Source organism: Pedobacter sp. 22163, from assembly GCF_052045595.1.
GTDB lineage: Bacteria > Bacteroidota > Bacteroidia > Sphingobacteriales > Sphingobacteriaceae > Pedobacter.
The window spans coordinates 1-57,671 of the sequence record NZ_JBQEPM010000011.1; the positions used below are offsets into that span (position 1 = coordinate 1).

The 57,671-nt window shown below is 39.2% G+C and carries 54 protein-coding genes; 31 read left to right on the plus strand and 23 right to left on the minus strand.

Annotated elements, in window-relative coordinates; all coding sequences use genetic code 11:
• The first annotated feature begins 1 nt into the window (after position 1).
• Positions 2-88 (plus strand): IS3 family transposase, encoded by an 87-nt coding sequence (locus ACTJKN_RS23380; RefSeq protein ID WP_440828259.1) that lies wholly within the window; start codon positions 2-4, stop codon positions 86-88.
• Positions 89-240: 152 nt separating this feature from the next.
• Here the strand turns inward: ACTJKN_RS23380 and ACTJKN_RS23385 are convergent, their stop codons facing one another.
• From ACTJKN_RS23385 to ACTJKN_RS23410, 6 genes are all read right to left on the minus strand, one after another.
• Positions 241-516 carry a hypothetical protein gene (locus tag ACTJKN_RS23385; protein ID WP_440828115.1) on the minus strand — a complete coding sequence of 92 codons (276 nt, stop codon included), beginning with the start codon at positions 514-516 and terminating at the stop codon, positions 241-243.
• A 221-nt stretch (positions 517-737) separates the two neighbouring features.
• Entirely contained in the window at positions 738-1,625 is an 888-nt protein-coding gene (dapA, locus tag ACTJKN_RS23390) for a 4-hydroxy-tetrahydrodipicolinate synthase (protein WP_440828116.1), read from the minus strand.
• A 64-nt stretch (positions 1,626-1,689) separates the two neighbouring features.
• Positions 1,690-2,070, minus strand: a complete 381-nt coding sequence (locus tag ACTJKN_RS23395) for a GxxExxY protein (protein ID WP_440828117.1) — start codon at positions 2,068-2,070, stop codon at positions 1,690-1,692.
• Between the two features lie 84 nt (positions 2,071-2,154).
• Complete coding sequence (ligA, locus tag ACTJKN_RS23400) at positions 2,155-4,170, minus strand: NAD-dependent DNA ligase LigA (RefSeq protein WP_440828118.1); 2,016 nt, start codon at positions 4,168-4,170, stop codon at positions 2,155-2,157.
• A gap of 30 nt (positions 4,171-4,200) precedes the next feature.
• Positions 4,201-5,703 carry a hypothetical protein gene (locus tag ACTJKN_RS23405; protein ID WP_440828119.1) on the minus strand — a complete coding sequence of 501 codons (1,503 nt, stop codon included), beginning with the start codon at positions 5,701-5,703 and terminating at the stop codon, positions 4,201-4,203.
• A 37-nt stretch (positions 5,704-5,740) separates the two neighbouring features.
• Entirely contained in the window at positions 5,741-6,415 is a 675-nt protein-coding gene (locus tag ACTJKN_RS23410) for an ACP phosphodiesterase (RefSeq protein ID WP_440828120.1), read from the minus strand.
• 118 nt (positions 6,416-6,533) lie between these two features.
• On the opposite strand from ACTJKN_RS23410, the gene ACTJKN_RS23415 reads away from it, so the two are divergent.
• Both ACTJKN_RS23415 and tyrS read left to right on the plus strand, forming a co-directional pair.
• Positions 6,534-7,835 carry a patatin-like phospholipase family protein gene (locus tag ACTJKN_RS23415; protein WP_440828121.1) on the plus strand — a complete coding sequence of 434 codons (1,302 nt, stop codon included), beginning with the start codon at positions 6,534-6,536 and terminating at the stop codon, positions 7,833-7,835.
• A 50-nt stretch (positions 7,836-7,885) separates the two neighbouring features.
• On the plus strand, positions 7,886-9,172 hold the full coding sequence (tyrS, locus tag ACTJKN_RS23420) for a tyrosine--tRNA ligase (protein WP_440828122.1): 1,287 nt from the start codon (positions 7,886-7,888) through the stop codon (positions 9,170-9,172).
• Between the two features lie 135 nt (positions 9,173-9,307).
• Here the strand turns inward: tyrS and ACTJKN_RS23425 are convergent, their stop codons facing one another.
• Complete coding sequence (locus ACTJKN_RS23425) at positions 9,308-9,814, minus strand: DUF6678 family protein (protein WP_440828123.1); 507 nt, start codon at positions 9,812-9,814, stop codon at positions 9,308-9,310.
• A gap of 496 nt (positions 9,815-10,310) precedes the next feature.
• On the minus strand, positions 10,311-11,513 hold the full coding sequence (locus tag ACTJKN_RS23430; RefSeq protein ID WP_440828124.1) for a GTP-binding protein: 1,203 nt from the start codon (positions 11,511-11,513) through the stop codon (positions 10,311-10,313).
• 86 nt (positions 11,514-11,599) lie between these two features.
• Here ACTJKN_RS23430 and ACTJKN_RS23435 point away from each other — a divergent pair, with 86 nt between their 5' ends.
• Genes ACTJKN_RS23435 through ACTJKN_RS23470 form a run of 8 tightly spaced genes read left to right on the plus strand, consistent with a single transcriptional unit; the run spans position 11,600 to position 15,810 of the window.
• Positions 11,600-11,995, plus strand: a complete 396-nt coding sequence (locus tag ACTJKN_RS23435) for a MerC domain-containing protein (protein WP_440828125.1) — start codon at positions 11,600-11,602, stop codon at positions 11,993-11,995.
• A 28-nt stretch (positions 11,996-12,023) separates the two neighbouring features.
• Entirely contained in the window at positions 12,024-12,182 is a 159-nt protein-coding gene (locus ACTJKN_RS23440) for a hypothetical protein (RefSeq protein WP_440828126.1), read from the plus strand.
• On the plus strand, positions 12,175-12,801 hold the full coding sequence (locus tag ACTJKN_RS23445; protein WP_440828127.1) for an ABC transporter ATP-binding protein: 627 nt from the start codon (positions 12,175-12,177) through the stop codon (positions 12,799-12,801). The genes ACTJKN_RS23440 and ACTJKN_RS23445 overlap by 8 nt, the downstream gene beginning before the upstream one ends.
• Positions 12,801-14,015, plus strand: coding sequence for an ABC transporter permease (locus ACTJKN_RS23450; RefSeq protein ID WP_440828128.1), 1,215 nt, complete (start codon positions 12,801-12,803; stop codon positions 14,013-14,015). The genes ACTJKN_RS23445 and ACTJKN_RS23450 overlap by 1 nt, the downstream gene beginning before the upstream one ends.
• A gap of 19 nt (positions 14,016-14,034) precedes the next feature.
• Positions 14,035-14,472 carry a hypothetical protein gene (locus tag ACTJKN_RS23455; RefSeq protein ID WP_440828129.1) on the plus strand — a complete coding sequence of 146 codons (438 nt, stop codon included), beginning with the start codon at positions 14,035-14,037 and terminating at the stop codon, positions 14,470-14,472.
• Positions 14,472-14,906 (plus strand): hypothetical protein, encoded by a 435-nt coding sequence (locus ACTJKN_RS23460; RefSeq protein WP_440828130.1) that lies wholly within the window; start codon positions 14,472-14,474, stop codon positions 14,904-14,906. Before ACTJKN_RS23455 ends, ACTJKN_RS23460 begins: the two co-directional genes overlap by 1 nt.
• Positions 14,903-15,352, plus strand: a complete 450-nt coding sequence (locus ACTJKN_RS23465; protein WP_440828131.1) for a hypothetical protein — start codon at positions 14,903-14,905, stop codon at positions 15,350-15,352. The genes ACTJKN_RS23460 and ACTJKN_RS23465 overlap by 4 nt, the downstream gene beginning before the upstream one ends.
• Positions 15,353-15,372: 20 nt before the next feature.
• The gene (locus tag ACTJKN_RS23470; protein ID WP_131030158.1) at positions 15,373-15,810 is read left to right on the plus strand and encodes a Fur family transcriptional regulator; all 438 of its coding nucleotides are present in this window, start codon (positions 15,373-15,375) and stop codon (positions 15,808-15,810) included.
• A 3-nt stretch (positions 15,811-15,813) separates the two neighbouring features.
• Here ACTJKN_RS23470 and ACTJKN_RS23475 read toward each other — a convergent pair whose 3' ends face one another.
• From ACTJKN_RS23475 to ACTJKN_RS23485, 3 genes are read right to left on the minus strand one after another with little or no spacing between them, the layout of a single operon-like run.
• Entirely contained in the window at positions 15,814-16,797 is a 984-nt protein-coding gene (locus ACTJKN_RS23475; RefSeq protein ID WP_440828132.1) for a LuxE/PaaK family acyltransferase, read from the minus strand.
• 19 nt (positions 16,798-16,816) lie between these two features.
• The gene (locus ACTJKN_RS23480) at positions 16,817-17,176 is read right to left on the minus strand and encodes a hypothetical protein (RefSeq protein WP_440828133.1); all 360 of its coding nucleotides are present in this window, start codon (positions 17,174-17,176) and stop codon (positions 16,817-16,819) included.
• A gap of 6 nt (positions 17,177-17,182) precedes the next feature.
• Positions 17,183-19,612 (minus strand): penicillin acylase family protein, encoded by a 2,430-nt coding sequence (locus tag ACTJKN_RS23485; protein WP_440828134.1) that lies wholly within the window; start codon positions 19,610-19,612, stop codon positions 17,183-17,185.
• A gap of 196 nt (positions 19,613-19,808) precedes the next feature.
• Between ACTJKN_RS23485 and ACTJKN_RS23490 the strand changes: the two genes are divergently transcribed.
• From ACTJKN_RS23490 to ACTJKN_RS23530, 9 genes are all read left to right on the plus strand, one after another.
• Positions 19,809-22,682: a TonB-dependent receptor domain-containing protein gene (locus ACTJKN_RS23490; protein ID WP_440828135.1), complete on the plus strand. Its 2,874-nt coding sequence runs from the start codon at positions 19,809-19,811 to the stop codon at positions 22,680-22,682.
• 288 nt (positions 22,683-22,970) lie between these two features.
• Entirely contained in the window at positions 22,971-25,433 is a 2,463-nt protein-coding gene (locus ACTJKN_RS23495) for a glycoside hydrolase family 31 protein (RefSeq protein ID WP_440828136.1), read from the plus strand.
• A gap of 59 nt (positions 25,434-25,492) precedes the next feature.
• Positions 25,493-27,457, plus strand: coding sequence for a 1,4-alpha-glucan branching protein GlgB (glgB, locus tag ACTJKN_RS23500; protein ID WP_440828137.1), 1,965 nt, complete (start codon positions 25,493-25,495; stop codon positions 27,455-27,457).
• A gap of 575 nt (positions 27,458-28,032) precedes the next feature.
• A complete protein-coding gene (locus tag ACTJKN_RS23505; RefSeq protein WP_440828138.1) occupies positions 28,033-30,210 on the plus strand; it encodes an Ig-like domain-containing protein in 2,178 nt (725 codons plus the stop codon).
• 39 nt (positions 30,211-30,249) lie between these two features.
• Positions 30,250-30,969 carry a hypothetical protein gene (locus ACTJKN_RS23510; protein ID WP_440828139.1) on the plus strand — a complete coding sequence of 240 codons (720 nt, stop codon included), beginning with the start codon at positions 30,250-30,252 and terminating at the stop codon, positions 30,967-30,969.
• Between the two features lie 28 nt (positions 30,970-30,997).
• On the plus strand, positions 30,998-31,936 hold the full coding sequence (locus ACTJKN_RS23515) for a gliding motility-associated C-terminal domain-containing protein (protein ID WP_440828140.1): 939 nt from the start codon (positions 30,998-31,000) through the stop codon (positions 31,934-31,936).
• A 21-nt stretch (positions 31,937-31,957) separates the two neighbouring features.
• The gene (locus ACTJKN_RS23520) at positions 31,958-32,929 is read left to right on the plus strand and encodes a PorP/SprF family type IX secretion system membrane protein (RefSeq protein ID WP_440828141.1); all 972 of its coding nucleotides are present in this window, start codon (positions 31,958-31,960) and stop codon (positions 32,927-32,929) included.
• A 375-nt stretch (positions 32,930-33,304) separates the two neighbouring features.
• A complete protein-coding gene (locus ACTJKN_RS23525; protein WP_440828142.1) occupies positions 33,305-33,913 on the plus strand; it encodes a Crp/Fnr family transcriptional regulator in 609 nt (202 codons plus the stop codon).
• Between the two features lie 409 nt (positions 33,914-34,322).
• Positions 34,323-35,675, plus strand: coding sequence for a glycine-rich domain-containing protein (locus tag ACTJKN_RS23530; RefSeq protein ID WP_440828143.1), 1,353 nt, complete (start codon positions 34,323-34,325; stop codon positions 35,673-35,675).
• 189 nt (positions 35,676-35,864) lie between these two features.
• Here the strand turns inward: ACTJKN_RS23530 and ACTJKN_RS23535 are convergent, their stop codons facing one another.
• Positions 35,865-36,416 (minus strand): 5' nucleotidase, NT5C type, encoded by a 552-nt coding sequence (locus ACTJKN_RS23535; protein ID WP_440828144.1) that lies wholly within the window; start codon positions 36,414-36,416, stop codon positions 35,865-35,867.
• Between the two features lie 96 nt (positions 36,417-36,512).
• On the opposite strand from ACTJKN_RS23535, the gene ACTJKN_RS23540 reads away from it, so the two are divergent.
• The 3 genes from ACTJKN_RS23540 to ACTJKN_RS23550 are packed head-to-tail and all read left to right on the plus strand — an operon-like array spanning position 36,513 to position 38,631.
• Positions 36,513-37,262 carry a DeoR/GlpR family DNA-binding transcription regulator gene (locus ACTJKN_RS23540; RefSeq protein ID WP_440828145.1) on the plus strand — a complete coding sequence of 250 codons (750 nt, stop codon included), beginning with the start codon at positions 36,513-36,515 and terminating at the stop codon, positions 37,260-37,262.
• Between the two features lie 52 nt (positions 37,263-37,314).
• Positions 37,315-37,884 carry a hypothetical protein gene (locus tag ACTJKN_RS23545; RefSeq protein ID WP_440828146.1) on the plus strand — a complete coding sequence of 190 codons (570 nt, stop codon included), beginning with the start codon at positions 37,315-37,317 and terminating at the stop codon, positions 37,882-37,884.
• Positions 37,885-38,631, plus strand: a complete 747-nt coding sequence (locus ACTJKN_RS23550) for a metallophosphoesterase (protein WP_440828147.1) — start codon at positions 37,885-37,887, stop codon at positions 38,629-38,631.
• Between the two features lie 641 nt (positions 38,632-39,272).
• On the opposite strand, the gene gap is transcribed toward ACTJKN_RS23550, so the two are convergent.
• Genes gap through pfkA form a run of 3 tightly spaced genes read right to left on the minus strand, consistent with a single transcriptional unit; the run spans position 39,273 to position 42,109 of the window.
• Entirely contained in the window at positions 39,273-40,271 is a 999-nt protein-coding gene (gene gap, locus ACTJKN_RS23555) for a type I glyceraldehyde-3-phosphate dehydrogenase (RefSeq protein WP_029280245.1), read from the minus strand.
• A 7-nt stretch (positions 40,272-40,278) separates the two neighbouring features.
• On the minus strand, positions 40,279-41,121 hold the full coding sequence (locus ACTJKN_RS23560) for a hypothetical protein (protein WP_440828148.1): 843 nt from the start codon (positions 41,119-41,121) through the stop codon (positions 40,279-40,281).
• Between the two features lies 1 nt (position 41,122).
• The gene (gene pfkA / locus ACTJKN_RS23565) at positions 41,123-42,109 is read right to left on the minus strand and encodes a 6-phosphofructokinase (RefSeq protein WP_440828149.1); all 987 of its coding nucleotides are present in this window, start codon (positions 42,107-42,109) and stop codon (positions 41,123-41,125) included.
• Between the two features lie 111 nt (positions 42,110-42,220).
• Between pfkA and ACTJKN_RS23570 the strand changes: the two genes are divergently transcribed.
• Complete coding sequence (locus ACTJKN_RS23570; protein WP_051692040.1) at positions 42,221-42,910, plus strand: NUDIX hydrolase; 690 nt, start codon at positions 42,221-42,223, stop codon at positions 42,908-42,910.
• Between the two features lie 299 nt (positions 42,911-43,209).
• On the opposite strand, the gene ACTJKN_RS23575 is transcribed toward ACTJKN_RS23570, so the two are convergent.
• The gene (locus tag ACTJKN_RS23575) at positions 43,210-44,070 is read right to left on the minus strand and encodes a hypothetical protein (protein ID WP_055915110.1); all 861 of its coding nucleotides are present in this window, start codon (positions 44,068-44,070) and stop codon (positions 43,210-43,212) included.
• 220 nt (positions 44,071-44,290) lie between these two features.
• Here ACTJKN_RS23575 and ACTJKN_RS23580 point away from each other — a divergent pair, with 220 nt between their 5' ends.
• The 5 genes from ACTJKN_RS23580 to ACTJKN_RS23600 all read left to right on the plus strand — a co-directional run bounded on the left by ACTJKN_RS23580 (position 44,291) and on the right by ACTJKN_RS23600 (position 51,348).
• Positions 44,291-45,313, plus strand: a complete 1,023-nt coding sequence (locus ACTJKN_RS23580; protein ID WP_440828150.1) for a threonine aldolase family protein — start codon at positions 44,291-44,293, stop codon at positions 45,311-45,313.
• Between the two features lie 101 nt (positions 45,314-45,414).
• Complete coding sequence (gene accC / locus ACTJKN_RS23585) at positions 45,415-46,926, plus strand: acetyl-CoA carboxylase biotin carboxylase subunit (RefSeq protein ID WP_440828151.1); 1,512 nt, start codon at positions 45,415-45,417, stop codon at positions 46,924-46,926.
• A gap of 382 nt (positions 46,927-47,308) precedes the next feature.
• On the plus strand, positions 47,309-47,893 hold the full coding sequence (locus ACTJKN_RS23590; RefSeq protein WP_440828152.1) for a riboflavin synthase: 585 nt from the start codon (positions 47,309-47,311) through the stop codon (positions 47,891-47,893).
• A 169-nt stretch (positions 47,894-48,062) separates the two neighbouring features.
• The gene (locus ACTJKN_RS23595; protein ID WP_440828153.1) at positions 48,063-50,711 is read left to right on the plus strand and encodes a family 78 glycoside hydrolase catalytic domain; all 2,649 of its coding nucleotides are present in this window, start codon (positions 48,063-48,065) and stop codon (positions 50,709-50,711) included.
• A 175-nt stretch (positions 50,712-50,886) separates the two neighbouring features.
• Positions 50,887-51,348, plus strand: coding sequence for a DUF4268 domain-containing protein (locus tag ACTJKN_RS23600; protein WP_440828154.1), 462 nt, complete (start codon positions 50,887-50,889; stop codon positions 51,346-51,348).
• Here the strand turns inward: ACTJKN_RS23600 and ACTJKN_RS23605 are convergent.
• Positions 51,345-52,499: a tetratricopeptide repeat protein gene (locus tag ACTJKN_RS23605; RefSeq protein ID WP_440828155.1), complete on the minus strand. Its 1,155-nt coding sequence runs from the start codon at positions 52,497-52,499 to the stop codon at positions 51,345-51,347. The genes ACTJKN_RS23600 and ACTJKN_RS23605 overlap by 4 nt on opposite strands.
• Positions 52,500-52,720: 221 nt before the next feature.
• Between ACTJKN_RS23605 and ACTJKN_RS23610 the strand changes: the two genes are divergently transcribed.
• Both ACTJKN_RS23610 and ACTJKN_RS23615 read left to right on the plus strand, forming a co-directional pair.
• Positions 52,721-53,017 (plus strand): hypothetical protein, encoded by a 297-nt coding sequence (locus ACTJKN_RS23610; protein ID WP_029277458.1) that lies wholly within the window; start codon positions 52,721-52,723, stop codon positions 53,015-53,017.
• Positions 53,018-53,029: 12 nt separating this feature from the next.
• Positions 53,030-53,620: a porin family protein gene (locus ACTJKN_RS23615; protein WP_440828156.1), complete on the plus strand. Its 591-nt coding sequence runs from the start codon at positions 53,030-53,032 to the stop codon at positions 53,618-53,620.
• Between the two features lie 465 nt (positions 53,621-54,085).
• On the opposite strand, the gene ACTJKN_RS23620 is transcribed toward ACTJKN_RS23615, so the two are convergent.
• The 6 genes from ACTJKN_RS23620 to ACTJKN_RS23645 form a co-directional block, all read right to left on the minus strand.
• Complete coding sequence (locus ACTJKN_RS23620) at positions 54,086-55,009, minus strand: YihY/virulence factor BrkB family protein (RefSeq protein ID WP_440828157.1); 924 nt, start codon at positions 55,007-55,009, stop codon at positions 54,086-54,088.
• 75 nt (positions 55,010-55,084) lie between these two features.
• Positions 55,085-55,483 carry an META domain-containing protein gene (locus ACTJKN_RS23625; protein WP_440828158.1) on the minus strand — a complete coding sequence of 133 codons (399 nt, stop codon included), beginning with the start codon at positions 55,481-55,483 and terminating at the stop codon, positions 55,085-55,087.
• Positions 55,484-55,558: 75 nt separating this feature from the next.
• Positions 55,559-56,083, minus strand: coding sequence for a GNAT family N-acetyltransferase (locus ACTJKN_RS23630; protein WP_440828159.1), 525 nt, complete (start codon positions 56,081-56,083; stop codon positions 55,559-55,561).
• A gap of 39 nt (positions 56,084-56,122) precedes the next feature.
• On the minus strand, positions 56,123-56,497 hold the full coding sequence (locus ACTJKN_RS23635; protein WP_440828160.1) for a DinB family protein: 375 nt from the start codon (positions 56,495-56,497) through the stop codon (positions 56,123-56,125).
• Between the two features lie 177 nt (positions 56,498-56,674).
• Positions 56,675-57,025, minus strand: a complete 351-nt coding sequence (locus tag ACTJKN_RS23640; RefSeq protein ID WP_440828161.1) for a DHCW motif cupin fold protein — start codon at positions 57,023-57,025, stop codon at positions 56,675-56,677.
• Between the two features lie 56 nt (positions 57,026-57,081).
• The gene (locus tag ACTJKN_RS23645; protein WP_440828162.1) at positions 57,082-57,624 is read right to left on the minus strand and encodes a DUF4199 domain-containing protein; all 543 of its coding nucleotides are present in this window, start codon (positions 57,622-57,624) and stop codon (positions 57,082-57,084) included.
• Positions 57,625-57,671: the final 47 nt, after the last annotated feature.

The following is a 57,671-nucleotide window of genomic DNA, read 5'->3' on the forward strand; positions in this document are numbered from 1 at the left end:
TATTAGTTATTATAACAATAAAAGGATAAGATTGAACTTAAATGGAATGAGCCCGGTTGAATACCGGACACAAGTATTAAATAATTAATAAGTTTGTCCAACTTTTTGGGGGCAGTCCAGGTTCAGGGTAGTGGGTTATCGCGAAAAAATAGGGAAAGCCAAAGGTGTTTGGCAAGACAACCTGCTGATGGAAAGAAGAAATAAATTGATTGCATAATAAACAAAAGGCCTTTTGTTATTTTAGTATCTGAATAACTTATAATCATCCGCATAAATTCCTTTCTCAAACCTCACAAGTTTTTCATTCCGGAAAAAGAAAAATTTGTAATTCGTGCTGGCGTAATATGTGCTGTAAATTCTGGTTCCATCTTCTTCATTCGCGGCAACCAGTTCCGGCTTGTTTTTCTTTTTGAAATCTGATTCCGACATGCCCATCGTAAAGGTAGGTTCGAAGCCAACTAAGGCCCTACAGCTCAGCAGAACCAATGCCAGGCCAATTAAAATTAATTTTTTCATGTGTGTGTTTATTTGTGTGTATGGAAGCCAATTCAATAATGATGCCTTTAATATTCCTAAAACTTTTGGAACGTTATAGTTTTTGAACTTTTTTTAAGGTGTTGATTGTCAGATAATTTATTTACGTACTTTTTTATTTACACACAAAAAAACAGATTGTCTTTATTTACTTTTCAGCAAAATCAAACAATCTGTTCTAAAAAATATTAATAGGATAGCGTTTAAGCCACCTCGCTTAGTTTTTCTATCTCTGTAGTAATCGATTTTTCTAGTGATTCAGAAGCTTTAACCAATGGTAATCTAACCGTATCGCCACAAACACCTAAATGTTTTAATGCAGCCTTTATTCCTGCCGGATTGCCCTCAGCAAAAGCCAAACGTGTAAATTCTATTAAGCTTAAATGGGCAGGCAAGGCCGCTTTATAATCGCCAGCTAAACAAAGTTTCACCATATCAGAAAATTGTTTAGGTAAAGCGTTTCCGATTACCGAAATAATCCCTGCAGCACCTAAAGCAATCATCGGCAGAGTAACCGGGTCATCACCAGAGATTAAAAGAAAATCTACAGGTTTATCTCGCATAATCTGGTTAAACTGATCAAAACTTCCTGAAGCCTCTTTGGTTGCAATAATGTTTTTAAAATCATACGCCAGTCTGCAGGTGGTTTCAGCGCTCATATTGCTTCCTGTACGGCCAGGTACGTTGTATAAAATCAAATCTAAAGGAGAAATTTCAGCTAAATACTTATAATGCTGATAAATTCCTTCCTGAGTAGGTTTATTGTAATATGGACTAACCGATAAAATGGCGCTGTATCCGTTAGTATCAAAAGATTTAATATCTTCAGCAACGGCCAAAGTGTTATTGCCACCTATGCCGGCAACTAGCGGTAATCTATTGTTATTAATTTCAGCAGTATAGGCCCACACCTTCTTCTTCTCGTCCTTGGTCATTGTAGCGGTTTCGCCGGTTGTACCTAAAGAAACGAGGTAATCTATCCCTCCGTCTACCAAATGATTAATCAGGTTTTTTAAGCCGTTATAATCAACTGATCCATCTGTGTTGAAAGGTGTAACCAATGCTACACCAGTACCCTGAAATTTGTTCATTATATAATTTACTTTTTGTTTTTACCACGAAGCCACAAAGGGCACCAAGGCTTTTATTTTTAAGTTAAAAATAGCCATTTATAACTCTTTTTATTCCATCTTTTATTTTTGCCTCATTAAAATTAATAAGCAATCCTAACTTACAATTGGAAAGCTTTAAATAGGTTATTGTTTGTGCAAGATGAACTTCTTTAAGGATGCTCACAGCTTTCACTTCAATAATAACTTTTCTTTCAACCAAAATATCTATTCTGTAATTACAATTCAACTTCACGTCCTTGTAATAAACAGGAAGATCTATTTGATTGGAAACCTGCAGTCCAGCATTAACCAATTCATAAACTAGGCAAGCCTCATACGCCGACTCTAATAATCCTGGCCCTAGTTCAACATGAACCTGATACGCAGCATTAACAATTAATTTAGCAATTTCATTTTCAGTCATCCCTTAATTTTTAAAATATTTTTTTAAAGCAATAGGGATGCTTTTAATCAATTAACTTTGTGTTCTTGGTGTCTTTGCGGTTAACTAAGCATTTATCATCTCTAAAAGTTCGGCATCGCTGATGATCGGAACGTTTAGTTTATTCGCTTTTTCCAGTTTCGATGGACCCATATTGTCGCCTGCTACCAGGTAATTCAATTTGCCCGAAATGCCGCTCAGTATCTTGCCTCCATTGGCCTCAATCATATCTTTTAGCTCATCGCGGCTAAAGTTTTCAAAAACGCCCGAAATTACGAATGTTTTTCCAATAAGCCTATCACTATCAAGCGTAATTACTTTTTCTTCAATTTCAAACTGTAATCCGGCTAATTTTAATAATTCTACCTGCTGTAAATGCTCAGATTTTCCAAAATACTCAACAATACTCTCTGCAATCCGCTGACCGATCTCATCAATGGCAATTAATTCCTCTACAGTAGCTTTAGAAAGGTTGTCGATATTCTTTACACCAGCGGCAGTTTTCTTTGCAACTGTTTCACCAACATATCGGATACCTAAGCCAAAAAGTACTTTCTCGAAAGGCATTTCTTTCGACTTTTCAATTCCTGCAAGCATGTTCTCGATCGATCGTTCTCCGAAACGGTCTAAGGTTTTTAGTTGATCTGATTTTTGATGCAGCGTATATAAATCGCTGATGTGCCTTACAAGACCATGCTTATAAAAGGTTTCAATAGTTTCATCACCGAGCCCATCAATATTCATGGCCTTGCGTGAAATGAAATGCTGAATTTTTCCAACAATCTGCGGCGGGCAACCCTCATCGTTAAGGCAATAATGAACTGCTTCTCCTTCTCTTCTGATTAATTCTGTTCCACATTCGGGGCAGTTGTGTAAATATTGAACCTTGGTAGCGCCAGGCAATCGCTTATCTAAATTTACCTTAATAATTTTTGGAATAATCTCACCGCCTTTTTCTACATAAACGGTATCGCCTTCATGTAAATCTAAACGATCTATTTCATTCGCATTGTGTAATGTAGCGCGTTTAACCGTGGTACCGGCCAATAAAACAGGTTTTAAATTGGCAACCGGCGTAACTGCACCTGTTCTCCCTACCTGATAGGTTACTCTTTCCAATACAGTTTCAACCTCTGCCGCTTTGTATTTGTATGAAATGGCCCAACGTGGGGATTTGGAGGTGAAACCCAATTCTTGCTGTTGTGCATAACTGTTCACCTTAATTACAATACCATCGATGTCATAACTTAGTTTAAAACGTTCGTTCTCCCAATGGTGGATAAATTCCAGTACTGCATCGATGTTAGAAACTAGTCGGTTATGTTCGCAAACATGAAAACCCCAATCTTTTACGGCATTTAAACTTTCCCAATGGGTTTTAAATTCATTTTTATCGGTGTATAAGAAATAAATAAAACCATCTAAGGGCCGTTTGGCCACTTCTTTGCTGTCTTGCATTTTGATAGTACCCGAAGCAAAATTTCTAGGGTTTGCATAAGGAATCTCACCAAGTTCTTCACGGGCAGCATTTAAGCGTAAAAAGGCCGCTTTGTGCATAAAAATCTCCCCACGGATTTCGAAATGTTCAGGTGCTACATCCGATTTGATTTGGTGCGGGATGGTATGAATGGTTTTTACGTTATTGGTTACATCATCACCTTTGGTACCGTCGCCACGGGTAACGGCCCGTAAAAGTTTGCCGTTTTCGTAAGTAAGGCTAATAGACAGGCCATCAAATTTTAATTCGCAAACGTATTCAAAATTATCGCCAATCGCTTTACGGATACGTTCATCAAAATCCCGGAGATCTTGTTCGTTATAGGTATTCCCCAACGATAACATGGGGTATTTGTGGTTTACAGTAATAAAATTTTTGGTGATATCGCCACCAACACGCTGTGTAGGCGAATTTGGATCGGCAAAATCAGGATTTGCTTTTTCAAGCTCGGCAAGGTGCTTTAATTTTTTATCAAACTCATAATCGCCAATGGTAGGCATGGCCAGCACATAATAATTATAATTGTGCTGGTTTAATTCGGCCACCAGGGCATCCATTTCTTCTTTTATTGCAGTTTGCGACATAAGACAAATATAGAAAAAGGAGCAGAGTGATTAATATTTTAGTTGTAAAAGCTGTAAATCTACTTTCTTGCTAAAAATGCCCATACGCTCAACGAATGGAATAATAAAACTACCATTTAGCCAGCTGATGGACTCGGTATTGGCATAATAAGAATTTTTGATGTCGTCCTTAGCTATCAGATTGATTTTGTTTATTGCGCCTGATTCAAGGTTCATTTCAGCATATACGGTAGCGACTGCAGTAAGACCATCTTTTTGGTTAGCTAAGATTCGAAGGGTTTTCTCTGCCTGGTTGAACGAAACCTCTAATCCTTCACCGGCGATACTACTTGTATAATCACGGGGCAAGAATTGATGATAAAGTGGTTTCATTTGAACATCATAGGCATTCATCAGAAGCGATCCCTCAGATGTAATAGAACCATGGCTGCTCGTAACAGAGAACCTTGGGGAAATAGTAACTAGGAGTGTATTGTTGTATTCTGCCATATTTCTGATATTCATGTATTTAATATCTGAGAAAGTCAAGTCATCGAATTTCTTATTGGCTGGTACAAAAGATTTTTGCAGTTCCTTAACATGGGCCTTGTCAAACACTTCTTTGGTTGAAGTAAACGTTCCGTTATTAAAATCAATTCTTGCTATCAAGGTAGAACGCTCTTTGTTTATATTTTTATAGAATATACCAATATAATTGATCAATGGTTTTTTACTGCTTGCAAAAGTAATTGACGATATCTCATCCTGATTTAAGGCATCAACAGGAATGCTTACGGTTTTGAGTGGGTTGGGGTTGCTGCTTAAATAAATGGCCACATTACATTTTCCCTTCGGAGCATCTACCGTACTGATAATAAAACTGCCATCATCTCCGCAAGATGCCTTCCAACTGTCGCCATCTGGCATTTCGGGCTCCATTTTTTGGATCTGCTCCAACTTATCATTAAAATCGATTACGGTGTAGCTTTGCGATTCATTAAAGTCCTTCTCCATTTTAAGGGCGGTTAAAATACCAACCACCGGTAAGCCAACATGTACTTTACGTTTCGCCCCCGTTAACCTGCTGGCCATTTTGAAATAGGAGCCGTCATTAGAGAAAAAGAATTCTGGGGCTTCCACAAAATCTTTACTGCCGTCATAAATAATCTTTTGAGAAAGTATTTTGCCTGTTTTTTCTTCCAACAGATAGGCGACAAATTGATTGGCAAAACTTTTAAAGTAGCTACGGTCTGTAGAGGCAACAACCATAATGTTGCTTTTAAATTTTCCAATGGCCATTGGAAAACCAGTAAGTGTTGTAAGCCATTTCTGACTGAGCTTATCATCAACGGTAACAACTGCGAAGTCAGCTTTAGGTACGTCAACAATCATAGCAATGGCATTACCGGATAAATCTACTTTTGTGCCGTACCTGCTATCATAAGAGGCCCTGATGTTCCAGGTTGGTTTTTTGATAACATTAATCTGCTGTTGAGCGAAGGTATTGAACTGCAAAAAAATGATCAATAGGGAGAGAATTAGTTTAATTTTCATTTAGTTATTTGGTTTTGCCCCAAATATATCAAAATAATCAAACCAGTTTTTCCTCAATTTCTTTAAAAATGTCCATGTAATCTTCTTCTAGAACGGTTTTAAAAATCCCAAGTTCAAAAGTCAGCTGCTGCAACTGCTTTTCATTTAACGTTTCTGGCCACAAACGCATACAGATCCGGTTAAGGGCATAACTAATGTTTTCGAGTTTTTGGTAACTCAACAGGTATTTACTGCTGATGAACTTTTCCAGAAAGTTGAAAAATACTGCTGGATCTTTCAGGTTACAATGCTCTAGAAAATCGCTTAATGATTCTTTTTTTACTGCGTCGAGTTTATCATAGAAATGATTCACCTGAACCAGATTATGCGTTACCAATAAATGATCCAATAAAAGTTCTAAGCCAATATGTGCGAGGAATGAAGGGCGGACCGCAGTATTTTCTACAATTGGCTTAATGAGCTGCTTAAGTTCGGTGGTTTTCTCGAGGAAAAAATTAGAGGAATGAAAAAGCAGGTCGACGGCTAAATGTCTTTTCCAGCCTAAAAGTAAGTTTTCCTCGTCAGGATTTCCTTTAAATAGGAATTCATTCTTCTGAGGGTATAAATTTGCCTCTTTAGCTGCATTTTTAATCAGATCTGGCAAAACCGTTCCCATTACCACATTGGCATCATTATTTGTCCGGTCGAAATAATAATGGGATAAAAAGTTCATCTTGCAAGGTAATGTTTTCTTACAGGTTGTAAAACCAGAATTGAAAATATTGATCATAAATCTATATTGTTTTGAAGGCGAATTATGCATAGCTTTAATTGTTCTTAATCGATGCATCATGCCTAATGCTAAAACCTATAGAATACTATCCCTTGATGGAGGTGGTTCCTGGGCGCTTATCCAGGTAAAGTGTTTACGTAAACTGTTCGCCGAAACTTTTAACAATCTGGATCCTACAGGGCACGAGGTTTTAGCCGAATTTGATCTGGTATCGGCCAATAGCGGGGGCAGTTTAGTTGCGGCAGCTATGGCCGAAAACCTGAAACTTTCTGAAATAGAAAAAATATTTGATGATGAAAAACTCCGCAGCAAAGTTTTTTCGAGGCTGAGTTTTTTTGAGAAAAGTTTACTTTCAAGCGTGGCCAGGATCTTTAAAATCGGAGCCAAATATGCAACCAAGCGAAAACACACCGCCTTAAAGGAAATTTTACCCGGAATTGCAAAGATCGATATGACGGATATTCCAGCACATGTTGCTGTAAACGGTGCAATTAAAACCCAGTTTTTGATTGTCGGTTACGATTATTACCGCAATAGGGCCGAACTGTTCAGGTCTGACTGTGGTAGTATGGCCTCAACATCTGTTATTGAACGGAAGCTTAAAAACTTGCCTCAACAAGCAGCAACACCGTCAGATTGTATGGTGAGCCTGGTTGATGCCATCCACGCTTCTAGTACCGCACCGGTTAACTATTTTAATGAACCAGCTACTTTTAAGGTGAATAATAAACCCAAATATTATTGGGACGGAGGGGTTACGGGTAATAATAATCCGGTTTTAGTTGCCGTTACCGAGGCCATTTGCAATAGGGCGCAATACGGGATCGAGAACGTTCAGGTACTTTCTATTGGTACTGGAACAGTTTCGCAACTGCAATACGATGAGGAAATTCCGGTAAGATATGATGAGCTGAAGACCAAACAAGAAGCGCCAGGCCTGATCAAGGATATCCAGAAAATGGGGACGAGTATTTTAAACGACCCGCCCGATACTGCTGCTTTTGTGGCTTACATGATCCTGAACCCCGATATGCCGGCTAAACCAATAGATTTTATCCGCATGAATCCGGCCTTACGACCGATATTACTTGATGATGCCACGGGTAAACACTGGGATCTGCCGGTTGGGATAAATAAAGATGAATATGTGAAGCTCAATACGATGGATATGGATGCGGTAGAAGATGAAGAAGTTTCATTGATCAAAAAACTATGTGATAACTGGTTAAACGGAGAAGGTGTGCCAAATCAGTCTATCCGAAGTAATTCTAGCCTCAACTGCCTTATCGGTCATGCAGATTTTGAGGCGGCAAAGACCGATTTTAAGAACTGGTTTACAAAACCAACTAATTTGCTTTAAACTAAGCTAAAATTTTATCTTTGCACGCACATTATTAAAGTGTTTGTACAATGACGAATTTTGTTGAAGAGTTAAGATGGCGTGGCATGCTGCATGATATTATGCCGAATACTGAGGAAAAGTTAAACGAGGGTATGACTTCTGGTTATATCGGTTTCGACCCTACTGCAGATTCGTTGCACGTTGGGCACTTAACGCAGATCATGACACTGATTCATTTTCAAAATGCCGGTCACAAACCCTTTGCTTTGGTTGGTGGAGCTACAGGTATGGTAGGCGATCCATCGGGAAAATCTGATGAACGTAATCTTCAGACACCTGAAATGATTGAGCATAACCTGAAAGGCATGAAAAAGCAATTATCTAAATTCTTAAAATTTGAAGAAGGTGGAAATGGTGCGGTAATGGTTAACAACGCCGATTGGTTTAAGGATATGAATCTTTTTACCTTTATCAGGGATGTAGGTAAACACATTACCGTGAACTACATGATGGCAAAGGATAGTGTTAAAAGACGTTTGGAAGGTGATTCTGGCTTATCTTTTACCGAGTTCTGCTACCAGTTGATCCAGGGGTACGATTTCTATCATTTATGGAAAAACGAAAATTGCTTGGTACAGATGGGCGGATCAGATCAATGGGGGAATATTGTTACCGGTACGGAGCTGATCAGAAGGAAAGATGCAGGTACAGCTTATGCCATTACCACCCAATTGATTAAAAAAGCAGATGGAACCAAATTCGGTAAAACCGAAAGTGGTGCAGTTTGGCTGGATCCAGAGAAAACTTCTCCTTATAAATTCTACCAGTTTTGGTTAAATGCATCAGATGATGATGTAAAAAAATGGATCCGTATTTTTACATTAAAGAATAAAGAAGAAATAGAAACCTTAGAAAAGGAACATGATGCCGCTCCGCATTTGCGGATTCTTCAAAAAGCTTTAGCTGAAGACATTACCATAAAAACCCACTCAGAGGAAGCTTTGGAAGCAGCCATTAAAACATCTGAGTTTTTATTTGGAAACGGATCTTTAGAATTTTTAAAAAGTTTATCTGAAAATCAGGTGTTAGAAATGTTTGAGGGTATTCCACAGTTTAACATTTCGAAATCTGAGCTAACAGAGGGTATTGATGCGGCTACTTTGCTTGCAGAAAAAGCTACAGTTTTTCCTTCAAAAGGCGAAACCAAGAAGCTGATACAAGGCGGAGGCGTTTCCATAAATAAAGAAAAGGTAGCTGATCCTATGCAGGTTTTCAATACTACGCATCTGATCAACAATAAATTTATTGTGGTTCAAAAAGGCAGAAGAAACTATTTCCTGTTGATCGCTGAATAAAATTTTCGGGCCCAATGAAATTAAAGATTTATTCATTGGGCTTGAATTTAAAAATGAACGGGAAGTTGATCTCCTGCATGAGCCTCCGTTAAGCCGTATCGCCCATAAGTCACGAAAATCGGATTATGAAGGTATTTATCTGTACCCGAATATTGTGAAAATCCCCTCATCTTCTTCATAAGGTATATGCAACGCTGTTAAAAGGAGTTTAAATTCTTCGGTTTCGTCAAGTACTTTAGGGGCAATTAAACTTCCCATATGTTCCGCATAACATGGTCGTACTTTTATGTACTCAATAGTAAAAAACAAAGGCATACCCTCATTATAAAACGGTTCCCAATTTCCTAACCAATGTGGAGTCTTACTTATTTTTACTTCTTCATAAGTCTTGTCATCAATAATGAGTTTTTCTAAATACGGAGGTGGGAAAGGCAATTGTTTTATTGCATTTTGAAGTTTCAACCATTTGGTGTCGTTCATTACTGACGACAGCCCTTTTTTTGTAACAATTTTTCTTATTTTCTCTTTTTCCGCTAAAATATCCGGATCGTTTGATGTATAGTATTTATACTTTTCTCTTTCAGAAATGTCAGGGTTTCCGAAGAAATCACTGTAAAAATCCTTTCGCTCACTAATGTCCATTTTAGCCCTGGTTTTAAAATTCTATCAATTATAATTAAGTATATATAATATCCACTAAAGAAACTTAATATCAAAAATAACATTTAGGAGGTTCCCTCTGAATTTCTCGTGGATATCATACAGAAAATCAGTTCCTTTGTATTGAATTTTAGGTAGTTGCTTTAAACGAAAAAAGCCACTTCAGTGGCTTAAATGAGATGTTAACTTGTAGATGCTAATTAAATACGTAAAACTTATTAAAGCACTTATAACATTTGTACCTCTTAACTGAAATCCATGGCATAAGCGTTTTAAAGAGAAAACCCCTTGGTACCCTATAGGTTTCGAAATTTTTACACTTCGGGCAAGATAAGCGGGTTTTAACTAAAGTTAATTCTTCTGTGGGTTCCATAATAAGCGTAAGTTTGGTTGGGCAAATCAAACTTACGCAAAATAAAACCCAAGAATATCATCGAAAAACTACCATTTTGTTCATTTCATCGACTATTCATCCATTTTAAGGTAAAATATGTTCAAAAGGGTTCTTAAAGGTGTTTTTTGTTTTATAATTTTTTACTTCTGTATCAGTTAACAGACAATATTCAAGCGATTTTTTTAGCTCCTCGTTGTTCATTTCCTGTCCAATAAAAACAAGTTCATTTTTACGATCCCCAAAATCATTATCCCAATCTGCGTCAATTTCAGCTCTGTTTTCCAGGTAGTCCACGTATTGTTCACGTTCATGCTGCTGCATACTTGCCCACCAAACCCCTGCCGGATCAATACGCAATGAACCACCTGCCTGCGAAAAATTGATTGCTTGCTCTGGCATGGCAGCTAAATAGAAGATACCTTTTGAACGGATAATATTCTGTGGAAATTCCTTATTGATGTAATGCCATAATCTTTCAGGGTGAAAAGGTCTTTTAGAACGGAATACGGTAGAACTTATTCCATATTCTTCGGTTTCGGGCTGATGGATTTCTTCTAATTCTTTTTTCCATCCTGCTCCTTCAGATGCAGATTCAAAATCGAACAGTTTTGTGTTTAAAATTAAAGCCGGATCTATTTCTCCAAAAAGTGTCTGATAAATCTTGGCGTTTGGGTTCAGTTTAGAAATCAGCGCCCTGAGGACCTTAATATCGGTATCACTTACCAGATCGGTCTTGTTCAATAAAATTACATTCGCAAATTCGATCTGGTCGGTAAGTAGGTTAACGATAGTGCGTTTATCAGCCGCATTATCAACCATGTTGCGGTCGGCAAGTTTATCTGCCGAACCAAAATCCCTGTAAAAATTATAAGCATCAACAACAGTAACCATTGTATCTAACTGGCTAAATCTACTCAGATCGATACCTGAAGCTTCGTCAATAAAAGAAAATGTCTGTGCAACAGGAATGGGTTCAGATATCCCCGTACTTTCGATCAAAAGGTAATCAAAACGGTTTTCTTTTGCCAATTTTTCTACTTCGATCATCAGGTCTTCGCGCAGGGTACAGCAGATGCACCCATTGCTCATCTCTACCAGTTTTTCATCGGTTTTAGATAAGGTGTGCTGATCTTTAACCATAGCCGCATCGATATTTACCTCGCTCATATCGTTCACAATAACGGCCACTTTTAAATCTTGCTTATTCCTCAATATAGCGTTGAGCAGTGTTGTTTTACCACTGCCCAAGAAACCGCTCAATACGGTTACCGGTAATTTCTTTATCATGTTAATGCAATTATGTTGCAAATATAGCTTTGATTATTTTAAATGCAACTATATTGCTTTTATATTTGGGGACTAAATTTATTTTAATGAAACTACGGAGCTATAAAATCAACCTCGACCGGATCGGCATTACCGCCTCGACACTTTGTGCCATACATTGCGCAGCCTTACCATTCCTGATCACTGTTTTGCCGATGTGGGGAATGGGGTTCCTGGCCAACGAGGCGGTTGAAATTACGATGATTGCAATTTCATTGATTATTGGTGTTTGGAGCTTAATTGCTGCCTACCGGAAACAACATCATCGCATTATACCAGTCCTGGTGCTTATTTCAGGCTTTGCCTGCATTGCATTTGGGCATTTTTCGGGAATTGAGCTGCTAGAGCCGATTTTAATTCCGCTTGGTGGATTTACCATTGCAATTGCCCACTATATCAATTTAAGAATGCTCAAGTCTTGCCCAATAGATCATCAGCACTAAAAATTTATCCTTATTAACTAATATGTCAATGAATTATAAAATCTTATTTATCGCTGCTTTGCTGTTTATTACGATGTTAAACCCTGCCTGTAAGCATGGTACAAATGATGGAATAGAAATGTACAGGCGTTATGCCATCAAAAATCTGGTTGTTAAAAAAGTGCAAAAGGTGTTACATTATGATTAAGATCAGTTCACTGGCACATGTTTATGAAAAGGGGAGAAGATTAAAATTTCCATACTGGGAAATCGCTGATATGGAACACTGGCTTTTACTAGGTGCATCCGGCAGTGGAAAGAGCACACTGCTTAATATTATTTCTGGTCTTTTGGAGCCAAGCCAGGGTGAAGTTTTAATTAACGGAACCGATTTATATACGCTGCCTGCAAGAGGACGAGATAGGTTTAGGGGAAGGCATATTGGTATCATTTTTCAAAGGCCACATCTTATTCGTTCACTCGATGTACTCGATAACTTAGCGCTTGCTGCGGTAATGGCTGGCCTACCTATAGATCATGAACGGAATCTTTCACTTTTGCAAGATCTGGGTATTGCTGAGCTGGCTAAAAATTATCCTGATCAATTAAGTGAGGGGCAGTTGCAAAGGGTTTCGGTGGCGCGTGCATTGGTAAATAAACCGGATCTATTGATTGCTGATGAGCCTACATCTAGCTTAGATGATGAAAATGCCAATCAGGTAATCCAGATGTTGACTTCCCAGGCTAAAGATAATGGAGCAGCGCTGATCATTGCCACACACGACCGAAGGGTTCGGGACCACATTACTAAAACCTATCTACTCTAATGAATATCTTTAAAATCAGTAGCAAAAACCTCGTCAGGAATAAGCTAACAACAATTTTGAATATTATTTTAGTTGCCTTTGGTGTGGGCATCCTGTCCATTCTTTTTTTAGCTTCTACACAGATTAGCAACAAACTGGAGAAAAATGCTAAGGATATCGATCTGGTTGTGGGGGCAAAAGGAAGCCCCTTACAGTTAATATTAAGCAGCGTTTACCATATCGATTACCCAACGGGAAATATTCCGGCTAAAGATGCCTTCAAATTAATGCAGAACCCTTTGGTTAAAAGAGCTGTCCCTTTGGCATTGGGCGATAATTATAACGGCTACCGGATTGTGGGTACTGATAGTACTTTCTCCAATCTTTACGGTTTATCTATCCAAAAGGGAAGCTTTTGGCATAAAGATTTAGAAGTAACCCTTGGTAGCACTGTTGCATTAACATCGGGGCTTAAAATTGGCGATTCTTTTTTCGGCGCACATGGTTTAACCGGGAATGGAGATGTTCATAAACAACATGCTTACCGGGTAAAGGGGATCTTAAAACCACAGGGAAATATAACCGATAACCTGATCCTCACTAATATTGGCAGTGTGTATAAAATGCATGAAGAGAAACATGCTGAGGGCCATAGCCACATTTCTGCAGAAGGAGCCAAAGAGATTAACGATAAAGAGATTACAGCCTTGCTGATCCAGTATAAATCGCCAATGTCGGTGATTCTTTTCCCCCGGATGGTTAACCAGAGTACAAACATGCAGGCGGCCTCTCCTGCGATGGAAAGTGCAAGGTTGTTTTCGTTGATCGGTGTTGGAATTGACACGTTACAATGGTTTGCCATATTTATTATGGGGATTGCAGCATTAAGTATTTTTATCAGCCTTTATAACGCAATGAAAGAGCGGAAATACGACCTGGCCATTATGCGTTGTCTGGGCGCATCAAAATCGAAACTCTTTTTTCTCATCATGTTTGAAGGGGTTTTGGTTACATTTATCGGTGCCTGTTTGGGTTTGTTAATCGGGCATGTTGCCCTTGAGGTAATCGGGGCCCATCAGGAATCTTCTCAGGCAAAATTAACCGGGCTTACTGCAATTCCACAGGAAGTATATTTAATCTGGATCGGGCTATTTATTGGCACTTTGGCCTCGCTTATCCCTGCTATGCAGATTTATAAGGTTGATATTGCCGAAACTTTAACCAAAAATAGATAGCCGGGTTGAGGTTAATCCGATGAAGAAATTAGTTTTATTGGTTGTTTCATGTTTAGTTATCCACGTAGTAGCGGCGCAGGTTAAGGTACATACCGACATGCGCACGCCTACCTGGAACCTGATCGGTTTAAGGTATGATGCAGAAATTACTCCAAAGAAATGGGGAAGCGTTTTTCCACCGGCATTAAAGGCATTGCACAATAAGGTTATTGAGTTGCCGGGTTACATCATTCCCACAAAGGTAGGCTCGAAATTTAGCGAATTTATGCTCTCTATTGTACCCATTGCTTCCTGTCCGTATTGTGGCTCGGGCGATATTCCATCAATGGTGCAGGTGAAAATGTTAACGGCTATTCCCATTACCGAAAAACCGATTAAATTGAAAGGGATATTCATTATTAACGATTCTGGTGATGATAGGAGCGAGTTTTTTCTTTTAAATGCAAAACAGTTATGATGAAAAAATATATAACGGTTTTATTGATATTGATCTCTTTTACGGCTGTTGCGCAGGTAAATGTACATACCGATATGCGCACGCCGACCTGGAACCTGATTGGATTAAAGTACGATAAGCAGGTAAAACCATTGGTTTGGGAGACTGTTTTTCCACCTGCATTAAAGGCAATCGATAACAAGATAATCGAAATCCCTGGGTATATTATCCCTACTAAAGTGGGCAATAGCTTCAGCGAGTTTATGTTTTCTATTGTGCCCATTGCCTCCTGCCCATATTGTGGCACGGGCGATATCCCTTCAATGATAGAAGTGAAGACTTTAAAACCGATTACCTGGACCGATGAGCCGATTACCCTGAAAGGCAAATTTATAATCAACGATTCTGGTGATAGCCGGTCTACTTTTTTTCTTTTAGATGCTATAAAACGATGAGACATTTGCATTTTATTTTCTTTCTGTTTTCCGTTTGCTCAGTTGCTGCACAAACGCAAAAGCACAACCCAAAAGATCAGTTGCGGTCTTTAAACTGGGATATAATCGGCTCTGTGAAATTTGAACTTACCGAAAAGAACGAACTTTTGCCCCTGTTTACAGAGTCGATCAGACGTTTTGAGAACAGGGAGTTTGATTTAACAGGTTACCTGATCCCTATAAAAAGTGGACAAAAACAACAGCAATTTCTTTTGGCTACCCTGCCCATTAACCAATGTTATTTTTGTGGGCAAAACGGTGTTCCGGTAATGATTATGGTTGAGATGGAAAGCGCGGTGCCTTATGGCGAAAAACCCATCCATGTACGGGGGATTTTAAAATTGGAACAAAAGGATGCGAGTTATGCACCGCCAATAAGCATCAAGAATGCCAAACTGATTAATTAATTGCTTATTTTTGTATTGCTATGGAAAACAAAACAGCGCGTTTCGAAAAACTTTTGGTTAAAAACGGACTTAAAAGAACTGCTCCACGTTTGCAGGTGCTGGAGATTTTGAGCGGAAGAGATTCTGCAACATCTCAACCTTATTTGGAGCAGGTGATGGGAAAGGATGCAGACCGTGTTACTTTATACCGTGTTTTGCAGGCTTTCGAAGAAAAAGGGATTATACATAAGGTTTTAGATCAGCAGGGCACAGCCAATTATGCCATCTGTTCTGATGGCTGCAGTGCACACGAGCACCATGATGAACATGTACATTTTAACTGCGATAACTGTCATAAAATTTATTGTTTGGATACCGTTAAAATTCCGGCATTAAAAGTTCCTGCCGGATTTAAAGTAGAGCATCTTAACCTGATTGCTACCGGTTTATGCGCCAGCTGTTCGGATAAGGTAAATTAGGGCTTACTGCACCAAAAGATTACAACCCCTGATATCGGCATCGTCAAACCGGCCCAATACTTCAAAACTTTGATCAGGATTTATTCTCCCCAGATCCTGTGTGGCAATAAATGAGCAAGAATTGAGATTGGCCAGATCGATTACATTGATGCCCCCAGTCCTGCCATTAGCTATCAAACTTAAAGGATCGTTGGTGTCGCGGATCAAAACCTGCATCCAGCTGGGACAGTTAAAGATACCTTCTCCCAAAGAATAAGCCTGAGAAAGTAGTTCGGTCATTCCATATTCGCTATGGATAGCCTTTACGCCAAGTCCTTTGGTTAATTGTTCGTGAAGTTCTTCCCTTACCATTTCTTTACGTTTCCCTTTCATTCCTCCGGTTTCCATTACAATCAGCTCGGGGAAATCGATCTCAAACTGTTCTATAAAATCGAGCAGGGCATAAGTAACACCAATTAAAACAGTTTTTTGCTTTTTTGATTTAAGATCCAGGAGGGTTTTCAGCAATTCGTCGTGATTGTATAAAAAGTAACCACTTTGTGGATGCCTGCTCTTTTCGATCAGATCGTTGACCATATAAATCAGCGATGAACCAGCTCGTTGCTGGTAGGATGGGAGCAGGGCCAAAAAGCAATATTCGGTGATGTTCCCGTAAAATTCTGCAAAAGCCTGTAGATAGCTCTGCTCATACAATTTAACGTTGGTTACATGATGGCTACTCTGTACCATGCCCGTAGTGCCAGAACTGCTGAAAGTAATTTCGACAGGATCGGTACTGCTGAGAATGGAATGGCTTTTAAAAAAACTGATGGGTAAAAAAGGGATCTGTGCAATTTCACTCACCTCATCAGCATCAATGCCTAAATGAAAGATATATTCGCGGTAAACATTGCAGTTTTGGGCCTGTAATTTAAAAATGCTTAAGGCAAGAGCGTTAAAAGCATCGGTACTTTTTACAGAAAATATATCGTTAGCTGTTAAATTCACAGGGCAAAAGTACGAAGCATTATGCTATTTTCTCGTCAGTTTTTTTCGCCAGCATTGCCATGCGGAACTGATAACCACAGTAACCGCTAATCCCGGCAACCAGGCCACTTAAAATCCCCGTAATCAATAGCAGTGCCCACCAGAGTTTTATACCCGTCATTACGGCCACTCGGCCAGCAAGGACGTTATCATTAGGTAAGCTTTTAAATAAAGCATATCCGATCCAAAGTAAGAAAATAGCAAGGAAAGATTGCCAAAAAGCTATTTTTCCTGTTTTGCCGATAATGCCACAGGTGGCAAATGAAATTACAATAATGATCCACCAGGGGGCAATCATTTGTAAAAGGAAACAGATTATTAATATAACAATGAAAACCATTTTAGCCTATTTAGAAATTTTTAAACGAGAAATAACCGTGCCCGATTTATCATCAGGACTTTGCATATAAAACAGATCGTACAATTTACCATTTGCCCAGGTATCGATCATATTATCATAAAATTTGCTTCCGGGATTACCAGATTGGCCGCCTGGATAAACCCCATGTCCTTTCGGCGTTTTACCCAGTTCAATCACCATCCGCCACGAGGGGCCGTTGGCTTCACTCAAAGCATTAATCGCAGTTTTCGCACCACCAATCTGTAAAACCTTCGAACCGAATCCTGGTATTTTGGCCAGATGTGGTACATTGGTCTGTTTTACATTTGCCCAATCCCAATCTCTGTTTATCGGCCCAAAGCGTCTTTCCAAGCTATCGCAGCTATATTTAAAAGCTTCGTTAACCAGGTCAGATAATGTTTCTTTTTTGCTGGTATTGATGTTGTCATACCAGGTTGCATTGGGTTCTTTCAGGATCATTTCCACCGTGCGGTCTCTAGAAGGGTAACGCATCGGGATTCCTTTGACCTCGAATTCGTCTGCCCAGATATCATGTGATAAGCGTTTGGTCCATATCTCAAATACGCTGGCTGCAATTTCATGGGCATCATAACGTTTGTTCCACTTGTTCAGGTAAGCCAATGCTTCTTTTTGTGTTGCGTTTAATTGCTCATTATTCAATAAGGGCAATAAAGCAGGAACCAGGTTCTGCGCCATAATGCTGTAATTGTCGGTCTGCATCAAACGGATGCTATCCAATGTAGCCTTGTTCATGGCCGATAAGCGGTCGTTGATCCTTTTGCCACGCTCGTAAGGTGCAAATTCCCAGTTAATGTAGTATGGATAAGTAGTATCGGTAGAAGACTGGTTGGCCGAGCTTACAAAACCGCGCGGCGGATTCTTAACTGTTGGATTCTGTGCATTCGGGATCCAGCCATGCCAATCGTAGGCCGAGTCGGTACCATCGAGGATAAACTTGCCCTGATCCTTCCATTTTAAAGGAAATTTCCCATTTGGTGTGATGGCAATATCATTATCTACACTAGCGAAAACAAAGTTCTGTGCAGGTGCGGTATAATAAGTTAAAGCCTTACGGTAGTCGTTATAATTTTTGCCGCGGTTCAGGTAATAGAAAGTCATGAGCTCATTCGACTCATCATGCGCAATCCACCTCAAAGCGTCGCCAACAGGTACATTATCGGCCCTGCCGTATTTTGGTTTCTGGAAATATACCACCGGCCCGTGATGGGTGTAGTAAACGGTATCTATTTCATCTTTTCCACCACGGATTTTAATCGTTTCCAATCTTTTTGTTGTGGCTTTCCATTTATTGTTGTACCAATATTCGTTGTGGCTGGAATCTTTAAACTTGATTTGATAAAAATCCAGTACATCAGCGGCAACATTGGTTACACCCCAGGCTATTTTCTGGTTAAAACCTATAATTACGCCCGGAGCACCAGGTAATGAAACACCATAAGTATTTACGCCCGGTGCATGCAGTTGAATCTGATACCAGATTGAAGGAAGTGTTAAGTCCAGATGTGGATCGTTTGCCAAAATCGGGTATCCTGATGCAGTTTTTGTGCCAGATAAAGCCCAGTTATTACTGCCAATACCTTCTATTTTTTCGGTTGTTTTTACTTCGCCGGTTTGCGCCTGGGTGAAGCTTTCTGGCGTTTTAGGTGTTGGTAAGGGAGAGAAGTCCCATTTTGTGCCAACAGGGATGATCGGGTCTTCACGGAACGGATAATCCGGGAAAAGATTTTTGGTCACCTCAGGGCCGAATTTTTTCAAGATGTTTGTCATGTAAAATTCGTCGGAACCCATGGCTAAAACTGCCGACATCTGTTTTAGGAGCAGCGCACATTTTACAGGTGTCCAGTTTTCAGGCTTAAAATCTAGTATTTTGTATTCTAAAGGATAATTGGCTTTAGAAAGCGTTTTGATGTAGGCATTAATCCCTTCTGTATAAGCTAAGATCATTTCTTTGGCTTTAGGATCGGCCATCATACCTTTTAACGAGTTTTCTGCCCCGTAAACCATGCCCATCCGGCGCTGATAACGGTCTACCTCTATTGCTTTATCGCCAACCACTTCACTAATTCTCCCCGCGGCAAAACGGGTCTGGAAATCCATTTGCCAAAGGCGGTGCATAGCGGTTACATAACCTTGTGCCAGATACAGATCGTGATCATTCTGTGCAAAAATATGCGGAATCATACGATCGTCAAAAACGATTTCGATTTTATCTATTGCCCCTTTAATTTTCGCTTTATGGTTAAACATAAAATGATTGTTCTCTGCATTTTGCCAGAAACCCATAAAAGGATTTAGGAATTTTAACAGTGGAGGTGTACTACCTAATTTGGTATTAAATAAAAAAGCTAATGCTATCGGAATAATGATGCAGAATACGGCTTTAATTTTATTCATAATGGTTAGCTAACAAGTCTTTCGCTAAGATAGGGCAAAATGACGGTTTATGTTTAATGCAAAATACAACAAACTGTATATCAATCAAAATTATAATTCGAATTGAAATTATTATGCTAACATAATTTGTTTAATTCAAAAAAAGAATTTAAGTTTATATAACTAATAATACAAACAACCAAATTAACAATCGTTTATGAGCAGAATTTTTACACAGATCTTCTATGTGTTATTATTTGTGTACGCAGGCAACATTGCGGCACAAGCACAGAGTATTACGGTTAGCGGTACCGTAAAAGACAAGCAATCGAAAGAAGGCCTGGCAGGCGTGAGTTTAACCATCAAAGGCCATTCTGGCGGTACAGCCTCCACAAGCAACGGTAGTTTTACATTTACAACAACGGCTAAGGTTCCCTTTACGCTGGTGGCGTCTTACGTGGGCTATGGTACAGTAGAACAGCAGATTACCGGGAATGCTACGGGAATTAACCTGGAACTCGAAACAGCAGTGGTTTTGGGAGGCGATGTAGTTGTTTCGGCATCGCGTACACCTGAGCGTATATTAGAATCGCCGGTTTCTATCGAGCGGATGAGTGCTGCTTCTATCAGGGAAATTGCCGCACCATCATTTTATGATGCTTTGAACAATATGAAAGGTGTAGAAAGCAGTATGCAGAGTTTAACTTTCAAGTCGATTAATACACGTGGTTTCAATTCAAATGGTAATACCCGTTTTAACCAATATATTGATGGAATGGATAACCAGGCCCCTGGACTAAACTTCTCAGTGGGTAATATTGTGGGTATAACCGAGCTCGATGTAGATAATGTAGAGCTTTTACCAGGTGCTTCTTCTGCCCTTTATGGTGCAGGTGGTATTAATGGTACGCTATTGATGACGTCAAAAGATCCTTTTAAATATCCTGGCGCAAGCTTTCAATATAAAACAGGGGTAAACCATGTTAATGATGATAATAGCAGTGTGCAGCCTTTCAATCAGTTGGATGTGCGCATGGCAAAATCTTGGAACAATAAGTTTGGCGTAAAAGCGGCATTTTCATTTTTGCAGGCCAAAGATTGGATTGGGAATAATTTTAACAATTTCGATCGGGTTTCGCGTACTGTTAAATCGGGAACAAGAGAATCTGATCCAAACTACGATGGAATCAACACCTATGGTGATGAGTTGAGTCAAAACATGAGAAATGTAGCGCAGAGCGTATTGGCATCAGGAACAGCAACCTACATTAAAAATTATGGTTTGGCAACGGGCGGAATGGTTCCGAGTCAGGCACAGATTACAACATTCCTTTCTACAAATGCGCAGACCAGACCATTTTATGTGGGATTGAACACGCCGGGTTTAATTCCCAATCAGAACATTACCCGAAACGGTTATCAGGAAGCCGATCTAGTAGATTACAACACAAAGTCGTTGAAGGCATCCGGAGCTTTATATTACAATATCAGTAATACAGTTCAGGCAACTTTTCAGGCCAATTGGGGAACAGGTACTTCGGTTTATACCGGATCTGACCGTTATTCATTACGTAATTTCAATATTGGCCAGTACAAATTGGAGGTAAAAGGAGAAGATTTCATGTTACGTGGTTATACCACACAAGAACGTTCAGGCGATTCTTATATTTCTTCTATCTTGGGTAGTTATATTAACGAAAAATCTAAAATTTCTCAGGCATGGTTTCCTGAATATGTAGGCAATTATGTTGGTGCACGATCGCTTGGACAAACTGATGCACAGGCGCAGATCACCGCTAGAACGGCAGCAAACTCTGCTTCAGCAGGAGGAGGCGCTTATTTTGCGCCAGGTTCCCCCCAGTTCCTTCAGGCAAAAGATCAGATAATGAATACCACAATCAGTGCTTCGGATCCTACAAAAGGTATCTATGGGGCTAAATTCGATGATAAATCTAATTTATATCATTATGAAGGGCTCTATAATTTCACCAACCTTTTCAATAAAGTGGTGGAGTTTCAAGTGGGTGCATCATATCGTTTATACGATTTAAATTCGGCCGGAACAATTTTTAACGACTTGACAAATTCTATTGATATTAAAGAATACGGTTCATTTGCACAGATCGGTAAAAAATTCTTTAACGATAAAGTTAAATTTACTTTTGCAGGTCGTTATGATAAAAGTCAGAATTTTGAAGGCCGGTTTACACCAAGGGTAACCGGGGTATTCACAGTTGCCAAAAACAACAACATCAGGGTTTCTTACCAAACAGGGTACCGTAACCCAACCACACAAAATCAGTATATAGATTTATCAGTAGGTGGCGGCACGCAGCGTCTAATTGGCGGACTACCTGAAATTATGTTTAATAAATATCACCTGGATACCAATAAACCTTATACAGATGTAAGTTATCGTGCATATCTGGCATCTGCCGCTACTACCGGTGCGCCGAATCCAGCTTTATTGCAAGCCTATAACTTTGACGCACGAGGCGTACGTCCAGAAAGCGTACAATCTTATGAATTAGGTTATAAAGGATTGCTTCTTCCAAATTTATTGATCGATGCTTACGGTTACTATAGCATCTATAAAGACTTTATCACAGCAGTAGATGTTTATCAGAATGTTGGCGGAAGTTTTGTGAAATTCGGTGTTCCGGTTAATGCAGAAGGAGAGGTTAATTCTTATGGGGCAGCGCTAGGATTAGATTATCTGATCGGAAAATACAACATCAGCGGTAACGTTTCCTATAATGAAATCGGCGATTTACCAGTTAATTACATTAACGATTTCAATACCCCCAAAATCCGTTACAACCTGGGTTTTGGTAATAAAGAAATTATTAAAAACTTTGGTTTTAATTTGGCATATCGTTGGCAAGATCAATTCTACTGGAATTCTTCTTTTGCCTCAGGTCAGGTACCTGCATACAGCTCTTTAGATGCGCAGGTGAGTTTAAGAATCCCTTCAGTACAATCAATAATTAAACTAGGTGGTTCGAACGTGCTGAATAAATATTATTTTACTTCTTACGGAAATCCATCGGCAGGCGCTATCTATTACGTAGCCATTAGTTTTAATCCATAACCAGTTAATTGAGTTTTAAGGGCCTTCTATGCTAAAAGTATAGAAGGCCTTTTTTGTGCACTGATTATCAGTTTCTCATTTATGGTTTTACATTGCAATTAGGTTGATTTAATGTCAATATAGCCCAAAAATAAAATGAAAATAAAAAGCTTAGTGTAAAAATCACACTATTAAAACAATCTTTTCATAAAAAAGCTACCCCCCTTTTGTAAAATATTTGTATTATAGTACTTTCTTAAGCACATCCCGGTTTAAGAACCATGAATTTAAAATTTTGAATAAATAAGGATGGAAGCGCAAAACGACAAACCTAACGAGACAAGTGATCTGATCGAAAAGGAGCAAGAAATACAGCATTTAAACAATCCAGTTGATATATCGGTAAAGCCAATTGTTAAACAATACCTTGGTGCAGTTAAAAAAGTAAAAAAGGAGGGCAACCGTTTTTATTTTTCTGATGGCGACGCAAGGGTAGAAGTTCGGGTAGTAAGCGACGATATTATCCGCGTTCGCCTGGCTCCTCATGGCGTTTTCTTAGATGATTTTTCTTATGCCGTACCCGAAGTAGATCAAAAAGTGTCTGTTTTTAAAATGCATGAACATGATGATCATTTCACGATTTCTACCCATGCGGTAACCTGTAAAATAGAAAAAGCAAACTTCCATATTTCTTTTTTTGATAATATTACCAATGTAGTAATGGTTGATGAAGCCAATTCTATGCACTGGGAAGAAAATGTAGATTTTGGTGGTTATTATATCTATGCAACAAAAAAATGCCACCCTGAAGAAAATTTCTTCGGTTTGGGTGATAAATCTGGTAACTTTAACCTACGGGGGCGCCGTTTCGAAAACTGGAATACCGATGCTTACTCTTTCGGCTGGAACCAAGACCCACTTTACCGTACCATACCTTTTTATATCGGTTTGCACAATCAGGCGGCCTATGGTATCTTTTTCGATAATACCTTTAAATCGTATTTCGATTTCGGGTCGGAGGACGTAAATAAAACCAGTTTCTGGGCCGATGGCGGAGAACTGCAATATTATTATATCCATGGCCCGCATATTATGGACGTGGTTAAACGTTATGCAACTTTAACGGGAACACACCCGATGCCACCAAAATGGACACTGGGTTATCAGCAATGCCGCTGGAGTTATTATCCTGAAACAAAAGTTAAAGAAATAGCCAAACAGTTCAGGGAACGTAAAATCCCTTGCGATGCCATTTATCTGGATATTGATTACATGGATGGCTACCGTTGTTTTACCTGGAACAAAAAATACTTTCCAGATCCGCGAAGAATGATCAAAGAGCTATCTGATGATGGTTTTAAGACGGTGGTGATGATCGATCCTGGAATTAAGGTGGATGACGATTACTGGGTTTTTAAAGAAGGTAAAGAGAAAAGATTTTTCTGCCGCCGCAGCGATGATTATTATATGGAAGGGCATGTTTGGCCAGGGCGCTGTCAGTTTCCCGATTTTACCAATCCAAAAGTACGGAGCTGGTGGGGTAACTTATATAAAGAGCTGGTAGATATGGGCGTTGCAGGTTTCTGGAACGATATGAATGAACCAGCCGTATTTGGTTCAGGGACTTTCCCTAACGATGTCCGCCATAATTATGATGGCTACCGCGGCTCGCACCGTAAGGCACACAATGTTTATGGCATGCAAATGGTGCGGTCTACTTATGAAGGATTAAAAAAATTGATGCGCAATAAACGTCCTTTTACGATTACAAGGGCTGGTTATGCGGGCATGCAGCGTTATGCAAGTGTTTGGACAGGCGATAATATAGCAACCTGGGAACATTTAAAGATCGGAAATATACAGTGCCAGCGTTTATCTGTTTCTGGCGTGCCTTTCTGTGGAACAGATATCGGCGGATTTAGTGGTGAGCCAGATGGTGAATTGTTTACCCGTTGGATCCAACTAGGTACATTTTCTCCCTTTATGCGTGCGCACTCTGCCGGCGATACAGCAGAACGTGAACCCTGGAGCTTTGGCCAGTTTTTCGAAGATATCAACCGTAAGTTTATCGAATTGAGGTATCGTTTAATGCCTTATCTATATTCTGTTTTCTGGGAGCATCATCGTTATGGCTTTCCTATTTTAAGGCCTTTAGTGATGCTTGAGCAAGAAAATATCAGCAACAGTTTCCGTCAGGATGAATTTTGCTATGGTGATAAACTATTGATATGCCCGGTGTTAGAGCAGGGTGCAATATCTAGAAAAGTTTACCTTCCGAAAGGAACCTGGTATAATTTCTGGACCAACGAAATCCTTGATGGCGGTAATGAATATACAGTTGATGCGAAAATAGACAGTATGCCAATGTTTGTAAGAGCGGGTACAGTTTTGCCAGAATATCCGGTAATGCAGTACGTTGATGAAAAATCCATTACCGAAGTGGTATTGAATATCTATCATAGCGATTATGAGGTTAATTCGTACATGTATGAAGATCATGGTGATACTTTTGCCTACGAGCAGGATATTTATCTGGAAAAGAAATTCACTGTAAAAGGTGATAATCAAGCCATTAAAGTGAATCAGCGTAATGAAGGATTGTATACGCCTAATTATGAATTTTATGTCTGCAATGTGATCGGTGTAAAATTCCAGGTTAAAAAGATCATTATCGACAATAAAGAGGTGACAGATTTTTATACCGATGATCAGAATATCCTGCATTTTAAATGCAATAAGAACTTTTTAGAAATACAGATCTTAAGTCTGTAAACATTGAGCCCCAAATGCTGTTTAGTATTTGGGGCTTCATTTATCTAGCCAAAATACCTATGCCATCAGTAAAAAAAGTTTCATTAAAAAAAGTATCCGGGCCAAAAACTGATAAACAGAAATCCGTTTGGATCCACAGTTTATTTACCGATTACGATATCGATCTTTTTCTTGTAGGAAAGCATTTCAGGCTTTACGAGAAAATGGGCTCACATTTAATTACTGTTGATGGAACCGCTGGAACTTATTTTTCGGTTTGGGCTCCAAATGCCATCCGTGTAAGTGTAGTGGGTAATTTTAACGATTGGAACAACACTTCACATCCGCTGAGCGTAAGGTGGGATAAATCGGGTATCTGGGAAGGTTTTATCCCTGGAATTGCAAAGGGCGAAGTTTATAAATATTTTGTTAAAGGTTTTGATGAATCTGAGCATTTAAAAGGCGATCCTTATGCCAGAAGATGGGAACATCCGCCACAAACAGCTTGTATTGTTTGGGACACCGATTACACCTGGAAAGATAAAGCCTGGCTAAAAAAAAGGGCAAAAACAAATGCTTTAGATCAACCCATCTCGGTATATGAGATCCATTTAGGCTCATGGGAGCGCGATCCGGATAATCCAGAACGTGTTTTAACCGCTAAGGAAGTAGCTGGCAGGTTAGTACCTTATGTAAAGGAAATGGGTTTTACGCACGTGGAGCTGATGCCCGTAATGGAATTTCCATATTTCCCGAGCTGGGGTTATCAGATTACAGGTTATTTTGGCGCAAGTTCGCGCTATGGTTCCCCGCAGGATTTAATGTACCTGATTGATGCGCTCCATAAAGCAGATATTGCAGTGATACTGGATTGGGTTCCTTCTCATTTTCCTGGTGATAGGCATGGTTTGTATGAGTTTGATGGAACACATCTGTATGAACACGCCGATATGCGGAAAGGCTTTCATCCCGACTGGAAATCATATATTTTCAATTATGATCGGAATGAAGTACGCTCTTTTCTGATTAGTAATGCCATGTTTTGGATTGATCAATATCATGCAGATGGCCTAAGGGTAGATGCCGTGGCATCGATGTTATATTTCAATTTCTCCAGAGAAGATGGTGATGCCGCAACAAACGAATATGGTGGAAGTGAAAACTTTGGCGCCATACAGTTTTTGCAGGACCTGAATGTTGCCGTTTATGGAAATTTTGAGGGGGTACAGACCATTGCCGAAGAAAGCAGTACTTATCCTGGCGTAACCCATCCGGTACATGCTGGTGGATTAGGTTTTGGCATGAAATGGATGATGGGCTGGATGAACGATACATTAAAGTATTTTAAAGTAGAAACCCTTGGCCGGAAACACCACCACCATCAGTTGAGCTTTAGCATGACTTACGCCTTCACCGAAAATTTTATGTTGCCTTTCTCTCATGATGAAGTTGTACACGGTAAATCGCCAATGTTGTATAAAATGCCTGGAGATGACTGGCAGAAATTTGCAAATTTAAGGGCACTTTATGGTTATATGTTCACCCATCCGGGAGCAAAACTGCTGTTTATGGGAAATGAGTTTGGCGAAACCAACGAATGGAACTTTACGCAATCGCTAGATTGGCATTTGCTTCAATACGCGCCGCACAAGGGCATGCAGGAAACCGTTAAGGCTTTAAACTTTCTGTACCGCAAAGAACCCGCATTGTATCATTTCAATTTTAGTTATGAAGGCTTTCAATGGCTCGATGCCGATAATGCAAACGAATCTATCTTCACCTTTATGCGTAAAGGACCAAAAGCAAAAGATACTTTGGTTATTGCGATAAACCTAACGCCAGTGGTGCGTGAGAATTATAGAATCGGGGTACCTTTTAAAACCAAATGGACAGAAATTTTTAATACCGACGATATTGTTTATTATGGAGGTGGCATTAATAATCGCGGGGATATTGTTCCTGACCAAGAGGGTTATAACGGACAGGAATATTCAATAATTGTCGATTTACCACCCTTGGCTGTAGTGATTTTTAAGAGCAAATAGAAGATTGTTTGCTGCTATATCCCGCCAAAACCGTACATAAAAGCATAGTTTTGGCGTAGTATGCATTTTTATATTACGCCAAAACTCGATTTTTCTAAAATGCCTTAAAATAAGAAAAGCCTCCCATTGCTGGAAGGCTTTCTTAAACTCTGGAGTGGAAGCTTCCAGAGAGGGTGCAAAGATACAATAACTCTTTACTCCTGCAAATATTATTTGCTAAAAAATATGGCAGTTTCTTAGCCGTCAATTATTCTTACCGATTGGTATTTCAAGTTCTTTTTATTACCAGTAAAAAAGATATCGGTCATTCTAAGTTGTTGGAATATTTTCAATATGGACTATCTGTCCCGATATCTGTAATTTTTGAATTCGTTAGTTTCGTTGATAAATATCAATAAAAGAGGCTCTTGCAGTGCTGTGAGAGGGGTAATGAATGAAGTGAACGGATAATTTGCCTCTGCGCCGCCGTACTTTTGTATCAACGAGCAAACAAACAAACTATTTATTTTTCTCTTTACCCTAAGCAATTGAAAAGACGCTCTTGTCTATCTTTCTTGGTGCTTGTGCTTTTTCTTATGCCCGCGTATTTGCGTGCGCAGGTTGTAGCACAGTGCGAAAATACAAAGCGTACTTACGCAGATTTTCAGGGATCAATCCAATACGGATTTAAGGTATTGGGTGGATCTTTAATTATGGGCACCATATCAGATGCAGGAAACGCTGTTAATGGACAGGTTAAAGATGCATCAACACTAGGCGTTGGACTTGGCCTGGCAGGATTGGCATCTTCGACCCAATTCTTACAGTTTAGTGCTGCCGATGGTTCACCCAGATCAATTCCTGCCAATACTCCTGTTACCATAAAAATTTCACTCCCTACTGAAGTCTTAAGCGTTTTAAGCGGTGTAGAGATAGGAACATTTACAGGTTTGCATACCGTTGCTGCTGATTGGCCATTATTGGGATTGCTTGGTCCGGGTCATGATGCGGGATATGAGGCAACTACTGTTCCGATTTATAACTCAACCAATATAGCCGGTGTAATTAGCGGTTCGGGAGAGATTGAGATTACACTCACACCCAACCAGATATATAACGGGATTTATGTCAAGGTATCGGGCAATTTACTCTCGGTAGCGTTGTCAACAAAGCTTTTCCATGCCTATATTATGGAAACGACTACAGATAAGATTGACTGTGATGAAGTAATTGATGTTTTATCGGGCGTACAGCCCACCGTTATTGGCGGGGTGTTAAATGCAACCGGAAAGGTAACCGACCCCTTCAATTCGATAGATAACGATAAAGATAGCTATGCGCTGATGGATGTTGGGGTCTCGGTATTAAACAAAATATACCTTACGGCAATATTTAATAAACCTTCTCAGCCGAAAGATTCTGTGAGCATTATAATAGGTAAGCCCGGGGGAGGATTACTTAATCTTAATTTACTTACCGGGTTTATCATTCAGCCTTATTTAAATGGGGTCAAAGCGGGCGATGCCTTCGATAATACAGGAACTTTTCTAAACCTTAGGCTTTTTCCGGGCTCAACAGATAAATATGTACTCACCTTTCCGATTACTGAAGTTTACGATCGTTTAGAAATCACTACAGGTGGATTGGCCGGCGTGCTGGGCTCACTTCAGATTTATGATATTAAAAGGAAATTGGCTAAGCCACGTACACTGATTGATCCTATTGCTGAGGATGCCAGGGCCATCTGCCAAGGAGAAACCACTACCTTTTCCGTTAACAATCCACAGGCCTGTACAGAATATAAATGGTATGATGCTGAAACAGGAGGCAATTTGTTGCATACCGGAGAAAATTATACTCCTCCATCCTCCCTACTTGCCGGAGATTATAGTTATTATGTACAAGGTAGCAGAACCTACTGCGTAACAGGAGTTTCTGAAAGACTTCGTGTAAAATTAAAGGTTAATCCATTGCCTCCGCTCGATGTTCCGGGTACAACAATCTGCAGTGGAGCAACAGCTGCGTTAGTGGTCAGCAATTCCGATATCGTCCTATATACCTACAATTGGTATACTGCCTCCAATGGAGTTACACCATTTAATACAGGGGCAACCTATACAACGCCCACTCTTACTGCAAACACGACCTATTACGTAGAAGCTATTAATACATTAACAGGTTGTAAGAATGTAGGGGGCCGTAAAGCAGTATTGGTAAATGTTAAACCTATTGCTGTTGTAAATCCGATTATTGGCGTAACTACCATCTGCGAAGGAACTACCACTACTTTAACCAATGATAATCCTTCTGGCATTTGGAGCAGTAGCGACGTGGCCATAGCAACAGTAGATGCTACAGGCAAAGTTATTGCAATTACAGCTGGTAGTGTTGTAATTAGCTACACCGTTGCCGATGATGCTACCTATTGCGCAAAGAAAGTAGATTTTAACCTAACCGTAAGTCCACAGCCAAATTTGACTTTAGGGCCAGATCCGGGAATTTGCGAAGGAATTACTACAACTAACATTGCTTATACCAATCCTGTTTTTAACCCGATTACCTATAGCATTTCTTGGGCGGGGAATTTACTCCCTGCCGTTTCAAGCCAAACCTTGCCAGCAAATGAAATTACAATCAATGTTCCATCAAATACACCGGTAGCAGTATATCAAGGGGTATTGACCATTAAAAATGCAAACGGCTGCGAACGGGCTATCCCTTTTAGTTTTAGGGTAAAGCTTGTGCCGCATAAACCTACAGTATCTATTAATTAAAAAAGAAAATAAATTATTCATCCCTAACAAATTAACATTATGACAAAAAAATCTACAAAACGAAATCTAAGAATCTTCATATTCTTAATGTTCTTATTGCCGCTGGGTGCCTTTGCGCAAACGCCTAATGTATACCTGTGCGGAACAGGTACAGTAAAATTAAATCCAACTTTCACTGGTTATACACCTGGTAATGGCGATAAAATTGTATGGACCGTTGATGGAACTGCGCAAGCTCCAGTTGTATTTGATGGAACAAATGCATTTTATCAGGTTCCTACAGGATTAGCAGTGGGAAACCATACTTATTCTGTTCAGGTTCAGCCTGCAGATGCGAATCTCTGTCCTAGTGATGCCTCTGATAATACCGTTGTAGAAAAATTACCTACGCCTATTATCGCTGTTGCAGCTCCAGGAAGTGTTTATTGTACCGATCAAACAGCCGCCACGGTAATTACGGCGAGTAAGGATGCTTCAATAACATTACCAACTGGTGTAACCATGACTTATGTCTGGTCAGCAACGCTAGGAGGTACTGCTGTAGCGGATATTACAACTTTAGGGGCAGCATCTACTTCTGGAGATACTTTTACACTTAAGGCTGGCGTGGCTCCAGGCGCGTATGTTTTCACAGCTATTGGAAGTTATGCTACAGGTGGTGTTCAGATTGTGCCTGCAACAACTTGTACTGCAACTGCTGGCAAAGCAATCACTGTTACTGTTAAACCAGGTAAAGCAACTATCGCAGTAGCGCCATAAGGTGTTATTTTTATAAGGTTTAACCATCATGATGTTTAACAGGTTAGGGATAATTGTGTTCGGTGTGCTGCTGCTTTCTGCAGCAGCATGCTTTGCGCAATCTAACAATCCGAATACGCTTAACCTTAAACCAGGCGTTACTGTTAAACTAAGGGCCAATGGCCCAGGCGCTACCTCTTATCAATGGTTTAAAAATGGAAATGCCATATTAGGTGCTACCGAGCAAGATTATGTGGTTAATGCCGCAGGGAAATACACTGTTATTACTTTTAGCTTAGGCGGCTGTAGTTCCGATCTGTCCGAAGAAATGGAAGTGGTGATGGAGACAGCCATATCAGCAGATGTTTCTATAGTTAAAAGATCTGAAAGTAGACAGGTAATCAATACTGAGGTATTTAAATACAATTTATTGGTACGCAATAACGGACTCGGTGATGCCACCAACATACAGGTAAAGGATGACCTTCCAGAAAATTTAACCTTCGTAAGTGTTGATCCAGCTATTGTGGGGACCGCAAGTTATAACAATCAAACCAAGACAGTTTCCTGGGCGATCCCGTCACTTGCCAATGGCAGTTTTGTTGAGCTGATCATTAATGTAAGAGCAATGAAACCTGGTAATGTTGTTAATAGTGCCAGGGTTACCATCAATGAAATAGATCCCGATCCTTCTAACAATGTATCAGTTGATACCAAAGAAATTACAGGGCTTAAAATTCCGAACGTATTTACGCCAAATGGTGATGGAAAGAACGAAACCTTTTTTATTGAACGCTTAGACCGCTATAGCGAAAACCAGCTTACCATTATTAATCGGTGGGGAAGTACCGTCTATGAGAAAGATAGCTATTTAAACGACTGGACAGCTAACGGTTTGGTAGATGGAACATATTTCTATGTGCTTAAAGTAAAAACCGCAAGTGCTCAATGGCAGGAATTTAAAGGTTATGTTACAGTTATCAGGTAAATGGAACTAAAATGTGAGGATATGAAAAAGATTGTTGTAACAGCATTATTTAATTTAATCTGCCTTTGTCTGTTCGCTCAGCAGAATGCCCAGTTTGGACAATATATGTTCAATGGTTTATACATCAATCCCGCTTACGCAGGCTACAAAGAAGAACTGTATATGCAGGCCTTTGTGCGAGCGCAATGGACAGGTATTCAGGGCGCTCCCCAAACGCTTTCCATATCGGTAGATGAAGCGGTTAAGGAAGAAAGTTTAGGTTTAGGTTTGTTGGTATCGAAAGATAAGATTGGGGCACAGAACTCTTTAAACCTATCAGGGAATTTTGCTTACCGCATTAAACTAGACCGTACCGAAACCAATGTACTTGCTTTTGGCGTTGGAGTGGGGGTAATGCAGATGGGGCTTAACGGAAGTTTGTTAGATCCAAATGAAACTGGCGACAACAAGATTCCTACAGGATACGAAAGCCGTATTGTACCCGATATTAGGGCTGGTATACATTATTCGAACGAAAAATTCTTTATTGGTTTCTCTGCCAATAACCTGCTTACACAATACCTTCCTGTTTTTAGGGATAATAATCTCCTAAATATTACTTCTAAGCCGCATTTTTATTTAACGGCAGGAATGGTATTTCCAGTCAACAATGATTTTGTGTTCAAACCTACTTTTCTGATCAAAGACGATTTGAACGGGCCAACCTCATTAGATCTTAATGCCTTTTTAATGGTCAAAGAAAAACTTTGGTTAGGTGCTGCGTATAGAACCTCTGTAAAATTTTATCCTAAGCCAGCATTACAAAGCGATTTAAGGGCAAGGAGTGCCATCGGATTGATTACCGAGTTCTTTGTCCGTGAAAACCTTCGGATTGGCTATGGCTACGATTATAGTTTAAATAAATTCGGCAGCTATGATTACGGCTCACACGAAATATCTATTGGTTATTATCTGCAAACTGCAAAAAGCAGAAGGCCAAAATGTTACTTCTAATAGTCGGGTGCCTTCCGACAGAACTTTCTTTTTTATTTGTTTTCTTTTTTACTAATTGTCGATTACTTCTGCATATGGGCTGCACGCACTTGATTTTTATGGAAAAAATGAACGAAATGAATGTTGTAAAAACGTTTCGCCTTATTCGTTATATCTTTTTAAAAGTTGTTAGCCTCTGTTATGCCTACTATTCTGTTGTTTAATCGAACTAAACCGACATTTTTCCCCGGGTAAATCAGTTTTCGATTCAAAATAATAAGAAATCCTAATTAAAAAGGCGTTTAAACATCATAATTGTCTTAATAATCTACTTTATTTTTATATTCCGTTAAAAATAGCTATAATTAAGGGTCTTAAGTCTATCCCTATTTGTGTATGCTCGAATCCCGCAAGGTATTTTTAGTAAACGCTGTATTAAATTATTTCAGCAGTTTATGCCCTATAACCTCTGGATTTATCCAGGAAATAGAAAAAAATGTAGATACTCTTCTGATTAAGAAAAATAAATACATTTTATCTCCCATTGATAATAATGATTATGTTTTTTTTGTGGTGTCAGGCCTGGTAAGAGGTTTTATTAAAGATGGTAATAAAGAGATTACCACTTGGATAAGTTTAGGTAGCGAATTTATTGGAGCGATTCAACATCCCGATGAAAACATCCAACCCTCAATTGAATATTTGCAGGCATTGGAAAATTCTGAATTGGTTGCCATCCCACACTTATTGATTGATAAGCTTTACGCCAGTTATCAGGAAACGAATGTTATTGGCAGAAAGATTTTAGCGCTCCAGTATCATGCCGCCTCAGAGCGGGCCATAATTGCTCGAATCCCTTCCGCAGAAAGGCGTTATGAAAAATTCTTGGAATTAAATTCTTTTGATATATCTAGAGTGCCATTAAGGTGTATAGCCAGTTATTTAGGTATGCGTTTGGAAACACTTAGCCGCATACGCAGTAAGTTGGTAAAGGAGCTGGTATAATTTTAAAACACTTATTCCCACCTAATTTCCATCGGTATATTTTAATATTGATAATACTCAATTTAAACGCTATGTTTACATAACATTATACACATTTTACAAATTGATGTACAACCTTAAATTGCATATGCTAAACATCATATTTGTGATTAAATTTGGGTAAGTAAAAATTAAATCAACGGGACGATTTAGATTACACTCGTAAGCCTCTCTTTTAAGGGAGGCTTATTTTGTTCCAGCCTGTCGGTGCTTATATACCCATTAAGCCTTCATTCAATATTGTTAATGTTTCTGATTAGTAGTATATTTATGTATGGAAGTAGTAGTTGGATTATTAATTATGTTACTTGGCATTCCCTGGAAAAAGATAGGAAAGTGGCTGGAATTTGAAAAGTAGTGGCATTTGGATATGAATGATACCCTCTGGAAAAGCATACAGCAGTTTGATTTCGATCATCCACCGGGCGAATACAACTTTTCGATCAGGTTGGCTAGTGAAAACCAATGGACAAAAGACTTTACCGAAAAAGCCATATTAGAATATAAAAAATTTATGTATCTGGCTGCCATTTCTGATGTAATGGTTTCCCCTTCCGCTATTGTCGATACGGTTTGGCATCAGCATCTCATTTTTACACAGTCTTATCAGGATTTTTGTTCGCTTGTTGGTAAGCAGATCCAACATGTGCCCTCTACACACCAAAAAAAGCAGGAAGAGCAGTTTAGGCTGGCAAAAGAACGGACGAAGCGCATTTACCATGAACATTTTGGAGCACAGCCCAAAGCGATTTGGGAATATGATACCATGTTGGCCGGCTTGAAGCTCGAGCCAGCCAAAATTAAGACTGGTTTTTTTGTCTTGTACGGTGTACTGATTTTCAACTTGCTTACTGTTCCTTTTTATTACTTGCTTAAACCTGTTTATATCCATATTGATAACCCTTATTTTATTTTAGGTTTTCTTGGGTTGGCGATTCCCGCCTATGTAATACTCAGTTTGTATACCAAAAAAAGATTTAAACAGATTGCACGCGATTTCGATCGGCAGTCCTTCGTTTACCACCTTAAACCATTTGAGCTGGTTTACCTGGAAAGACAGAAACTTGCCGAGGTAATAAACGGGGCAATAAGCGAACTTATTCATGCGGGTGTGCTAAATGTAAATGCCCATCGCCGTATTTATATTTCAAAGGATGTAGATAATCTCTCCGGAGAGCAGCTTCAGGTTGTTTCGGTGTTAAAAGATAGGGGCGAAGTCTTCTATCCCGAACTGTTAGGGCAATTGCAGACAAGGGCGATTTTCAGAAACACCGCCAAAAGTATGGATGCATTTAAATGGCATTTTAGCCAGTCGAAACAGTTTGCACGACTGTTTTACTTAAATTTTACAGTTTTTGCAGCACTTATTATGTTTCCCCTCATTCGCTTAACTACAGGTGTTGTAAGGGATAAACCCATTTTTGAAATCGCACTTCTGACAGGGTTTTTGGTGATTTTTATGATTAAACACCTTTATGTGCTCAACCAGCAGTTTTGTATCCGTACCATCCCTGATTTGTATAAGTCGGCAATTTTGCCTGCAATAAAAGATGAACAGGATTGGCAATGGAGTTACTTTTTATATGGATCGGCTGTGTTAACTGCAACCCTTGTTCCATTGTTAAGTTACGAAAGGGGTAGAGGGGGAGATGGCGGCGGAGCCAGTTCTTGTGGTTCCTGTGGAAGTTCTTGCGGTAGCTGCGGTGGTTGTGGAGGCGACTAATAATTTTTGTTGCTTTAAATTAAAATCTTCATCAAATCTTAATCTTTCTGCCGTAATATTGTAGGCATAAGGGGTGAGAGCCTTATATCAACTTCTAGTTGAGAGCGTTAATTTAGATAGAGGATGTAGCCAGTGGCTATATCCTTTTTTTATTCCTGGCATGTGGATATGAAGAGGCTAAATGTTTGACTAGACGATTTCAAGATTTGTCTCTTCAAGTTCTTTCAATAAAGCTGATACCTCGCTCCAGTGATTTATCCTTTGGTGATGATCTTTTTCTACATTGTGAAATGCTGTAAACATTATGGCTTTTCCCTTACAAAAATCAAGGTTTTTACAATGGTCGTCAATTAAATAATCGGTATCTATTATGCTCTTGTCGCCACAAAAGATGATATTCTTCCAGCTGATAAAAGGGAAGTGCTCTGCAAGCCACTCGCGTTTTTCGAAGAGCGATAAGGGGAATTCCATGGCGGCTGAAACGATATAGATCTCGTAGTCTTCCATTAGTTTTTTTACCGCTTCAACAGCGCCTTCCATTACCGGCAGGTTCCTGAAAAAGCCTGTCCTATTACAGATTTTCATTACCATTGCCCTATCAGGGAAAAGTTCTTCTTCCGATTTGCCTTTTATATCATTGCGGGTAAGTGAAATGCCTGTTTCTGCCTGGTAGGTCTGAAGTATATGGTCTTCTATGTCAGCGAGAACGCCGTCCATATCAATGCCTATTGTTTTTCTCATGATTTGCTATATTTTGCAACAAAAATATTTAATATTGCAATATATTGCAAATTGTAATCTTAATAAATTTATATATTTGCAATATATTGCAGTAATATGGTAAAAGAAGAGCGTCTACAGATCATTATCAATACCCTGGAAAAAGACACCAAGGTGCGGTTGAACGAATTGAGCACATTGTTAAATGTATCAGAAGATACGGTTCGCCGTGATATTAAGGAGCTCGACATGCAAGGGCTGCTTAGGGCGGTTCGGGGTGGCGCAATTTCCCATTCGCCCATTCCACAGCATTACCGGGATAGGGAAAAGTACAATCAGCAGCACAAACAGGTTATTGCAAACAAAGCTTTAGCGTTTTTGAAAGATGGTCAGGTGGTATTTTTCGATGGTGGTACCTCGGTAGTAGCGCTGGCTGCCGCATTGCCTAAAGATTTAAAAATCACCATTATTACCAATAGCTTTCCCGTTGCCAATATTTTGGAAGACCACCCCAATGCCGAAGTGATATTTGCGGGCGGAAGATTGCATAAAACCGCATTTACCACCATGGGGCAAGAAACTATCGATACTTTTAGAAAGGTTAGGGCCGATGTTTGTATGCTTGGTATCTGTAGTTTGCACAATAGCATGGGGATTACTTCTATTATATATGAAGATGCCCAGCTGAACAACGTCATGATTAACCAGGCGCAAAAAACCATTGCGCTATCCGCACTCGAGAAAATAAATACGGTAGAGCCTTACTATGTTTGCCCGGTTACCGATGTAGATGTAATCATTACCGAAACCGATCCCAATAACACGATCCTGGAGCCGTATAAACATTTGGGGATTGAGGTAGTTTAGAAAGTGTGAAGCGATTATTCACGGGCAATGGCTCAATAGAAAATAATAATAGATGACGTTTTTATATACCGCACGTGGAACATACGATAAAAATTTTGATCAGGAGGGGATGCCTTGGGATAAATATATCGAATGGGCAAAGTTGCCCCATTTAACCGAGCTTGTTTCGCTTGACGGAATGCTAAATGAGGTTTTAGTTGAGCCAGATTACAACAATGGCGAGGACTGGGATTTTATCCATGTTGCAGAATTGTATCAGACTAACTTTTTTACAACAGTCGATTACGTTTTTAGACGGATGGTTCCTCGAAATAAATTTAATCTCTTGATTGTTGTTGTAGAGCCAGATCGGGCATGTAACGATATCTTGGTTGAAGGGTACGAATTTGTAGGTTATGAACTATTGGATCAGGAATTTGATATTAGTGCTTTAACCAATTGCGGCGGTTTTGATGAATCATTTCTGCCGTCAGATTTAAACGATAAAGGGCTTATTGGTGACTTTAAAAAAGCATATGAAATAAAGAAACTTCTATTGGAAAATAATCCTGAAGAGCATCATGCTGATACCAATGTGATTGCTGTTTGGCGACATAAAATAATTGGGAGATCAACCGAATAAATGAAAATACAGATCATAAGTGATTTACACCAGGAATTTGGTGTTTCTGAATTATCTTTCAGAAATGCTGATCTGGTCATTCTGGCAGGCGACATCAATTTGGGTACAAAAGGTATAGAATGGATTAAAGAAAATATTCCAGATAAACCTGTAATTTATGTTTTAGGCAACCACGAATATTATAAAGGAACATATCCCAACACGCTCAGTAAAATAATAGAAGCATCGAGAGGTTCTAATGTTAGTGTGCTGGAGAATGATCGTATTGAACTCGAAGGGATAAGGTTTCATGGGGCGACTTTATGGACTGATTTTTCGCTATTTGGAAATCCGGTAGAATATGGTATAATTTGTCAGAGTAAAATGAATGATTACCGGATGATTAGAAGGGACCCTTCGTACTCAAAATTAAGGACAATTGACACCTATAAAATCCATCAGATTTCTAAAAAATGGCTGCGGAAAAGCCTTGAAGAGTCAAAGGGATATAAAAACATTGTTATTACCCATCATGCGCCAAGTATAAGGTCTGTACCAGAAGAATATAGAGCGGATCCGGTTGCTTCGGCCTATGCATCAGATCTTGAAGATGTGATTAGGCAATACAAGCCTGCATATTGGATACATGGGCATGTTCATACTCCTGTAAGATATAATGTTGATGAAACTGAAGTTATTTGTAATCCACACGGATATATTAGCGAAAAGTATAACGGTTATGATAAAGAACTGATAATTGAAATTTAAAAGACCTTCCGTACTCGAACATTTTTAATGCTATCGTATACAAATACCCTTTAAATAAGAAAAGAGACAATCTATCCAGACTTGTCTCTTTTTTCTAACCAAATATAAACCTGTTATGAGCCAGGCTTTGTCTTTAATCTTCTATCTAAACCGGGGTTTTTCAAGAAAATGATTTATCTTTTTTAGTGGTGATAAACATCGTTCCGTTTATTACTCTACAAATATAGTAAAAAATTTGATAGTGTAAAAAATACACTAAGAAAATTTTAAGTATTTTTTTTGTCATTTTTTATTTACCGACCCTTTTGTAGAAGATTTTGGTGTTTAAAACGACTGTGTTGCAAATATAGCAGAAAAATATGTTAACTAATTGTTAAATATTGTCAATTTATGGTACGATTTAGTCAAACGTTTGTTTAATTGCTGGTTAAAAGTTGATTTTTCGAAATTTATTGGTGATTTTTTAATTTTTACGGGTGGTTGAGTGAATTTTTGATGTATAAATTGAATAAAATAAATTTTAGAGATGGTTTTGAAATCAAATTTTATAGGTGAAAATTGTGTTTAAAACAAAAAGGCAACATTAAATGAATAATGTTGCCTTTTATATAGCTTTGAAAAGCGCTTAAAGCACTTTTTGTTTACAAACTTGCGTAATATTCTACAAATTTAGCTAGTGCAGAAGAATATCCCCACTCGTTATCGTACCAAGATACCACTTTAACGAAATTATCATTCAGTGAGATACCAGCTTTTGCATCAAAAATAGATGCGTGGTCATCACCGATAAAGTCAGAAGAAACAACTTCGTCTTCAGTATAAGCCAACACACCTTTTAATTCGCCTTCAGAAGCTGCTTTCATAGCCGCTTTAATTTGCTCATAAGTTGCTGGTTTTTCTAAACGTGCAGTTAAATCTACTACTGAAACATCAGCAACAGGAACACGGAAAGACATACCGGTTAATTTACCTTTTAATTCAGGTAAAACCATACCTACTGCTTTAGCAGCACCTGTAGAAGAAGGGATAATGTTAGAGAAACCACCACGGCCACCTCTCCAATCTTTGGCCGAAGGACCATCAACTGTTTTTTGAGTTGCAGTTACAGCATGGATTGTGCTCATTAAACCTTCAACAATACCAAAGTTATCGTTTAAAACTTTAGCAATTGGTGCTAAACAGTTTGTAGTACAAGATGCATTAGAAACAATAGTTTGATCTGCAGTTAATTTATGGTGGTTAACGCCCATTACATAAGTAGGGATGTCGCCATCTTTAGCAGGAGCAGAGAAAACTACTTTTTTAGCACCTGCAGCGATGTGTTTTTCAGCATCAGCACGGGTTAAGAACAAACCTGTAGATTCGATTACTACCTCAACTCCTACAGCATCCCATTTTAAATCAGCTGGATTTCTTTCTGCGGTTACGCGGATTGTTTTACCATTAACCACTAAATTACCATCAACAACTTCAATAGTGCCATCGAATTTGCCATGTGTAGTATCATATTTTAACATGTAGGCCATATAATCTGGCTCGATCAAATCGTTAATCGCTACAATATCTAATCCTCTTTTTAATGCGGCTCTGAAAACCAGTCGGCCAATACGGCCAAAGCCGTTTATTCCAATTTTGCTCATTGTTCTGTTAATTAATGTAATGTTTTAATAAATTTTGTATTGGTTCTTTAATAATGCTTTTAATTTTTATGTCGTATCTGCCCGCTACCAACCTTAACCGGTCTTCGAGCTCGGCGCCTACTTTACCTACAATATGTATCTCCCGGTCGTTATATTTCTCTGCCATCGGCAAAACATAAGTTTCGATATATTTTTCAAATCCTCCATCAATCAGCTTACGGATATATTCGTGTTTACTGTTGTGGGTAAAGAAATCGAAAAATGAGGTTAAAAATATATTCGCCTGTGGCTTATTGTAAATACGTTCTAATATTTGAGGGCGGTCCAGATTGTAGGTTAGTGTGAATTTGGTTTCAATGTCTTTAGGCATTTTAAGGCTCAAGAATTCCCTTAGGAGTATTTTTCCAAAGTAATTTGAAGAACCTTCGTCGCCTAAGATATAACCTAATCCAAAGTTATTATTTACTGGCTTTTTTCCATCAAAGTAAGCGCAATGTGCGCCACTGCCCAACATGCCAACAATCCCGGGTTGATCATAACAAGCGGCTTTGGCGGCGCCGAATAAATCATTCTCCACAACAATTTTGCTGTATTTGAAAAATGATGCGAGGGTTTTGGCTAATTCCTCTTTTCTGTCTGCTGATGATGCTCCGGCCGCAAAGAAATAAATTTTCTTTATGTTTTCCGCATTGTTAACCAAGGCAACTTTTTTGTTTAAAATCTGTAAGATCGTTTTTGGATCAACAAAGCAGGGGTTTAAGCCGGTAGTATTGCAATGTGCCACTACCTGTCCATTTTGTGTTATTTTCCAAAATGCTGTTTTCGATCCGCTATAAACAACTGCTACCATATTATATTGAAAGTACCTCTGTCATTTCCATTAAATCGGGCTCGAGTTTAAAAGAATGAGCGGTTAAAGCCTCTCTTATGCTGGTTAATTTTATTTCGTTTCCTTTTAAGCCTACCATTTGCTCCGTTTGGCCTGCAATTAACGCATTTACTGCGGCAAAACCTAAACGACTGCCCAAAATTCTGTCGAAACTGCTTGGGCTGCCACCACGTTGAAGGTGGCCAAGTATAGTTACTTTGGTATCGTAATGATCAAAAGTTTCTTTTACCTTTTTTGCAATATCATAAGCGCCGCCTTGTTTATGGCCTTCGGCCACGATAACAATACTCGATGATTTTTTTGTAGCTGCGCCTAAGGCCAGTTTATTAATCAATTCGTTAACGCTGGTTTCCTTTTCAGGTAATAAAACAGCTTCGGCACCACTGGCAATCGAACTTCTTAGTGCAATACATCCCGAATCGCGACCCATTACTTCTATAAAGAACAAACGGTCGTGGGCATCGGCAGTATCCCTGATTTTATCGATCGCTTCAATTACAGTGTTAATGGCAGTATCGTAACCTAAAGTAAAATCAGATCCAACTAAGTCGTTATCAATTGTACCCGGTATACCGATTACCTTAACTCCAAAAGTTTCCGAAAAACGTTTAGCGCCGGTGAATGTTCCATCGCCACCGATTACCACTAGTCCATCAATACCGTTTTTCTTTAAGTTATTGTAGGCAATCTGTTGACCTTCGTCTGTTTTAAACTCTAAACAGCGCGCAGTTTTTAATATGGTTCCGCCCAAGTGTAAAATATTACTTACAGAACGGGCGTCCATTGGTTTTATGTTGTCGGTAATTAAACCCTGGTAACCTTGCATTACACCAAACATGTTGATGCCATGGTAAATTCCGGTACGTACAACAGCTCTGATTGCGGCATTCATTCCTGGGGCATCGCCTCCAGAAGTTAATACAGCTATATTTTTTATATTTGGCTCCATCTTTATAACACGAATATAGTGTGTATTTTTTACACTAAGTAATTTATTTTATTTTTTTTACTTAATATTGAAAGTCATACCTTTATCTGCTTAAAATAACTAAATTTTACTTTGGAACAAATTTTACCTCATTTAGATTCTGTATTCTCGATAGATTGCGTTTTGTTTGGATTTGATGGTAAGGAATTAAAAATCCTACTGATCGAAAGGAATGAAGAACCGTTTAAAGATTGGTGGGCATTGCCCGGTAACATTGTTGGCCCTGATGAAAGTTTAGATCAATCAGCCTCCCGCATTTTGTACGAACTTACCGGTTTGCGCGGTATTTATATGGAGCAGTATTATGCTTTTGGCGATCCGCACAGGCACCCGCAAGGAAGGGTAATTACTCTGGCTTATTATGCTTTGATCCGTTTGGGTGGAGATAAAGAACTACGCCCGATCAGTACTTATGCCAAACGCGCCAATTGGCTGCCGATTACCGATCTGCCTAAACTGGCTTTCGATCACCAGAAAATTTATGATAAAGGATTAGAAAAAATAAAACGCCGGATTAAACACCAGCCAATTGCTTTCGAACTCTTGCCAGAGAAATTTACCTTAACACAGTTGCAGCATGTTTATGAACTGGTTTTGGGTAAAAAACTCGATAAAAGGAACTTTAGAAAAAAGATTGTGAGTTTTGGTGTACTAAAAGAGCTTGACGAAAAACAGAAAGGTGTTTCTTATCGCGCGGCTACTTTGTACCGTTTTGATAAGCGTAAGTATGCGAAGCTTTTTGGTAAGGAGATCTCGTTCTAGCGGAGCGCGTTAGGCGTGGAGCGACTGGAGTAAAAAACTAAAGTTAAGGTATAAATTTGAGATATTAGATTTGAGACCTGAGATTGGAACCCAGAAAGACCAAGATGAGAGACTAAATTTGAAGGACAAAAGACTAAAGAAATTCCATCAGTTATAGAAAATAAAAAACCGGTTTGATCTTCAAACCGGTTTTTTTAATGCTTGTATTATATTTTGTATTGACTCTGGACTCCAAACTTAGGACTGAAGACTACGGATTCAGAACTGGAAACTCCAAACTGAGAACTCCCAACTCCGAACTAAGCTTTAGGAGCTAACTCCAGGTGATAATGTACCAGATCATCTATAGGTGAGCGGATAATTTTGCCCACGCCCATTTCGTAACGGTCGGCTACAATACTTAAAATATCGCGGAAACTATAACCTACAGAACCCACACAGTTTAATTTGTGGTCTTTGTAGTTAGGATAGTGGATTACCAGTGCTTCGAAAAATGCAGTAAAAGCATAATCAATGGTAGCAAAAGCATAATCTTCGTAGTTATCTTTAAAATCGTATAAGAATTTACTAAAGCTTGCGCAGAAACGGTTTGGCAGTGGCTTATTATAAATGTTATCGAAAATATCTTCGTTGGTTAAAGCGTAGTTATCGTAAAAAGCTTCACGTAGTCCTTTCGGCATGTAACCTTTCATGTAATCGCTTAAAATGCGTTTACCGATGTACGAACCGCTACCTTCATCACCTAGGAAATAACCTAATGAATCGATGTTCATGGTAATTTCAGATCCATCATAAAGGCATGAATTTGTACCCGTGCCTAAAATAGCAGCAAATCCTGGCTCGTTTCCAAGAAGTGCTCTAGATGAAGCAAGTAAATCATGGCCTACAAAAATGGTTGCATTGGTGAAGATCTGTTGCATGGCATCGGCCACAATCTTAACATTTGCAGGTGTAGAACAGCCGGCACCGTAGTAATAAACTGCTGTTAATTTCTCTCTTTCCAAGTGGTCTGGAAGAGTCTCATTCAAAGACTTTACAATGTACTCTCCTTTAGAAAAATATGGATTGTAACCTTCGGTGTTAAAGTAAATTTTTCTGCCGGCCTCGTTAATCAAACACCAATTTGTTTTGGTAGATCCGCCGTCTGCAATTACTATCATTTTATTTATTTTTGGTTTTAGCACGATAAAAGTATAAAAAGTCTTATATTTTGTATCCTTTTTTTTAATAATTTTTTAACAATTTGTTGTTATCGAAAATTAAGTGTGTAAAAAATACACTATATAGGGCGTTTAATCGCCGAAAAACCTTAAAATTATACCAGAAAGGGCATTGGTCTTTTTTTTTAACATCAATAATATTTTACAACCAGATAGCGAAATGAACAACAGATTTTTAGATTTCAGGAGTGATACGGTAACCAAACCTACTGCCGGAATGTTAGATGCCATGATGAATGCAAAAGTGGGCGACGACGTTTTTGGTGAAGATGAAACGGTGCATGCGTTGGAGACAAAACTGGCTTCGACCTTTAATATGGAAGCCGGATTATTTTGTCCATCAGGAACGATGACCAACCAGATTGCGATCAAGTGTTTTACCCAGCCCATGGATGAGGTGATCTGCGATCAGACCGCACATGTTTACCGCTACGAAATCGGAGGTATTGCCTATCACTCGGGTGCATCGGTAAGATTGTTGCATGGCGAACGTGGAATTTTGACGCCAGAGCTAATTGAACCCGAAATCAATGAAGATAATATCCATTATCCCAATTCAAGTTTGGTTGTTTTAGAAAATACAGTAAATAAAGGTGGAGGAAGCTGTTATACCTTATCGCAGATTGCCCCGATCCATCACCTCTGTAATATAAAAGGATTGAAACTGCATTTAGACGGTGCGCGTATTTTTAATGCACTTGTGGCTACAGGCGATGAGGCAGGCGAGTACGGAAAATATTTTGATGGGATTTCGGTCTGCCTATCTAAAGGACTTGGTGCGCCAGTTGGCTCTGTGCTATTGGGCAGCAAACAGATGATCCATAAAGCCCGAAAAATTAGGAAAGCTTTCGGTGGAGGCATGCGCCAGGCAGGTTTTTTGGCTGCCGCTGGCATTTATGCACTCGATCATCACGTAACACGCTTAAAAGACGATCATGCCCATGCGCAGGCTTTGGCAAATGCTTTAGCCACTGCAAAATATGTGAAATCGGTAATGCCTGTAGAAACCAATATTGTTATTTTCGAGGTGGAAAAGGGATCGGCAGAGAAGATTGTACACCAGTTTAAAGAAAAAGGACTGCATTGCAATACCACCAGTGCCAGCACCATTCGTTTGGTAACACACCTGGATCTAAGTGCCGAAATGATCGATCAGGCAATCGAAATAATATTACATTTGTAGGTATAGTCGGGAGTCCGGAGACGGAAGTCCGAAATTTTTAGCCAATAGTTAAATAGTTAATGGTCAATAGTCCGGTTTAATAAGATTATAAGTCTAGCCAAATGTCTAACCACTCCAAACTCATAAGCCCAATCTCCAAACTTTTAATCGCTAACCGTGGCGAAATCGCCTTGCGTATTATGCGCTCTGCGAAGGAAATGGGCATCAAAACAGTTGCAGTTTTTTCAGAAGCAGATCGTAATGCACTGCATGTACGTTATGCCGATGAAGCGGTTTGTATCGGGCCAGCCCCGTCTAATCAAAGTTACCTGGTGGGTGAGAAGATTATCGAGGCCTGTAAATTAACTGGTGCAGAGGCCATTCACCCAGGCTATGGTTTTTTGTCTGAAAATGCAGGTTTTGCACAAAAAGTTGCCGATGCCGGACTTATCCTGGTTGGTCCTTCACCGCAGGCCATGGAAACCATGGGTAACAAACTATCTGCAAAGGCAGCCGCTTTAAAATATAACATCCCGATGGTTCCGGGAACGGAAGAAGCCATACAGGATGTAAACGAAGCAAAACAACGCGCTATCGAAGTTGGCTTTCCGATTTTAATCAAAGCAGCTGCAGGAGGTGGAGGTAAGGGGATGCGTATTGTAGAGCGGGCTGAAGATTTTGAAGAACAGATGCAGCTTGCCGTAAGCGAAGCTACCTCAGCCTTTGGCGACGGAGCCGTTTTTATTGAACGATATGTTACTTCGCCAAGGCACATCGAAATACAGGTTTTGGGCGATAGCCATGGTAATATTGTTCATCTTTTTGAACGGGAATGCTCTGTACAACGCCGTCACCAAAAAGTAGTAGAAGAAGCACCCTCATCGGTTTTAACTGAAGAAATCAGGCAGCAGATGGGTAAGTGTGCGGTAGATGTAGCGCGTTCGGTTAATTATACCGGCGCAGGTACCGTTGAGTTTATTTTGGATGAGCACCTCGATTTCTTTTTCCTGGAAATGAATACCCGCCTACAGGTAGAACATCCGGTAACTGAATTAATTACAGGTATAGATCTGGTAAAAGAACAGCTAAAAATTGCCTCTGGCGAAAAGCTGAGCTTTAGTCAGGAAGACTTAAAAATCAATGGTCATGCAATAGAACTTCGCGTTTATGCTGAAGACCCGGCAAATAACTTCTTGCCTGATATTGGTGTGTTGCAAACCTATAATACACCCAAGGGCAATGGGGTAAGGGTTGATGATGGCTTTGAGCAAGGCATGGAAATCCCGATTTATTATGATCCGATGATTGCCAAACTGATCACTTATGGTAAAGATAGGGAAGAGGCTATTGAGCGAATGGTGAGAGCGATTGAAGAATATGATATTACAGGGATAGAAACTACTTTGGGTTTTGGTAAATTTGTGATGCAGCATGATGCTTTTAAAACGGGTAATTTCGATACGCATTTTGTAGGTAAATACTTTAAGCCCGAAAATTTAAAGGTACAGGATGAAACAGAAGCCTTAATTGCCGCGGTAATTGCTGCAAAACTGTTTGATAAAAAGGAGGTGAATTTGGGCGGTACAGCAGTTAAAAATAGCTCTGATTGGAGAAAAAATAGATTGAAATATTAATATACTTTTAATGAGATCGTCATGCTGAACTTGTTTCAGTATCTTTCTTGCTAATAAATTATAAAATTCGTTATTGCGATAATCGTCATTTCGAGTTTTAATTCATCGTTTAATAGTTAATTGTTTTTTCCCATTAGCACAGGCCGGCCTCGGCTCGCCGCCGCCGATGGGCTCTTTCTTTTTGATGTCAAAAAGAAACAAAAAACACCGGCTGAAAATTTTTCTTTCGAAGCGAGTAGGTTGGCTTGGGCAGTGCAGCCCGAAAAATTTGTTAGGCCGGATTTAAGTAGAACGAGGATATGCTGCTATGGCTTAGTTGGGCGGAAAAGCATAAAGCGAAAAATAGGTTAAGTTTTAACCTGATATTTTAATAAATAAAAAAATGTTCACAGGAATTATAGAAACACTTGGCGAAGTTACTGCCATTAAAAACGACCATACCAATATCCACTTTACCATCTCTTCTGCAATTAGCCATGAGCTGAAAATCGATCAAAGTGTAGCCCATAATGGGGTATGCCTGACAGTGGTGGCCTTAAATGATGGAACACATACCGTTACCGCTATAGATGAAACGCTAAACAAAACCAATCTCGATGGTTTAAAAGTAGGCAGTAAAGTTAACCTTGAGCGCTGCATGCAGATGAATGCCCGTTTAGATGGTCATATTGTGCAGGGCCATGTAGACCAGACTGCTGTTTGCGTGAAACGTGAAGCACTGGACGGTAGCTGGGAATACCGCTTTAAATATGATGCTTCAGCCGGAAATGTAACCGTAGAAAAGGGGTCAGCCTGTGTAAACGGCATTAGCCTAACCGTTGTAAATTCTGAGCCAGACGAGTTTTCGGTATTTATCATTCCTTATACTTTCGAACATACCAATTTACAGGAAGTTGAAGTTGGCGATACCGTAAATTTAGAATTCGATATTATTGGTAAATATGTTGCCCGGTTAATGAATCGATAAGCTATATTCTTTTAATATTAGTTTGTAGTTGTAAGTATTTGATAAATAGTGTTTTGTTAATTATTGTCGTTGTGCTAACGCTTAATTTTTCATAACAGTACAGGATGGTTGGTTAAATAATATTTCTGATTATCGTACAGTTAAGACTAAAAAATTAACGCTAACCAATATGAACAAGAATTTCCGTACCTCAGGCACAATAACTACCCTTACCTTATTGTTTTTATTTACAACTAATGTTTTAGCACAGAAAATCTCGGTAAAAGATTTAACCGTTGAGCATTTAGTAAATCCTTTTAGTATTGATAATCCAAAACCCAGATTTAGCTGGAAAATTATTTCGGATCTAAAAAATACCAAACAGCGCAATTTCGAAATCAGACTGGGTACAACAGCAAATATTGATAAAGTTTTATGGAAGGCTGCGGTAAAAGATGATCAATCTGTATTGATTGCCTACGACGGCCCCGGGCTATCCTCAAAAACTAGATACTACTGGCAGGTTAGGGTAAAAGATAACCACGGAAATACATCTGCATGGTCGCCGGTTCAGTTTTTTCAAACAGGTTTAAAACCTGAGGATTGGACTGCAAAATGGATTTCTGTAGCAGGAAAAGATACTTCCCTGGCCAGTCCACTTTTCAGAAAAGAATTTAACCTGAAAAAAGAAGTGAAATCTGCCATGGCTTACATTACTGCTAAGGGTTTGTATGAGGCCAATATTAATGGCGGGCGCGTTAGCGATGCTTATTTTATGCCAGGGTGGACAAGTTATAAAGATCATATTCAATATCAGGTTTACGATGTTAAGCAATCGCTAAAGAAAGGGGCCAACGTAATTGGCGTTTCACTGGGCGATGGCTGGTACAAGGGACGTATCGGGTTTAGTAATCAAAAACAATTTTATGGCGATACGAGGGCTTTATTGCTGCAACTGGAAGTGGAATATACAGATGGAACCACAGAAACCATTATAAGCGATAATAGCTGGAAAACAGGCTATGGACCAATACTTGCCTCTAATATTTATGACGGAGAAACCTACGATGCCCGTTTAGAGCCCCAGGGCTGGAATAATATTGGCTTTAAAGAACATACTTCCTGGAAACCTGTGCAGGAGCTTGCCAAGGGACCCGAAAAGCTGGTTGGGATGAGCGGACCGCAGGTAAGCAAACACGAAACGTTTAAAGCCTTAAAAATATTTAAAACCCCAAAAGGTGAAACCGTGGTTGATTTTGGGCAGAACTTAGTGGGCTGGGTAATGTTAAAAGCCAAAGGTGCGGCAGGTACCAAAATTACCATTAGCCATGCTGAGGTATTAACCAAAGAAGGAAATTTTTATACCACTAACCTCAGGTCGGCCAAGCAACAGAACAATTATATTTTAAAAGGCGGAACCGAACAGGTATTCGAACCTCATTTTTCTTTTCAGGGGTTTAGGTACGTCAAAATAGATGGATACCCTGGCGAGCTAAAACTGGAAAACCTTAGCGCTGTAGCTATTTATTCGGATATGAAAACCAGCGGAAAATTCACGACTTCAAATCCTTTGCTCAATCAATTGCAGCATAACATTTCATGGGGGCAGAAAGGAAATTTTGTTGACGTGCCGACAGATTGTCCCCAAAGAGACGAACGTTTAGGCTGGACGGGTGATGCACAGGCGTTTGCCACAACAGCTGCATATAACATGGATGTATCGGGCTTTTTTACCAAATGGCTAAAAGATGTTTCTGCAGATCAGCTTCCTAACGGCAGCGTTCCTTTTGTTGTTCCAAATGTGCTGAACCAAAATGATGCAGGTTCTGCTGGTTGGGCCGATGTCGCCACTATTATCCCCTGGGATATGTATGTTTCGTATGGAGATAAAGGCATATTGGAAACGCAGTATGGCAGTATGAAAAAGTGGGTTGATTATATTTCTTCAGTGGCAAAGAACAACCTTTGGAACACTGGCTTCCACTTTGGCGATTGGTTGTTTTACCGTCCTAATGATGATAATGATGGCCGTGCCGCGGTAACAGATAAGTATATGATTGCCCAAACATTTTATGCGCATTCTACACAGTTGCTTATAAATGCAGCAAAGGTATTGGGCAAAACAGAAGATATAACCAAATATACTGCACTATTGGAGCAGATTAAAGCGGCTTATATCAAAGAAAATATGACGCCGAATGGAAAGCTGATCTCTAACACCCAAACGGCATATGTTTTGGCCTTACAGTTTGATATGCTGCCTGAAAACCTACGTGCACAAGCTGCACAAAGATTGGTAGATAATGTAAAAGATTACGGAAACCACCTGACGACAGGTTTTTTGGGCACGCCATACCTTTGCCACGTGTTAAGCCGTTTTGGACACGAAGATGTAGCTTACGATCTGTTACTTCAAGAAAGTTACCCTTCGTGGTTATATCCGGTTAAAATGGGGGCAACCACCATCTGGGAGCGTTGGGACGGTATTAAACAAGATGGATCTTTCCAAACGGCTGATATGAATTCTTTTAACCATTATGCCTACGGAGCTATTGGCGATTGGATGTATAAAAATATTGCCGGCATTAATCCGGTATCAGCACAACCAGGTTACAAAACCATTTTAATTGCACCGAGACCAGGAGGAAAATTAACCAGCGCATCAGCAGAGCTGGAAACGGTGTATGGTACTGTTAAATCATCATGGACAATTGCAGATGGTATTTTTAAGCTCGATGTAACCGTTCCTGCCAATGCAACCGCTACAGTGGTATTGCCGAAAACCGATAAAAAAGAAGAAATAGGCTCAGGTAGCTATCATTTTGAATATAAATATTAATCGCTTATAATTGCAGCTTCGTTAAAAGAGATTATATCACTATTATAAATTTTCGAAGGTCGTCATCCCCAACTTGATCGGGAATCTTAATGCAATTAGCTTTAAGATTCCCGCCTGCGCGGGAATGACGGTTTAGTCGAATATGATAAAGTCTCTATTAGATGCAGTAAAATAAATGTACAGTAAAGAAGAAGCAGCCCGCCTGCGCCAACAGTTTTGGATTAGTTTCGGGCAATATATGAAACCCGTTCCATCAGCAAGCGGTTCTACCGTAAACTGGACGAACTACAAAACGGGGGTGAAGAACATCTTCTTTAAAATGGATGTTGATGGTAAAAAAGCCTTTATCAGCATTCAGCTGTCGCATCCAGATCCCGATATCAGGCATCTCATTTTCGAACAGTTTGAAGAGTTTAAGCTCCTGTTTACCAATACCGTAAATGAAGAATGGAAATGGATTAAAGATGCTACAGATGATTTCGGTAAAACGGTATCACAGATTTCGATCAGCATTACAGGAGTGAGTATTTTTAATCAACAGCACTGGCCTACGTTAATTTCCTTTTTTAAACCCAGAATAATTGCCTTAGATGAATTTTGGGATAATGTAAAACCTGTTTTCGAAGACCTGGTTTAATCAGTAAGGTTTAGCTGCGCAATTCTATCCTTAGAAAATTTAATTTCTTCTTTATCATTAGTTATGCTGGGCTTGCTTTTTAAATAAAGGTTATAATATTTAAGTGCATTTTTTTCCTGCTTTAAACGGGTATCGTAAAATACGGCTAAACGATAATATAAAGTTGATGTTGCTTTAAATTGCAGACCTTTTTTATAGGCTGCACCTGCCAAAGCCAGTTGATCGTTTTCTTCATAAACCAACCCCAATAAAGAATAATAACTGGAAGTATTGGGCGAAATGGCCTCATCGATGGTTTTTCTCGTATAAATAGCTGCCTGCGGATAATTTTTTAAAGCGCGGTAACTAAGTGATGTATAATATAAGGTAGCCTCATTTGCCATCACTGCCACCTCCAATTGTTTAAAAAGATCGATTGCCTTCTGGTACTTCTTTGTATAGTAATAAGCTTTTGCAACATCTTTTATCACCCCTGCATCGGCGCCATCTTTCAACAGTTTCTCTCCCGATGCAATCACTTCGTTGTACTTTTTAAGCTGGTTTGCAATAGGAAGTTTAGCCCTTTGCAGCACCAGGTTATCACTATCTCCTTTAATGGCAATATTAAGCACATCATAAGCTTTTTCATATTGCTGATAAGCAGCATGCAATTCAGCGAGATCGGTAGCAACATCGCCCTCTAGCGGATTGATCAGATTAGCCTTTAAGAGGTAAATGAGTTTAAGTGAATCATCCTTTGGAGAACTGTACAAATTGGCCAGCAGTTTGTACACATTAAAATTATTGCTGTCTATTTTTACAATTTCGCTGTAATAAAGCTTAGCCTTTTCGGTATTACCTCTTTTGGTATTGATACTGCCTAGACTGAAGAGAATAGGCAGGCTTTGTGGCTGCAGCTCATAAGCTTTGCTATAAAATTTTTCTGCTTCAATATTGTTGCCCGCCATTAAAAAACAATAACCAATCTGGCTGAGGCTTTTAAAGTCGTTCACTTCTTCTCCATAAACACCTTTGAGGTATTGAGCAGCATCGCCATAACGCTGGGTCTGATAGAAATCGAAAAGTTTCTCCTTGTCAACAGCACTTGTATTTTGCGTATAACCAGCTAAACTTAAGCTAAATAACGCCAATAATGTAAGAAGCTTTTTCATTTGTATTAAAATTTGCTTTTTAGTGGCAATGAAGCTATCATGATTTATCTGCTACATTTTTTTACGATTTGAAATCATGATGGTTTCAATGTTAATAATTTAAACTAATTTATTAGTTGTTTTCGGTATTTCCAAATCTGTTTTGTTAAAAGATTGGCGAAATAAAACAAAACCAGCGCTAAGGGGTTTATAAGGAATAGTTGAACTAAAAATAAGAACCTATGAATACTTTAAAGAAGTTTGAATTAATGGAAAAGATTGTGCGTGAATTGGAAGACTTACAAAACTCTCAGCAGGCACTTATTCAGAAAATTGGTAAAATTGAAGTAGATAATATCGAATTGGGCGATAACCGCCTGGAAAAAGATTTACCGGATATTCATCAAAATTTAGCTGATAACTTAGATACTATCTCAGGAATTTTAGATTACTTTGCAGGTAAAACACAAAACTTTGGTGATAAAAACAATGTTGATGCTTTAAAAGAACAAGAAGCCATTAACAACGCCACCAGCTAAAATTAATCGCATATGAAATTTTTATCCTTAACCGTTGCCTTTTTGCTTGTTGGCTTATTTGCCAGCGCACAGGTACTGCCATCTTTCCAGCTGGGCATTAAAGCTGGTGCGAATTTTTCGAAATTCGATAGTGAAAACACTTTTAACAGTAACAACCGCGCTGGTTTTTACGGTGGCCTTTGGGCCAGAGTAGGTGCGGCAGGCATTTACTTCCAACCGGAGCTATATGTTTCGGGAAAGAAGGCAGATTTAGTAAGTGAGTCAACGGGTGAGGTAAATAAAGTACGTTTTACAAGTTTAGATGTACCTTTGTTGATTGGTACCAAAATTGGTGCTGTTGGTATCGGGGTCCGCTTAAATACAGGACCAATGTTTTCGTTGATATTAGATGAAAATCAGAGTTTCGGTCAGGCTGCAGGAAGTGTTTTCAGAGCCGACTTTAAAAATCAAGCCTTGGCCTGGCAGTTTGGAGCAGGTTTAGACCTTAAAAAATTAAGCTTCGATGCACGTTACGAACTTGGTCTATCAAAAATCAATAAAGCAGGTTATCCTGGTACTAAGTTAAACTTATTTACAGTTGGCTTAGGTTATCGGATTTTTTAATCGAAAATTATATTTAAAGAGGTGTTCATTTAAAGATGAGCACCTCTTTTTATTTGAGCTGTATTAAAAAGCAAAAGAGGTAATATTATATTTCAAACAATACAGTAAGCAGCCGAACTTGAAGCTTTTAAGTGTAATGAAGTTTAAGTTTGTAAAATGTTGACCAGCCTTTCTATGTATAATTATTTTAACTAGGACATTCCACATAGATCATTCCTTTTTAAGGTGCTTTTGCTGCAATTTTTTATGCATCAAAATCGGCTAATTATTAGATCTTGGAGCGGCTGGGGCCGAAGTAGTAGTTATTTCTTCTTTTCCCATAGTTTCCTAAAGGATAATAGGTTAAATAAAAGCTCGAACAATAATTCCATTCTACTAATATAAGTAAAATATTTGATGATGAGGCGTCTTTAAATTTACACTGGACACAGCAAACATCAATATGCTGTGGAGCCTAAAGGCCTGCTAATCCTCTTTTTCTGGTTCAACTTCTGTTAACTCATAAGCAAACGATCCGTTTTTTGGTATAATGGGTGTAGCCCGACCGACACTTAATGCTTTAATAAAAGACGCGCCAAAATAAAATATCAACGAAGAGTAGAATACGAAAAGCATAATTACAATAATCGAACCTGCTGATCCATAGATATTGCTGATGTTACTCAATGGCAATAAAATCCTTAAAATATACTTTCCTGCTGTAAACAGGCATCCGGTTAACAGGCCTCCAGAAATTGCTGCGCGCCATGTAGGACGCCCGTTTGTTAAATACCTGAAAAGTATGGTAAACCAGGTGGTTACGATGATCACAAAAACCAATTGGTTGATGATCGAAGTTAAGACCAATCCGAAAGAAGGAGCACCGTTTTTTAGATAGGCACCAATATAAGCCTGCACACTGTCGGCCAGTAAGCCTATAAAAAATAATATGCCGGCAAATAAGATAATCGTAACGGATATAGCCCTCGATTTAAGGGTATTAACAATCCCTTTTTTATCTTTTTGGCCAATGTTCCAAATCTGCTCCAAAGAGTTTTTAATCACATTAAATAAGGTGGTAGCTACAAAAAGGAAAAATATAAAACTAAACAAAGTAACATACCAGGCCTGATTGATACCACGGATGTTTCTTAATGTAGTTCTGATCTGTAAAATACTCTCATTGTCGAGGATACTGGCCAGGCGTTCGAAAAGGTGTGTAGCCAATAAACGTCTATCGGTAAACATACCGAAAAGCCTGATGAGGATAATTAATATTGGTGGTAAGGCGAAATTAGTGAAAAAAGCAGTAGCGCCGGCCAGGCGTAAGGGGTCATTCTGCTGAAATAAATTAAATGCTTTTCTTACGGTTGAGAAAAAAAACTTCAGATCTTCTGTTATCGATGGCATCACTCCTGCGTTAAACTCAAAAGGCCGAAAATAGTAAAAATACTTTATTCAGCCTTTTTCATGCATGTAAAGATTCTAGTTTGTTTTGGTGAAAACCAGTAAGGTTTTATCGCCATCCAGCAGATGCAGCTTATTATCAGTTATTTTAGCACCATTAACCTGATTAAGGGCATGTAAGTAAGCGCGTTCGGCTGCATCAGTTTCCTGACAGAACATTTTTGTGCCAAAAACATTTTTAACGGTTATTTTATTATCTGCAATTTCTCCCTGGCCGCCGTAATTGTTACAAAACGATTTTCCACTGACTTTCAGACTGTCTGCAAAGTTTAGGGTTGCTTTTGCTGTGCTTGGTAATGTTAAGCCGGGTAGTTCAGTTAACTCCCATTTGGTATTGTTAAAGCTTGCCGGATCTAATTTTTCTTTGCAAGAACTCAATAACAAGATCAGTATTCCGCAGTAGATAAGGTGTTTCATAAGGTAAGGTTTAAATGATTTTCCTTTTAACATCAAAAACTAAACCACAAAAGGTGAAATCAGCTTTTGATTAAGCTAAACTGATTTTTCAGCCTTCATCCAATGGTGTTTTATGCCATGGTAATCGAATATGTTAATCCGTTTTAAACCCACTTTTTCCAACACATGGATAGATCCCAAATTACCAACATCCGCTATGCCAATAATTTCATGCAGATTTAGTTCATTAAAACCATAGTCTCGTGCCGCCATTGCGGTTTCAGTTGCGAAGCCCTTTCCCCAAAACCGTTTACTAAACCGATACCCAAGATCGTAATAGTTAATATGGTTATTGGTAGATTCTTTAATTAGTTTTAAGCCCGACCAGCCCACGAAATTACCTGTTGCTTTTTCGATAACAGCCCATCTGCCAATACCGTTTTCAATATATTGTTTTCTGATAAATTCGATTTCTGCGATACTTTGTTCGATTGATTTTACTGGCTTATTGCCCAGGTAAAGGTGCACTTCAGGATCACCATCCATTTCAAACATGCCTTCAGCATCTGTAGGTAGCAATTCGCGTAAAATCAAACGTTCGGTTACGGCAAAAATCTTCATTTATAATCTTTTGTTCAAAATTAAGATAATTTCTAAACCTTATCTAAGACTGTCTTCGTAAACGGGCCCGTACATACTTGGTACCTTATTCCCTGTTGAACGCAGGTATACAATCATTTCGCCACGGTGGTGATAAATATGGTTCATTAAAAAGCCTCGTATTACCTGGATCCTTGGCATGGGCTGGAGAACCGTTTTACCTCCAGCGATCATTTTCCAATCTTCGAACATGCTTTTGTCGGTGGCCGATTCGATACTTTCTTTGGCCCTGTTAAAGGCCCGTTCAAATTTGCCTATAATGTTTTCGATATCGCTGATATCTACCTCGTCACGCTTATAGGTATCCATGTTAAATTCGTTACCATGAAAAGTTCCTGGATACCAATCATAGATCTCTGCAATGTGCGATGCCAATTGGGCCGTAGTCTAGGAGTGTGCTGAGGGTATAAAATCCAAAGCACTGTTTGGTATTGCGTTTAAAAGTTTGCGGGTGTTTTCTGCTTCATGAAGAAATTCACCCAAAAGTGATTTAACCAGCATCATTTTATTTTTATAATAACTGTGAAACGGGGTGGTACTTAATAAATCACCTTAAGTATCTTTTGGTTTTAAAAAACTGCCATCAATGATTAAAAGTTTCACGCTTTCCTGTGATACTGACCGGTGTGAACTTAAATCGTCAGAAACTACATACGTCATCCCCGTGCTTAGTGCGAATGTTGCTCCATCCTCCATTTCACTTACAAAGCTACCTGCCAAACAATGTACAATGTGACCTTTCTGGCACCAATGATCGGCAAGGTAGCCTGCAGAGTAGGTTACAATCCTCATCCTTAAGCCATCCAGGTTTAAGGTTTGCCAGGTTGCTGTGCCTGTTTCGCCAGGGTATTCTACTTTTTCTATCTGGCTCCAATCTATATTGGTAAAGGGTATCGTATACATAGCTGTTTTTTTAATGGCTTAAATATTAATTAAAGGAGATCAGATTGACAGGTATCCTAAGCGGTTTTTGCACTTAATAGAGCATCCTGTTTTCTTTTCAGAATTAGTGCTGCTACCAATGAGATCAATATCCCTACAGGCAGTATTTCCATATAGGTAAATAGAACCACCATGACTGGGTTTTTGTACATCTCCTGATTAGAGGCCAGTTCTTTTGTTTTTGTTGCCAGCTCAGCTGCCGATGCACCATCTGCTTTGGCTTCTCTAAGTGCCTGGGCAACATATTTATCCATAAAATCAGGCATAAATACGTAATAATCAATCAACCAGACCATAACATATATGGTAGAAGCTACCAAACTGATCAATGCCCCGATTTTAAATGCTTTGCCGAAAGTGATTAATCCATCGTTGTATTTATCGCGGTAGTTTTTGATGCCGACAAAAATAAAGGAGAAAGCCAATACCATTGAGGCGTAGCCGATAAGCATGCTGTGCTCAAGGTTCGGGTGGCTGTAACATCTCGCCATAGAGAGCACCATCAAGGTTGATACAATTAAGCCGGCGATTAATCCAAATACGATTACGTTCTTTTTCATCAGTATATAGTTTTTTTTTAATTGTGATGAAGCTATCATGAGCAATA

Bases quoted from the DNA above. Each gene is read 5' to 3' on its own strand.
- ACTJKN_RS23385 (WP_440828115.1), bottom strand. From the start codon at position 516: ATGAAAAAATTAATTTTAATTGGCCTGGCATTGGTTCTGCTGAGCTGT.
- dapA (WP_440828116.1), bottom strand. From the start codon at position 1,625: ATGAACAAATTTCAGGGTACTGGTGTAGCATTGGTTACACCTTTCAAC.
- ACTJKN_RS23395 (WP_440828117.1), bottom strand. From the start codon at position 2,070: ATGACTGAAAATGAAATTGCTAAATTAATTGTTAATGCTGCGTATCAG.
- ligA (WP_440828118.1), bottom strand. From the start codon at position 4,170: ATGTCGCAAACTGCAATAAAAGAAGAAATGGATGCCCTGGTGGCCGAA.
- ACTJKN_RS23405 (WP_440828119.1), bottom strand. From the start codon at position 5,703: ATGAAAATTAAACTAATTCTCTCCCTATTGATCATTTTTTTGCAGTTC.
- ACTJKN_RS23410 (WP_440828120.1), bottom strand. From the start codon at position 6,415: ATGAACTTTTTATCCCATTATTATTTCGACCGGACAAATAATGATGCC.
- ACTJKN_RS23415 (WP_440828121.1), top strand. From the start codon at position 6,534: ATGCCTAATGCTAAAACCTATAGAATACTATCCCTTGATGGAGGTGGT.
- tyrS (WP_440828122.1), top strand. From the start codon at position 7,886: ATGACGAATTTTGTTGAAGAGTTAAGATGGCGTGGCATGCTGCATGAT.
- ACTJKN_RS23425 (WP_440828123.1), bottom strand. From the start codon at position 9,814: ATGGACATTAGTGAGCGAAAGGATTTTTACAGTGATTTCTTCGGAAAC.
- ACTJKN_RS23430 (WP_440828124.1), bottom strand. From the start codon at position 11,513: ATGATAAAGAAATTACCGGTAACCGTATTGAGCGGTTTCTTGGGCAGT.
- ACTJKN_RS23435 (WP_440828125.1), top strand. From the start codon at position 11,600: ATGAAACTACGGAGCTATAAAATCAACCTCGACCGGATCGGCATTACC.
- ACTJKN_RS23440 (WP_440828126.1), top strand. From the start codon at position 12,024: ATGAATTATAAAATCTTATTTATCGCTGCTTTGCTGTTTATTACGATG.
- ACTJKN_RS23445 (WP_440828127.1), top strand. From the start codon at position 12,175: ATGATTAAGATCAGTTCACTGGCACATGTTTATGAAAAGGGGAGAAGA.
- ACTJKN_RS23450 (WP_440828128.1), top strand. From the start codon at position 12,801: ATGAATATCTTTAAAATCAGTAGCAAAAACCTCGTCAGGAATAAGCTA.
- ACTJKN_RS23455 (WP_440828129.1), top strand. From the start codon at position 14,035: ATGAAGAAATTAGTTTTATTGGTTGTTTCATGTTTAGTTATCCACGTA.
- ACTJKN_RS23460 (WP_440828130.1), top strand. From the start codon at position 14,472: ATGAAAAAATATATAACGGTTTTATTGATATTGATCTCTTTTACGGCT.
- ACTJKN_RS23465 (WP_440828131.1), top strand. From the start codon at position 14,903: ATGAGACATTTGCATTTTATTTTCTTTCTGTTTTCCGTTTGCTCAGTT.
- ACTJKN_RS23470 (WP_131030158.1), top strand. From the start codon at position 15,373: ATGGAAAACAAAACAGCGCGTTTCGAAAAACTTTTGGTTAAAAACGGA.
- ACTJKN_RS23480 (WP_440828133.1), bottom strand. From the start codon at position 17,176: ATGGTTTTCATTGTTATATTAATAATCTGTTTCCTTTTACAAATGATT.
- ACTJKN_RS23485 (WP_440828134.1), bottom strand. From the start codon at position 19,612: ATGAATAAAATTAAAGCCGTATTCTGCATCATTATTCCGATAGCATTA.
- ACTJKN_RS23490 (WP_440828135.1), top strand. From the start codon at position 19,809: ATGAGCAGAATTTTTACACAGATCTTCTATGTGTTATTATTTGTGTAC.
- ACTJKN_RS23495 (WP_440828136.1), top strand. From the start codon at position 22,971: ATGGAAGCGCAAAACGACAAACCTAACGAGACAAGTGATCTGATCGAA.
- glgB (WP_440828137.1), top strand. From the start codon at position 25,493: ATGCCATCAGTAAAAAAAGTTTCATTAAAAAAAGTATCCGGGCCAAAA.
- ACTJKN_RS23505 (WP_440828138.1), top strand. From the start codon at position 28,033: ATGCCCGCGTATTTGCGTGCGCAGGTTGTAGCACAGTGCGAAAATACA.
- ACTJKN_RS23510 (WP_440828139.1), top strand. From the start codon at position 30,250: ATGACAAAAAAATCTACAAAACGAAATCTAAGAATCTTCATATTCTTA.
- ACTJKN_RS23515 (WP_440828140.1), top strand. From the start codon at position 30,998: ATGATGTTTAACAGGTTAGGGATAATTGTGTTCGGTGTGCTGCTGCTT.
- ACTJKN_RS23520 (WP_440828141.1), top strand. From the start codon at position 31,958: ATGAAAAAGATTGTTGTAACAGCATTATTTAATTTAATCTGCCTTTGT.
- ACTJKN_RS23525 (WP_440828142.1), top strand. From the start codon at position 33,305: ATGCTCGAATCCCGCAAGGTATTTTTAGTAAACGCTGTATTAAATTAT.
- ACTJKN_RS23530 (WP_440828143.1), top strand. From the start codon at position 34,323: ATGAATGATACCCTCTGGAAAAGCATACAGCAGTTTGATTTCGATCAT.
- ACTJKN_RS23535 (WP_440828144.1), bottom strand. From the start codon at position 36,416: ATGAGAAAAACAATAGGCATTGATATGGACGGCGTTCTCGCTGACATA.
- ACTJKN_RS23540 (WP_440828145.1), top strand. From the start codon at position 36,513: ATGGTAAAAGAAGAGCGTCTACAGATCATTATCAATACCCTGGAAAAA.
- ACTJKN_RS23545 (WP_440828146.1), top strand. From the start codon at position 37,315: ATGACGTTTTTATATACCGCACGTGGAACATACGATAAAAATTTTGAT.
- ACTJKN_RS23550 (WP_440828147.1), top strand. From the start codon at position 37,885: ATGAAAATACAGATCATAAGTGATTTACACCAGGAATTTGGTGTTTCT.
- gap (WP_029280245.1), bottom strand. From the start codon at position 40,271: ATGAGCAAAATTGGAATAAACGGCTTTGGCCGTATTGGCCGACTGGTT.
- ACTJKN_RS23560 (WP_440828148.1), bottom strand. From the start codon at position 41,121: ATGGTAGCAGTTGTTTATAGCGGATCGAAAACAGCATTTTGGAAAATA.
- pfkA (WP_440828149.1), bottom strand. From the start codon at position 42,109: ATGGAGCCAAATATAAAAAATATAGCTGTATTAACTTCTGGAGGCGAT.
- ACTJKN_RS23575 (WP_055915110.1), bottom strand. From the start codon at position 44,070: ATGATAGTAATTGCAGACGGCGGATCTACCAAAACAAATTGGTGTTTG.
- ACTJKN_RS23580 (WP_440828150.1), top strand. From the start codon at position 44,291: ATGAACAACAGATTTTTAGATTTCAGGAGTGATACGGTAACCAAACCT.
- accC (WP_440828151.1), top strand. From the start codon at position 45,415: ATGTCTAACCACTCCAAACTCATAAGCCCAATCTCCAAACTTTTAATC.
- ACTJKN_RS23590 (WP_440828152.1), top strand. From the start codon at position 47,309: ATGTTCACAGGAATTATAGAAACACTTGGCGAAGTTACTGCCATTAAA.
- ACTJKN_RS23595 (WP_440828153.1), top strand. From the start codon at position 48,063: ATGAACAAGAATTTCCGTACCTCAGGCACAATAACTACCCTTACCTTA.
- ACTJKN_RS23600 (WP_440828154.1), top strand. From the start codon at position 50,887: ATGTACAGTAAAGAAGAAGCAGCCCGCCTGCGCCAACAGTTTTGGATT.
- ACTJKN_RS23605 (WP_440828155.1), bottom strand. From the start codon at position 52,499: ATGAAAAAGCTTCTTACATTATTGGCGTTATTTAGCTTAAGTTTAGCT.
- ACTJKN_RS23610 (WP_029277458.1), top strand. From the start codon at position 52,721: ATGAATACTTTAAAGAAGTTTGAATTAATGGAAAAGATTGTGCGTGAA.
- ACTJKN_RS23615 (WP_440828156.1), top strand. From the start codon at position 53,030: ATGAAATTTTTATCCTTAACCGTTGCCTTTTTGCTTGTTGGCTTATTT.
- ACTJKN_RS23620 (WP_440828157.1), bottom strand. From the start codon at position 55,009: ATGCCATCGATAACAGAAGATCTGAAGTTTTTTTTCTCAACCGTAAGA.
- ACTJKN_RS23625 (WP_440828158.1), bottom strand. From the start codon at position 55,483: ATGAAACACCTTATCTACTGCGGAATACTGATCTTGTTATTGAGTTCT.
- ACTJKN_RS23630 (WP_440828159.1), bottom strand. From the start codon at position 56,083: ATGAAGATTTTTGCCGTAACCGAACGTTTGATTTTACGCGAATTGCTA.
- ACTJKN_RS23640 (WP_440828161.1), bottom strand. From the start codon at position 57,025: ATGTATACGATACCCTTTACCAATATAGATTGGAGCCAGATAGAAAAA.
- ACTJKN_RS23645 (WP_440828162.1), bottom strand. From the start codon at position 57,624: ATGAAAAAGAACGTAATCGTATTTGGATTAATCGCCGGCTTAATTGTA.